The sequence below is a fragment of the Acaryochloris sp. 'Moss Beach' genome (assembly GCF_021497025.1).
Classification (GTDB): Bacteria; Cyanobacteriota; Cyanobacteriia; order Thermosynechococcales; family Thermosynechococcaceae; genus Acaryochloris; species Acaryochloris marina_A.
The window spans coordinates 173015-230685 of record NZ_CP071717.1 but is presented as its reverse complement, the minus strand read 5'-3'; the positions used below and the strand labels follow the sequence as shown (position 1 = coordinate 230685).

Below are 57671 nucleotides of genomic sequence, written 5' to 3'. Positions count from 1 at the left end.
AAGAAGTCTATCTTAAATTAGGTATGAATTGTATAACAAAAAAACACAATATGAAAAATGTACTTATTTGTGGGATATCTGGTCAAGATGGAGCATTTCTTGCAAAACTTCTACTAAAAAAAAAGGATATGAAATAGTTGGTACTTCAAGAGATGCACAAATTTCATCTTTTAGTAATTTAATTAAACTCGGCATTAAAGATCAAGTGAAACTTGTATCAATGGCACTTACTGATTTTCGTAGTGTTTTACAGGTACTTTATAAATTTCAACCTGATGAAATTTATAATTTGGCAGGACAAAGTTCAGTTGGATTGTCATTTGAACAACCTGTTGAAACATTGGAAAGTATAGCTTCTGGCACTTTAAACTTACTAGAGGCTATACGTTTTATTGACAGGCCTATCAAGTTATATAATGCTGCTTCAGGTGAATTCTTTGGCAATACTGGTGAAGAAGGAGCTGATGAAGAGACACAATTCCGTCCTAGAAGTCCATATGCGGTTGCAAAAGCTACTGCATTTTGGGAAGTTGCGAATTACCGAGACGCATATGGTTTATTTGCATGTTCTGGAATTTTATTTAATCATGAATCACCCTTGAGACCTCAAAGATTTGTGACTCAAAAAATTGTTCAAACTGCGAAGGAGATCGCTGATGGCAAAAAAAAGACATTGTATTTAGGTGATCTTTCTGTGAAAAGAGATTGGGGCTGGGCTCCAGAGTATGTGGAAGCGATGTATTTAATGTTGCAACAGGAAACTCCAGAAGATTATGTAATTGCTACGGGAGAAGCAAATAGTTTAGAAAATTTTGTAATGACAGTATTTAAAGAGTTGAATCTAAACTGGGAAGACCATGTAATGGTAGATAAAAAATTTGTATCGGCCTTCGGAGATTTCTATAGGAAAAGGGAGACCCTATAAAGCTTGTGCGAAGTTGGGGTGGCAACCAAAGTTTGGGCTTAGTGATGTAGTTAAAGGCATGTTAGTTGAGAGTTATTAATATATTTTTTATGAATATACCGTTTTTTTTGTATAGACGTTTAAGTCCATGGATAACTTGTGAGTTTAATTTCTCTGAAAATTCAAAGGTTAGCCTTGATAATAAATTCGCAGTTGCCAGCTTTAAGGATGTATTTTGTCATCCTTTTTATTGGCAGGTTTTTCAATATATCCAAAAACCACCTCAACTAATTGTTGACTGCGGTGCACATTGTGGACACTTTAGTGTTCTAACTAATACTTGTATTCAAAGCAAGTTTGACAATGTTCAATCTGAATATTTACTTGTAGAGCCTAACCCATATTTACAGGACATTCTCCAGAAAACTATATCAAATGCTGGATTTGCAACAAATGCTCAAATATATCAAGGTCTTTTAGGAAAAAAAAGTGGAAACGAAACCTTATGGATAAATCCTAAGAACTACCTGGCTACAAGTTTGAAGCAGAACTCAAAGGCTAAGCCTCATGTTATTGATTATTTAAATCTAGAAAAAACTGATAAATAGACGTACTGTAGATCTACTGAAAATTGATATAGAAGGTAGTGAATTTGACTTTGTAGAGTGCTATCAAGATATTCTGAAATCTACAAATTTAGTCTTTATGGAGTTACATCAAACATCTAGAAAATGTAGAGAAAAGCTTCTTAAAGAATTAGCGTATGCTGGTTTAGAAATGGCAGAGTCTCCTGTTAAGTGTCATGGTCAAGAACTAGTGATCTTCAAACGATAGTTTTTCAATGAGAAGTAAGAGTTTGTTTTTAGCTATTTTTTCTAAAAAAATAGTACCCTAGCAATTATTGCAATCATTTTCGCAATTTTTTGTATCATTGCTTGAGATAAGTAGCAACTTAATAATTTTGCCACTTACTCAAGTATTGGGAGCAACATCTTCTGAAGGAAAAGTATCTAATTTGTTCTTTGGTCTTCAAGACTTTCTAGATAAAATACCAGATAGTCAACAATTTCTAGTTCTTTTAGTCCTTCTACTATTTCTTACTGTCTTAAAAAAACGTTAATCTTTATATTTCTAGCCTATGTATTAATGCTTTTATGTTACGCAGTGGTACTCTACTCCGTCAAAAAATGCTTAGAACGCTTTTTGCAACTAGAAATATCTTTCTACAATAATACCGGACCTGGAAAGCTCTTAGGATACGTTAATGATCATTCGAATCGGAGTGAAAAGCTATTTTCTGCCATTTTAGAAATAGCAAGAGAAATCATCCTTCTAACCGCCTTGGTCATTTTCTTGATCACTTTATCCCCTGTTATGACCATATTCACGGGGATAAGCTTGCTAGCTGTTGCTTTTGTTCTAAAATTATTTATTGTTAGAGGTGTTCAAAGGTATGGTCAAAATACAGCTCGTGATTTAAATGATTTTTCAGACCTGACTGCTGAAATCTTAAATGGTATTCGTTTAATTAAGACATTTTCTTCTGAGAGTCATGAGCTAAAACGTATTAAAAAAGTTTTATGGAAGCGATATTCCTCAGAGTTAAATGCCTATAAATTTAATTCTGCTGTTGCACCACTCACTGAAACAACGGGAATTATGGTTCTCTTGGGGATGCTTTTAGTAGGTAATTATTTTTTAAATGGAGACAATAAGATTGCTTTACCTATTCTCTTGACATATATATTAACTCTTTTAAGAACACTCCCAAGAGTAAATCACTTAAGCTCTCTAAGATCTCAACTTTCATTGCTTTGGGGAAGCTTTGAAACTATAGAGAAATTTTTGATTGGAACATCTACAAAAATGCTTTCTGATGGAGAAAAAAAATATGGTAGCTTGACTTCGACAGTAGAGTTTTCAAATATAACATTTGCCTATCCAGGTAATAATGAACCTGTAGTTCGTGATTTCAATTTGGTTATCCCAAAAGGAAATACGGTAGCTTTAGTAGGACAATCAGGTAGCGGTAAGTCAACATTAGTTGATTTGTTATTGCGATTGTATGATCCAGATATAGGCTCTATTTTTGTCGATGGCATAGATTTACGTCACTTTACTAGAAAATCATGGCATCAAGCTATTGCTGTAGTAAGTCAAGATACTTTTTTGTTTAACGAGACAGTACGAGAAAATATAGCATACGGTGTTCGAAAAGCATCTGACGAAAAAATTATTGAAGCTGCTAGAAAGGCTCATGCTCTTGATTTTATTAAAGCCTTACCGAATGGTTTTGATACTATTGTGGGTAATAGAGGTACTTTGTTATCTGGGGGGCAGAGGCAGCGAATTGCCATTGCTAGGGCAATTTTGTGCCAGCCTGATCTTTTGATTCTGGATGAAGCAACTAGTGCTTTAGATAGCAAATCAGAACGTATTATTCAAACAGCTCTTGAAGAAATTAGTGAGGAATGTACAGTAGTTGTAATTGCTCATCGACTATCTACCATTGAGAGAGCTGATCAAATTATTCTTTTACAAGAAGGAAAGATTTTGGAAAAAGGCATGCATAATGAATTAATTGATGCTAAAGGTTTATATTACTCACTACATACATTGCAGGCAAGTAATAGTATTGCAACTATTTTCTGAGTCATAATTATGCGGATATTAATTGCAGGAATATTAGCCGGTCAAGGAGGAATTCAAAGTCATATTCGCTGGTTAGCAAAAGCATTAGGTGAAGAAGGTATTGAGGTATTAGTGTTGTCGCTAGGTACTTCTAAGAGTCTGCCTATTGATGAATCATTTTTAAAACAATCATGGAATAATAATGTTCAACTAAGGTTTTGTGCTGCATATCAAACTACAACTTCTAATCGTAATCTTGGCGGTCTTAGACGATTGCAAGAGATAGTAGAAATTATTGATGAGTTTGATCCAGATATTTATCTAGCCATAGGTACTGGCTGGAACCTTTTTATTCCACCTCTCTTATCAAAAGCTAAGCCTATTCGGATATTCCATGAAGTTATGTCTGGAGTTCCCAATGGTTGGCAAGATTCACGTTGGTGCGTCAAACTCTGGTTTGATGAGGTGATTGGTCAAGCCACACCAGTATCCCAAGCATTTTCAAAAGAGTTTGGATGGAAGAAAGAAGTTTCTACCTTGCCAGCATTTCCTGAACCACTAGAAATTACAGCGAATTTGCCTGAAGTGACAGCTATAAAGGTTACAAAGGGTAAGGTTAAGGCTGCATTATTTAGTCGATTAGCTCCTCATAAGCAAGCATTTTGGTTAGTGCAGCAATGGTCAAAGCTAAAAGAATACCTATCTGAATTACATATTCATGGTTCAGGATCTGATGAAGATCTTATTCGCTCCTATATAGCTAAAGCAGGTATTGGAAAAGAGGTGAAATGCTTAGGCCGATATCCTGAAGGACAAGCATATGTTGACTTATTGAGTAGCTATGATCTGACGTTACTACCGACGATTGGTGCAGAAGGTGCACCTCTTGTATTGTTGGAGTCGATGGCTTGTGGGGTGCCGTTTTTGGCTTATGGAGTTGGCGGTATTCCTGATTATGGACGTAATAATCCAGATGTTCGGGTGGTTGCTCCTGATGACATAAGGTTCTTTGAGGGGCTAGAGCAAATCACCTCAGCATTTACCAAAGGTGAAATTGATCAAAGGCGGTTACAACGGTTCTACTTTGAGCATTATTCTTACGAAGCGCTTAAAATATCATGGCTGAACTACTTGAAAGCGATTTATCAACAAAAGCAACACAACGTAGCTATGCCATTGATGCATTGAGAGGATTAGCAGCTTTAATCATTGTTTTGTACCATGCAAGACCGATGTTTTGGGTAGGGATAGGAGAGATTTGGGATACCTATGGATTAACTTTGAGTCCGAATGCTTTGCTAGGCTATCTATGCCATTGAGCTTTGGTGGTCTAGCAGTTGATTTATTTTTCGTTTTGAGTGGGTACTGCATTCACCGTAAGAATGCATATCTCTTAGCCAAGAATCCAAAGTCTAAATTAAGCAAAAGAAAGTATTTAAATCGGCGAATCTTTCGGATTTACCCTGTTTACATCGCTGCATTATGTCTTACTGCAGTTATTCATGTCTATGTTGCCGCTAGAGAGCCGTCCCTCGTTTCGGGACAAAATAACTCTTTATTTGCTTTTGTAGCCAGTTTGCTATCACTGCAGGGGATAGTGGCCTCGAGTTTTGCACATAATACTGTGTTTTGGACACTTGCCATAGAGATTCATTTTTTACTTGATTTATCCGATTATCTATTGGATTTCTTCAAGAAAAGGTGCTTCATTTGTTCTGGGTCTAATGACTTTTTTCAGCTTTTCTTATTTAGCCATGGATTTATGGCTTAACTTTTCTGTTTCATTTTCTTATAAAGGTTCAGGAGGTTCTCTATTTATTCCCTATCTATTCACTTGGGGAGTCGGAATATTCTTAGCAGAATTGGAGGCTGGTAGAACATCACTAGATTGTAGAACCTGGTTGCCCAGCGCGAGCATATCCAATATTCAATACTGGATATATTTGACTTTTATTTCGTGCTTAGTTGTTTTGAGTGCTGGCACAAAAGCTACTATCCTATTCAAACTTTTTGTTGTCTCTGTATTTTGCGGCACAGTAGTTTATCTCAGCACAACACCGCGTGGTGGAGCTTTCTGGAGCAAATCTTGGGGGAAAATATTTTCTTGGATAGGTTTATTCTCCTATTCCTTATATGTAACCCATAGGCCATTTCTACTGTTGATGAAATCTATCGTAGATCCTTTTAATATGAGGTCAGAGTCCTTAGTGTTGACGTTGTTAGCAACTTTACTCTGCATATTTTCTGGCTTTGCATTCTTTTGGCTATTTGAGCGCTGGACCTTGAAATCTACTGCCCCTTTAAAATTGTTAGATTAAGCATCGCTAGCTCTCTAGAAATCTTATCTGGTGGTAAGTCGTTCAGCTTAATATTCGTCTGTTAAACTTCCATATCAAAAATGTAGATCGATCTGGTGGGAAAAATGATTTCATCAAACAAAGTTGCAGTAGCACAATTAGGTGCTAGAAAACATTATCAAGAGCCGATTCTCCTACACCAGTGGAATGTTCTTGATACTCTATACACAGACTTCTACTCAGGCGATCGCATACCATTCAATCTTCTACGCCACTCACGGATTAGTGAACATCTGCCTGCTGTTATGAAGCGGATGATCGATCGCTATGACCCTGCTCTCAAGGGTGCAAAGATTGTGCATTTTCCAGTACTAGGCTACAACTATACTAAATCCCTTAAGCAGCTAAGAGGTCAGAGTACCGCTTCAGCTCATATTGAAGCTGGGAAGTCTTTTTGTCGGCGAATCATTCAGCATGGCTTGGGAGATGCTGATACGGTATACGGTTTTAACGGTGCTTGTCTGGAATTATTTCAGTATGCCAAGCAGCAAAATCTAAGGTGCATTCTGGATCAAACTCTGGCAGAGCGGTATTACTATTACCAGCTTATGCAAGCTGAAGAGGCTCGCTGGCCTGGTTGGTCCTCTTACCCATTCACATTGACTAATGCTGATCGAGAGCTTGCCGATCGAGAGCAACAGGAACAAGACCTGGCAGATCAAATTATTTGTGGTTCTGAGTTTGTGAAAGACTCGCTGATGGCACGGGGTGTTTCGGCTGAAAAGATCATGGTAGTGCCTCTGGGGCGAGTGAAAGATTCAGCTCCGTTAATTGCATCTCAACTCATGTCGGGTCAATCCCAATCTCCCTGGAAAGAGCGACCTGAAGGATTACACATTTTGTTCGCAGGTTCAGTTGGCTTACGTAAAGGTATTCCTTACTTACTTGAAGTGTTGCTACAACTCAAAGGTAAAGTTCCTTTTGTTTGTAAGGCGGCAGGATCGATTGAGCTACGTTCTGAAGTTCTGCAACCCTATAGTGAAGTTTGCCAGTTCCTCGGGCGGGTGCCTCGCTCAGAGATGGCAGCTTTGTATACCTGGGCGGATGTATTTGTTTTGCCTTCTTTGTGCGAGGGATCAGCAATGGTTATCTATGAAGCTTTAAAGTTTGGTCTACAAGTAGTTACGACTCACAATTCAGGTTCAATAATAAGTAATGAAGTTGGTGGTAGTATTGTCCCGATACAAGACAGTAAAGCTATAGCGGTATCTCTACTAAATCTCTTTGAACAAGTGACTAATAATGATTGCAGTACGAAGTTAGGAATAAACGTTGAGCAAATGCAGGCAAAAGCAATAGATAATTTTGCAGACGCTATGATGGTGAGTACACCGGTACCAGTCGTAACTAACTCTGGGAAAAAGCTGTGAAATTTGCAGCTGATTCTTCCCCGATATTAATTGGACTTAGTTTATATTTCTTAGATTTAATTATCCAGCTTATTTTCGCCTTTAAAAAATGCATTTATTGATATTTTAATTTATGCCACAAGTATACTTAGAGCTATTAATATTAATCTGTACTTCACTACTACTAAGAGGGATATTTTATAGAGAAAAAATATATGAATTTCCAACCCTGATGGGGTATATTTTCTTGTCATTTATTTCGCCTCAAGCTTTTTCTTTGCTGAAAAATCCAGGAGTTGTTGCAGTAGAGTCAGTAGAGAAAGTTCTTTTGATGACAATTATGTGCTTGGTCATGTGCTACCTAGGATATAAGATTCCAATAGGTCTTAGTAAGCCACATGAGTTTGACCATAAAGCAAACGACGATAAACTATTATTAAGTGGATTATTTCTTTCTAGTATTGGACTAGCCTCGGTAATTTTTTCTTCAAATAATTGCTGTCCAGGTTGCCTCTAATTCCAATCCGACTGGGCCAGCAACTATTATTTATTTTTTTGGGGAATCTTAGGCATATTGGGTTCGCAATTTTGCTGAATATTGCATTAAGAAAAAAAAGATTGAAAGACTTTATAGCGTTACTATTTTCTCTTATTCCTGTTCTATACATGATTTTTTATAGCAGGTAGGAGGACATCTACTTTTATTCTTGTTATTTCAGTTGGAATAACACTTTTTTATACAAAAAAAGTTCTTCCTTCTAGACTGATAGTAATTTGCATTATCATTGGATCTACATTTCTTATCCCACTCTTAGGAGGCTCTGCGTGGTGATTTTTGGTCACTAATATTCTCAGGTCAAATAAGCTCAATTGAATTTTCATCTGGAATTGACAGGATAATTCTTACTGGTGATGTATTAGAACTAAGAAATGCTGCTATGTTAATTGAATTATTAGATAAAAAATTCTAGCTTTGGATATGGAACAGGTTTTTGGAATGACATAATATTTCAGTACATTCCGGCTCAAATATTGGGAGATGAATTTAAAGATTCACTTATGTTTCCAACTGTTTTTAGCTCGGATGACTTAGTTTATTTTTTTTGGCAATGGATTCTCGAATGGATCTACCACAACTGGAATAGGAGATAGTTATGTTGAATTTGGTGTTTTTGGCTGCTTGATTTTTGCTGCAATTGCTTATTTATTTAAGTTTATTTGGGTCTCTTCATTATATAAATCAAGCATATATAGCCAAATTCTATATATTGGACTTGCAACACCGGCATTAGTCGGTGTGACGCATGGAATAGGAACTTTTATTCAGCATAGTATACTTCAATTGATTACTACATACGGTATTTGGAAATACTCTCATGTACCATGTACTAGTTCGAATCACAAGAAATTTATTTGCAGATAATTCCAATTCTATAAAAGTGCCCGAAACCTTTGTAGGGAATGGCTTAAAGCCTTAGATCTTAAGAGTACTAATGTACACGGCTTTCAGAGTTTTTGTCATGTACTTAGAGAAAATAATAATAATAGGCACCACGAAAAATAGATTTCTTTGGGAATTGTAGAGATTGAAACGCTTAGTATTACCATAGTAACTTGTTAATAACACTCAGTTGTCTTCAATTGGAGTTGATTTTTTGAAGTACCCTTCACACATGCTAGCTGTTTTATTTATGCTCGCGCTCAAGAACAATGGTGATAAGTCATGAATAAATCGATGGCAGTAGTCTTGATCTTTATGTTTAGCAATGTTAAGGTCTTCATGATTTTGTCTAATAGCTTATTCGATAGAGGTTCCAGTTAGTAGCATATGGATTTCTGATGATTTATATCTTTTTTTTCTAAACTTTTCAAAGCGATAGAATTTATTCACTGCTTAACTAGATCTTATATATACTTTTTTTCTACCTAAAATTTGGTTTAGAAAAATAGGTAAGTTTTCTCGATTTCAGGGATTGCCGCGTTTTGGTTATGCCTTTCGTGATATATCAATTGGAGATAATTGTAGTTTCGGTATAGGGGTTTTTTTTGAACTGTGGTCCTAAAGCTTTCATACGCATTGGATCAAATATTGGCTTGAATGATTACACCTATATCTCTTCCATTTATGGTGTAACCATTGGGAATAATACCAGGATAGGAGAATTTGTATCTATTCGAGATAATGATCATCAATTTTCTCAGCTAGATATTCCTATATGCTCTCAAGGATTTCTCGGAGCTCCGGTAGAAATTGGGAATGATGTATGGATTGGTCGAGGTGTTTTTATTGGTAAGGGTATTCATATTGGGAATGGTGCTATAGTCGGTGCGAATAGTGTGGTAACTAAGAATATTCCTCCCTATGCTGTTGCAGTTGGTGTTCCCGCTAAAGTTATAAAGTACCGTAAATACAATGATGAACATATGGAATCATACGCCTAACTTGATTATTCCTCATCCGATTTACTTGTAATATGAGGCTCCTAGTTGTTGTTCCTGCCTTAGGTTCTGTTTATGGTGGCCCATCTAAAAGCGTTATAGAACTTGCCCAATCGTTAGGCAAATCAAGCATTAACGTTGATGTAATAGCTACAAACGCAAATGGTGATTCTGTTTTGGACGTACCTTTGGGGCAATGGATTCAGAAGGACCATTACCGAGTACAGTACTTTCCTTATTGGGGTATTGGTGACTATAAACTGAGTCTCCCTATTACAAGCTGGCTTTTTCGACACATTCGGGACTATGATCTGGTTCAAACCAATGCGATTTTTTCTGTTCCTATTTTGCCCGCTTACTTAGCTTGCCGTTGGAATAATATTCCCTATGTTGTTATTCCCCGAGGAATGCTCGAACCTTGGGCCTTATCCTATAAAGCCTGGAAAAAACGGATTTACTATGATCTATTTGAGAAGCCAGCCTTGATGCGAGCAAGCGCTATCCAAATGCTAGCTTCAACTGAGGCTAAGCAAATTCGGCCCCTTAATCTAGAAGTACCACTTATTATTTCTCCTAACGGCATTCATCCTCAAGCTTTTGAAATATTACCAAGCGCTGAGGAATTTTTTTGGAAATTTCCAGAAACCCAAAATAAGAAGCTAATTTTATTTTTGGGTCGTATCGATCCCAAAAAAGGCTTGGATCTGCTATCTCAAGCCTTTGGCAAAATTAAACACCAATTTTCTGATGCGCATTTGGTTGTTGCTGGGCCGGATAATATTGGATTTTTATCTATGGCTCAGCAGTATTTTACTGATGCCAATTGTCTTTCTGCAGTCACCTTCACTGGTATGCTCACTGGTACATTAAAATATGCTGCTCTTGCCGCAGCCGATGTCTACGTTGCCCCTTCCTACTCTGAAGGCTTTAGCATGTCTGTTCTCGAGGGAATGGTATCAGGCCTTCCTTGCATCATCTCTACAGGGTGTAATTTCCCTGAAGCTGAAACTGCTAAAGCCGCTCATGTTGTTGAACCTAACCCCGATGCCATTAGCAGTGCTCTCCTCCATTGTCTACACAATCCAGAAGAATCAAAACAGATGGGTGATCTTGCCCGTCAATTTATCCTCGCAAATTATACCTGGGATAAAATTACGGCGCAGTTGATTGAAGTGTATAGTGCCATCCTCAACAATCCTTCCATTTCTCATCAGACTCCAATCTCAAAAAAAACATAGGGAAAGACTAGAAAAGTGTAAAGATTTCACATTCAAATCCCGTCAATAGAAGAGAATTTAGCCTATTTTTCTGTGGCAAGCGTGGCCACGATTTGCAACTAATATACAATCTCGCTGATAACCCTCAACGCTGACTGCCTGACATAAGTACCTTAAAGCCTTTAGATACGTAGTTTTTGAATGCTGAATAGCCAGGTGAATAAGACTAGCTTTTGCTATTTTTTGCACACCGAACGCAATCAAACCGTATTACCTACTCTTTTGTCTAAGGGAATCGCGTTGCTATTCTCGCAGCGAAAACCTTACGAGGAAAAGGCTTTCAGAGATGTGTCAGGCAGTCAGCCCTCAACGTATGTCAGTTGTCAGTTAACAATCTAGTATTTTTGTATCTTATGGAGCCAATAAAGCTTGTGTAGTATTACTTCCTGATCCTTTTGCAATTATTATAGTTCCAAGCGAAAGCAGTTCTAGGATTAGCTCTAGAGCAGGAGCAAAATATCCAGCGTTATCAATCCAGTTTTTATGACGCATTCATACCAGGTCTGGAATTGTAGCACCTTGCTTGGAGATACTAACCGCCGATGTTTCCAAGGTTTTCTCTAGATTGCTCTGACGGGATCAGGATGATTAGCTCAACGTGAATATTCTCACCCACATTTTGATGCTGAATTTGAAGCGCACGAGTTATGAATAGTTCTCTATCAATAATTTTGTAGTAGTGTCAGTCGTCATCATCCAGTATTACGATAAAGTTCCGCATTGTCCATGGAATTGAGTCATCAATTATACGCTCAAGTGAAGAGCGCATCAGCCAAATAAAACTAAATTGGGTGTCCTCCTATTAGACCTATACCCACATATGATATCAATCTAATTGATGAACTCAATCTACAATGACTCCTTGAAAAAATGGATATCGTCAACTCAACCAAACCTGAGCTAACTCCAGAGGGAAAGCATCAACCAAACAGAGATAAATCCAAGATGCAGCTTGAAGATATCACGCCTCTGATTCTGACCTATAACGAAGCTCCAAATATTGAACGGGTTCTAGAAAAATTAGCCTGGGCTAAGCAGATCATTGTTATAGACAGTAACAGTACAGACCAAACTTTAGATTTGATTTCTCGTTACCCAAACGCTCAAGTTTTCAAACGTAAGTTTGATACCCATACTCTGCAATGGAACTTCGGGCTTCAGTTAATCCAATCGAAATGGGCCTTATCTCTCGACTCTGACTATGTACTCACAGACCAGTTGGTTCAAGAAATCCAAACACTTAATCCTCCTACACAGGTATCAGGCTACTTTATTCATTTCAAATACTGTGTTTTTGGTAAACCCCTGCATGGAACTCTTTTACCCCCTAGACAGGCACTCTTTCGCTGTGCCCATTCAAAGTACATAGATGATGGTCACACTCAACTCCTTCAAGTTACGGGAAGAAGTCTAACCCTCAAGCATCCCATTCTTCATGACGATCGCAAGCTCTTAAGTCGATGGCTGTGGGCGCAAGATCGCTACATGATCATCGAAGCTAAAAAACTATCGGCAGCAACTTATCAAGAGCTGAGTTGGGGGGATCGAATTAGAAAAACTAAACTTCTAGCTCCTCTAATTATTTTTTTCTATTGTCTCATTTTTAGAGGAGGAGTTCTTGATGGCTGGAGAGGCTTATATTACGCCTGCCAACGAATGCTAGCTGAAACGCTACTTGCCATCCGATTGATTGAAGCTGAACTAGCTAATATCTATAGCCCATCATGACAACTAGTCAGACCCCAGGGCTATTTCATTCTAAAAACATCCATCAGAACTTCTAGTGATTGTTCACATCGTCGCTTTGCCTGAGCCATATTGGTGAATCCATATTCTCGATAAAGATTGAGTGATAGATTACGCGCTTGTACGAACAGGCCAATAAGGGGTGTGGTCCGAATCCTTGAAGCATCTTCACCTTGGGTGACATCGCGAACATAATGGACCTTGTTTTCTACTCCCCAATACCCCCGAATTCTTTGTGCCAAAGGTTCTACCTCCTCCAGCAATGACGTGATGTAATAGCGAGTCTCTTGGGTATCGACAATCATGTCGTCATAGATTTCAGAGCGTTGTGATTCAACCCGAATGAGTGTTTTGAGACCTGGCCATTGTCGAATATTACTCAGTTCACGGCAGATACTAACGGTTCGCTTGTCAATGCGGCCATGCCCTTTTTCCAGGGTTTCAACCGTTGATTCTGGCTTAAAATGCGCTTTCACATCAGTCAATAAGCCTTTCTGGTTGCCTTTGAGCGCCCCGAGATACTCATTGCCACTGTCAACAATGAGCTGAGCTGTTTTTTTGGGTGTTGATGGCATCAAAGGCAAAGACCACTCCTTTGAGAGCAAGCTGCTCAATCATTTCAGGCAAGGCCTTGATTTCATTGGTCTTCTGGTCAACTTCATAAGGGGGCAAGATTAAACCTCTCTCTACCACATAGCCTGTGACCATCATGATTGCGGGATGGGGCTGACAATAAGGATTGTCTGTTTTAGATAGGAACGAATGTTTGAGCACCTTGCCATCGGTCGCGACGGTTTCTCCAGGCTGAGGAACGATCTCAAAGAAGTGGCTGAGGCATTGAGCAAATCGTTCTTCATCTGTTCGAAGCAATACCCGCCGAATCGTACTGTAAGATGGTAAGCATTGTTTGGGGGGATTGAACAATGCCAACAATGGGTCATGGTAAGACTTGAGCCAATCACCAATGGCAAGAAAGCCTCGATTCCCTGCTGCAACGGCAAGGGTGAACAAGGCTAAACACAAGGTCTGTTTATGGCGTAAACCTGCGGTGCGACGGGTGTCTGGTAGGTCTGAAAAAGCATCTACAATAGCTAGCGATGACATAAATTATGAAAGAAGTGCAGCCTGCATATCATCCCTCATTTTTGAATGAAATAGCCCTGAGTCAGACCTTTACCAACTACACTTGGGAAAGCGCACCAGCGTCTCATACGGAACACTATAATAGACCTTATCGAAAATAGCTGAAAGCCTTACTGGAAAAGCGTTTTGTTTTTGGAGAAAAATCGGCCTCAAAGACTTGCGACATAGACGTTTGAAGTTATTTCTCACCCATTTTATTTCCGATAAGGTCTACTCAGCGTATGACTATATTGTTGAGATGAGCAAAAGTATTCACCACGGGTCACTTTCTAATACTGGAGGGAAAAGGGTTGTATTGGGTTGGTTTTCGCTAGTAAGCCTCAATAAGTACCGCCTTGAGTATATCAATGGATCTCTGACTTACTCATCTTGCACTCACCTTTGTTTGTTGTACCTTATATGCGTCTAGATCAATATTCCGTCGGTGAGTATACTCCCGGTGCCTCCTATCTCAAACAACTTCAATGGTACTTTCTGGGCCAACCTCTATTTCAAAGTTACTGGCTCCCTGTATCCGGTCTAAAAGTTTGGCTGTTGAGGTTGTTCGGTGCTCAAGTTGGTGAAGGTGTCAGGGTCAAACCTGGTGTCATGATCAAATTTCCCTGGCGGATTTCGATTGGCAATTACGTCTGGTTAGGTGAACAAGTCTGGCTCGATAATGTTACCAACATCTACATTGGCGATCACGTTTGTATTTCTCAAGGAGCCTATATTGGCAACGGCAACCATGACTGGCGTGATCCCAACTTTGCCCTCAGACTGTCTGCCATCCACCTGGAATCAAGCTGCTGGATCGGGGCCAAGGCTGTGGTTGGCCCCGGGGTCACTATTAGTCATGGCGCAGTACTTTGCCTTGGTAGTGTTGCGGGCCAATCCCTAGATCCCATGACCATCTATGCAGGTAATCCCGCCCGACCCGTAAAAACTCGACAAATGAGCGATGCTGGGTTTTAACCCGTGACCTTTTCCGGGTGAAGGAAGTAATGCTTGTTGCAATTGTTACCTGACATGACCCTTCTCAACTTGAATGGAATAATCTCCCTAAAACAGCTATTGAGCTAGAAAAATTGTTAAGTCAGGGTTGCTTAGGACGAATCGAATCGTATTTTCGTTGGAAAAGCCGATATCGGGCTATAAATAGTGTAATTTAGGAGTTTCTTCCTATGTTGGTTTACATTTAACATTAGCTTCTAGATCAAAGCTTTGCCATCCGGTCGATAGATGATGACCAAAGCCGGTTTGGGTGGATCTGTTGCCTTTTTCCCTGGCCAGTTGGAGCCGATCGGCACACCCCTAGACTGGAGGAATTCCTGACCATCGGTCGTTAGCATGCCGATTTCTCGGGTTTCAGAAGCCATTTTTTGCCGAATGCCCCCTGCTTCACCTGGGTGTTGAGTCGTTAAAAAAAGAGTTTTTTGATTGGGATGTAGACATAATCCACAAAGCTCACTATCCATCGGACCCATCGCAAAAGGAAAGGCTTTACCCGCATGGGTGCCCATCAAAGGTAAATACCAGGCTGTATTATTTCCGAAAATACCCCGTAGTTTGGATTGATCAACACCACTACGATTGGGAATGGCCAGATTGTGCTTACTGGTGGACATGTCCGTTACCATCCACAGATTGCCTTGAGCATCGATTTCTAGGTTGTCTGGATTGGCAAACCCAAGGCCATCCTGAGCGGGTTCTCCACCTACGGCAACCATCACCCACCGGAACTGCATAGCGGCTGGGTTATCGTCTGCTTCCATGATTTTCATAATCCACCCATATTCGTAGGGTGCTTCTCCATTGGGGCCTTGAAAGATTTGTGGGTCGGGACCGCCATCTCCCCCAGGCCCACCGGACGTAAAGGCTACAAAAAGCGCCTTCTGTTCTGGGTCAAAGGCGGTGTCTTCGGGTCTGGCTAAGCAAGTAATTCCAGCCGCATTGGCTGCAAAGTGAGCATCGACCAGGATCGCCCCTTGACGTTCACTGGCACTGCCTTCATAGAGATCGCCTAAGGTTTTAAAGGTTTGCTGGAAGGATAAGGCGTCTTGATCGTTAGTGACGTTGATGTAGCCGCCTTCCTGGCGATCGGGGTTCGGTAATCTAACCAGACCAGAGTCAGATTTGCCTAGAACCTGACTGGGAAGAACAGGGTTAATGGGAGTGCTAGCTTTCAGGGGAATCCATTGACCCGTCCCATCGGCATTTAGTTGGGCACCGTAAAGCATGCCGTTCTCCAGGAGTTTGGAGTTGGCTTTGTCCGTGGGGTTTTTGACTTTGCCGGCGCTGATGAATTTGTAGAGATGACCGCCCCTGCGATCGCATCCCGAATACACGGCCAAAGGCTGACCTGCCAGTGCATTCACGGCAACAGCCTCATGGCGATACCGTCCTAGCCAGGTATGCTTGGTGCCATAGTCTTTGGGATTGCTCGGATCGACTTCCACCATCCAGCCATATTTATTCCCGGCTAGGCCAAAGGGATTCCCCCGACCATCGATCTTATCTTCTGTGAATTCAAATGGGGTATGAGAAGGGGGAAAGGAAGAGCCATCTGCCATCACTGGATCGGGAACTTGGTCTTGAAAGTTTTCTTCGGCGCTCAAGATGGTTCCCCATGGGGTGGTCCCGCCTGCACAATTTTGGAAGGTGCCGATAATACGACTGCCTAAATTATCGTCATAGCCCCGCTTGTTGGTCTTGGTAAATACCGCCACCCCAGGTCCGGTGGCTTTTAAATAGCGGCCATCTTCCAACCCAGAAATCCCAGTAATCCGCCGATCTTGAGGGGAAGGCTTGCGTACCCATTTGCCTTTTTTGGATTGGATAGCGATGACCCCAATGCCTTGATCAATCAGTCCTTCTTTGGCAATCGCTTCAATCTGTTGCTTGAGCGGATCATCTGCTGATAGGGCAAAGGCGTCAATTTGTTCTTGTCCCATAGCCGATCGAACTTGATCAAATGGCAGAGACTTGCCTAAGACCTGCTCATAGGTCAGCATCCAAGTTTTGCCGCTGATGTATTCAAAATTGATCGACAGATAGCCTGAGTCCGGTGCCGTCTCCACAAAGGAGACAAAGTCATTATTGTAGCCAAACCGAGAATCGCCCACCGGATCTCCCCAGGCAGCGATGGTTTCATAGACATAGCCTTCCGGCAGGACTAAATCATCAATGACCTGATAGGTACTGTAGGCTTGCTTTTGCTGTTCCGGGGATAGACCCTCAATGTCTAGAGGGATGGGCACCCGGACGGGCTGGAAGGAAATAGTTGCTTCCGTTGCGGCTGACGAACGGTAGGGGCTATTCTTCGAGGCACTGCAGGCAACCATGCTGGTTGCTGCGCCCATAAATAGCAAGAATTCTCGGCGGCTGATGGACATGAATAATAGGGTGATGAACCTAAGATTAAGGCTATCGCAATTAATTTAAGAAAAGGTAATGAATTGTCCCAAATACTGAAGATTTAGAAGATCAGTACTAGGAAGGTTAATAATCGGTAAACCTCAGATTAAGGTGTAAATAAGCTTATTCCAAGGTCCGAAAAAACTATGCTATCAGTTACTAATATGTACTTAGCTAAGAAGAAGTAAAGGGTAATCATTCCAACCCAATGCTTGAAAAGTCTGGAATGATTGAACTGAATTAAGCCCTGCCTTTTGGTTGACTAACGCTTGGATTCCCCCTCTCTTTTGAATCTTCTTTATGGATGCAGATTAAGGGTGATGAGAAAGGTAAGGTATGGGCTTATCAATACCGGCTCACTATAGAATTTTTCTACCTCGGTTCTATCAACTGGCTATAGTGAGTGCCTTCTCCAATATGATGGTGCCTCTGGCGGGATTGTTTGATACGGCCTTTCTGGGACATCTCGACGATATTCGCCATTTGGCTGGGGTGATCTTAGGAAGTATTCTATTCGATTACCTGTATCGCATCCTCAAGTTTTTTAGAAATAGTACCAACGCCATTACGGCCCAAGCGGAAGGTGAGAACAATCACCACGAGGTATTGTTGGCTGGATTGCGAAGTTGCATGGTTGCGATCGCAGTAGCCATCCTCATCCTTCTCTTCCAATATCCCTTACAGCGTCTGGGGTTTGCCGTCTTATCTGGGTCGCCTGAAATTGAAGCAGCTGGGCTCGATTATTTCAACACCCGCATTTGGGGAGCCCCCGCCGTATTGCTTAACTTCGTGCTGATTGGCTGGTTTTTAGGGCGGGAAATGAATCGGGTTGTCCTGATCATTTCTCTGGTGGGCAATGGCTCCAATGTCCTGCTGGACTACTTAATGATTAACCGCTGGGGCTGGGACAGCATTGGGGCTGGTTTAGCGACTGCCCTGAGTCAATACCTCGCTCTGGGGGTGGCTTTAGTGGCAGTTTTCTTCAGCATCGAATGGGCTAGGGTGCCTGCGGCCTTAAAGCAGGTTTGGGATATCGCTGCCTTCAAATCCACCCTACTGCTGAAAGGAAATATTCTGATCCGCTTTGTGGCTTTGATTTCGGCCTATGCCATTTTCACCAACCTCAGTGCTACCTTGGACACTACTATCCTGGCGGAAAATGGTCTGCTGCTCCAAATTGCCTTGCTGAGCCAGTTCACGGTGAATGGAGTAGGGCTAACGACTCAGACCCTAGTCGGCAACTTTAAGGGCAAAGGGGAGTCGGAACGGATGATGCCCGTCCTCTACACGTCGATTGTCCATGGACTGTTGATCTCCTTGCCCTTTGCAGTTCTGTCGGTTCTATTCCCGGTGACGGTGTTTGGACTGTTGACCAGTCATACAGAGGTCAGCTACTCCATCCATGCCTATGTGATCTGGCTAGTGCCATTACTCAGCCTAACGGCGGTGGCTTTTGTGCTGGAAGGATATTTTATTGGCCTGAAAGAGGGAGCCATTCTGCGGAATTCAGCCTTGACGGCGTTGGGGATGGGCTATGCACCGATTGCGATCGCAGGTTGGTATTTTCAAAGCAATCATTTGCTATGGACCTCTTTAACAATTTAGTAAGGATTCAGGGGCTATTTCCAGGGATAAGCGAAGGCATTGTATAAATTTCTGGTAAGTTACCTGATATCAAGACTTGCTTGAAAAATTCAAAAGCCGAACGCTTTTGAGCGCGACAAGTTTGAATCACTGTTAATAGAATTGCTGTCTGAGCAAAGCCTTCCATTGAGCGAGATCCCCCACAGACTTTGCGCTTAGTCACAGCCAGCCTTAAGGAGCGTTCCGAACGATTGTTGTCAGGAGGCACTTCTGGATGGTCTAGAAAATACCACCATTGCTCTGCTTTTTTCCGCAAAGAGCGCAACAATAGGCCCGCTGCATATCCAGCTTTGGGTATCTATTGTTCAATAGCCGTTTGTACTTCCAACTTAAAGCCCGCTACCCAATTGCGGTAGGCACTCTCATCTTGAGTTTCTCGCCATTGCCGATGAGCATCAAAAGCAGCATCAATCAAATTGAGGAACACTTGGCCGAGTTGAGGATTGTCACCATGCTTGAGTTTGATGACTTTCTTGAAGTGTCGTCTCAAATGAGCTAAACACTTTTGTTGAGCCCGGACGGGATAGCCATTGTAAACACTAAAATCATCGGAACTGAGTACGCCAGCAAAACTCTTTCCTAACAGGGTTTCTAGCTCTGCTCTAGAACGAGTATCTCCGGCATGGAAAACACAAAACTCTGGCCCGCAGATGACCCACATCCACTCCTTGACTCCCTTCACCAACCACGGCGTTTCGTCAGCTTGTACATGCTCACAGTCTTTGACCCATAAGCCCAGTTGGGTCACGGCCTCTTTAGCCGCCTTGGACAGACGCACATTGGTGGCTTGTAGAGTACCAGTCCCAACTACAATCTGACCCAATTCCAGTAATAGCTCCTGCTGCTTCTCATAGGACAGATGACCGTAGTTGCCCAGCCACACTAACAGCGCTTGCAACCCTGCTCCTAAACTTTGGGTGCCAATGACCTCTGGCGGTAATACGCCCCATACCTCCAGCCCACAAGTCCCACATTCACAACAGTGCTGCTCATATAACACCACTTCAATTGCTTGTTCCGCTAATTCAGCAACTTGATACTCTCGTACTCTTGTCGGTGTTTCCGCAAAAGTTGTCCCTCCACAGCCTGGACACTCTGACGGACGAACGACAGCATGGCGATCTATGCGACCAAATCCTTGGCGTGTTTTCCCCGGATGACCCGGTTGTCCTCCAGGCTTTCGCTTGCCCTTTCCCTCTTGGGGTGGAGATGCTTTCTGCTGCTCTGAACGCTTGTGAATGTCACTCGATGGGGGTTTAGATGAACTACGACTATCACTATTTACCTTATTCTTTAGCCGTTCTACTTCTTCTAATAACTGCTGAATAATTTCTTGCTGACGCAGTACCAGATCAACTAACTTCTCAGTCGGTGTTAGTACCAATTTCTCCCGTTCTGAAATTGCTGGAATCTGGATAGGCTTCATACTGACACCCTAACCGTTCCCACTTTTTTGTCAATCTCCTGACACCTGAATCCTTACACAATTTACATGGCAACCTTGATGTTTTCTCTGTCCTTGCAGATTCTAAAAAATCAACAGAACTATCAATCTTCATTAGGCCAGACTTAGGAAATTCTTTTCTCTAGAATAATATCTGTACCTTGGTAAAATATAGAATTTAAATAAGAAAAAAACCTCGACTGTTTAGGCGAGGCTTAAGGCTTTTTGGAAAATATAAAGTCTTAGATAGGAATACACTATAGCATGTTTTTTACTAATATATCTTGACCACAAGAATATCTAAAAGTTGGATATTTTATGTGCAAGTTGTTTTTAAAAAAATGTAGTGTTGATAACATATTGAATTTGATATCTTATCTGAACTTTTAAGTTTTTCTAAAGTTTTCTCTATTGAGTCTGATTGCTCAGGTCCATTATTTAGTTTCAATTCTTGTGAGACACCCATAATTTCTGAATTGTAGAAAATAAATCTTGATATGAATCAAGATAGGATATCCATCTGGGGTGGGAATGATCATTAGAGATCAGGGTAATTTGTATTACCCTGCTTCAAAGCAGCTCAGATTGCTTGGGGCTTCCTCTCTAGTTCACAAATGGTCTGGTTTAGCTACAGATGGAAAATATGGAAATCGTGACACAACAGCAGACTCCTTCCATTTCCCTTCAACAGACCTTCGGGCAGCAGGGATATGTCGTCATTAAGAATTTCTTTTCTCCCCAAGAGATGGCAGCTCTCATTGAGCAGATCGAATCTCCCCAGAGTCGTCAATGTTTAGATCAATGTCTAACCAAAGGCACCCTGCGGTTTTATGCCAATCTTTATCGGCACAACGAATCGATTCAAAAATTTGTTTCCCAACCCAAAATCGTCAACTTCCTGTATCCATTTATTGGTTCAGACTTTTGGGTGAGATGGGATCAAGCGGTCGCCAAAGGACCGGGAGCCAAAACTTTTCCCTGGCACCAGGATAATGCTTATAACGGCTTTAAGCAGACCCACTATCAACTTTGGGTGGCTCTTACTGAGATGACCATCGAAAATGGGGGACTTTGGCTAGTGCCTGGTAGTCACCATCAGCTATTGCCCCATCGACAAGTTAATAACCATATGGTTTATAAAGGTGAACCCGAGGCTCCTACCTTTATTACTGCAGAGGTGGGAGATATTGTCTTATTCTCATCTTTAACCCTGCACAAAACTACACCGAACAAGACAGAAGGAATCCGCTGGGCATATGTGATTGAGTACATGTCCACGAATGATTATGATCCCGGTATCCCACCGCCTTTTTTAAAGGTTGCTAAACAGGGACAGCCCCATGCAGAGTTTGTCCAATCCTATCGAGGGCGAAACCCCATCAATCGCCTCAAGCATCGTTTGTCACGACGGGAAATGAGTCAGACTCTGGAGTGGCAGTAGTGATTCTCCATGGGGTGTGAATTGAGCTGTCGGTAGGTCATTAAACCCTAGGGACTATCATTTTCCGACATATTTTTTGGGTTCACCTGCCATAGTGGAATAAACTTTTTGCCAATGGATATATTTAGTGCAGAATGTAGAAGGCTTGAGCCATCCTATCTGAGATGCCAAAGGTCTTTTCATCAGCCCATGCTCTGGGTTGCTTGAAAGGTTGATTGACTTAGAGAAGAGGGTACTCAGCTATCTTGTGCATCTTGATTTCGCTACAATCGCGGTTATGTGCGCAAGTTGGCAATCTTATCTAGGGAACAACCATGATCGTAACGGCTATCGCTGCTATTGTTGGCGGTTTAGTGCTGTTAGTTGTTGGGGCAGAAGCCCTAGTTCGAGGTGCTTCTCGCTTAGCAACGATGGTTGGTCTGTCTCCTTTGATTATTGGCCTCACCATTGTGGCCTACGGCACCAGCGCCCCCGAAATGGCGGTCAGTGTCAAATCTAGTCTGATTGGCCAAGGTGACATCTCTTTGGGAAATGTAATTGGCAGTAATATCTTTAATATTCTGCTGATCTTAGGTCTGTCTTCTCTGATTACACCTCTATTGGTGGCTCAGCAATTGGTCCGTCTAGATGTTCCCATTATGATTGGGGTCTCCGGTTTGATGTGGCTATTTAGTTGGGATGGCAACTTGGGGCGATCGGATGGCGTGATCTTATGTTTAGGAGGGATTATCTATACCCTCTTTTTGATTTATCAAGGTCGGCGAGAACATAACGAAGAAGTTCAAGCTGAGTATGCCAATGAATATGGTAAGCCCATTCAGCGTACAGGACCAGGCTTGTTGGCCAATCTAGGGTATGTCGTTGTTGGTGCGATTTTATTAGTGTCAGGATCCAATTCATTGGTAGATGGTTCGGTCAAAATTGCTCAGAAATTTGGGATTTCTGAACTCGTGATTGGATTAACCATTATTTCAGTGGGAACGTCTTTGCCAGAGTTAGCAACGTCCATTGTGGCGAGTATTCGGGGGGAGCGAGACATTGCCGTTGGCAATGTCATTGGCAGTAATATTTTCAATATTTTAACGGCCTTAGGATTGGCCAGTATGCTTGCTCCTGAAGGCATCGATGTTGCTAACACAGTTCGCTCCTTCGATATCCCTATTATGATTGCGGCTGCAGTGGCTTGTCTTCCCATTTTCGCGACGGGCAATGTGATCTCTCGTTGGGAAGGGGTATTATTCTTGATCTACTACATGGCCTATAACAGCTACTTAGTGCTGAATACCATGCACCATGAGGGCATTAGCGTGCTGACGACCGTCATCAGTACCTTTGTCGCTCCCTTGACGATCATTACGTTTGCAATTATTACCTTCAGAACAGTTCGTCACCAACAGAGCAAGAAAGTCTAGAACTACGGTTGCGAGCCGGGAGAGAGCTGGACGAATCCAGCTTTGACCAGCAATTCCTGGCCTTGGTTACTGAGCAACAGTTGTGTATAAGCTTCTCCAGCTGGGGAACTGTTGTGGGGATAGATGACGTATAGCGGATGGGTGAGGGGATACTCCTGACTCAGAAATGCAGTGCTATTAATTCGATTGCGTTGGTTAGGGCAGTCTTGAGATAAGACGTAGGGAGATTGATAAGGCGCAATCCATTGCTGGGGTTCCTTGCCAAGGGGTAACGGTTTGACTGAGCATTGGGGAATGATCTCTGCGGATGAACCAAAGAGGATACCGCCAGGACTTTCAGCCAACTTTCTCAAGGCGGCGGTCATGTTGGGGGAGTAGTCTATGGTCTTGCTAAAAGACTGGCCCTGCATGACTTTGCTGAGAAATAGGTCTACGCTCCCGACAGAGCCGACAGAAAGGGACAAGGGCTGAATGTCTAAGTTGGGTCCACCCACTTGCTGCCAGTTGGTAATTTTCCCCTGGTAGATGTTTGCCAGTTCTTGGAGGGTGAGACCTGGGATCGAGAGGCTGGGATGGGTGGCAATGGCGATGCCGTCCGTTGCTACAGGGGTTTGTTTCAGCTCTATTCCATTCGCTTGGGCCTGCTTTATTTCATCTGGCCGGAGGGGGCGGTCGGATTGGACAAAATCCAATTTGTCTTGGAGCAGTAGTGCTATGGCAGTTACAGAATTAGCGGGTTGATCACTGGGCTGTACATAGCTGAGTTGATATTCTCGCCGTTCCGATTGGATGGCAGAGTCGACTACGAGTCGGATGGATGACCAGTCAGGGCTGCCGCTATACCTAAATCGCCCTGAAGGGACGGGATTAACCTGAGTAAAGGTTGAATCGTCTGAGACGGATTCTAAAGTGGAAGCTTGGGGCTGTTCTCCCTTCTGTTGAGAGGTTTGGAGGTTTTGCCAAATGCCGAAGCCTAGAAGACCGACTGACCAAACTAACCCGACTGCGATCATGCCTGGGAGGACCAGATCTCTATTTTGCTTGGGATTTTTAAGAGGGTTCATAACAATATCCAGATCAATCCCATCAATCAATGGTTGGAGAATGAGCAGATTTTATAGGGACTGAGACTGAAATTTATTATCCCATCCCTACTCAATGATTTTTCTAGGAACAAACATTATTTCTTATTTAGCTTGTTTTAAAAAGATTCTAGTGTTGCCCAAGTACTTCTGTAACGAGCTGTCGTCCTGAAAAAATAATCAAATGGTGACTTGATGGCCGATAAATATAATTTTCTCAAATAATTATCTTTCCCCAGGTTATCCCCAAGCTTTCCACAAGTTTTTCCACGGTTTTCCACAGATCTCCCAATGTTTTCCACAGGGTATGGATGAGACTAAAAGCGCTTGAGAAATTTCTGGGGATTTTGGGGGCTCAGATGAGATTTCCCCAGGAAAATATGAATATATGTAAATAAAAAATGCTTAAAACTATTGATTTTGCGTTAGCAGTTGCTTTTTTTCTTAAGAATTCATTTGACGCTTAACCATTGACAACCCCACCCCCCACATAGCGCAAAATGAGTCGGCCTAAGTTATTTGAGTGCTCTCAGTATTGGGGGGGGGGCAGGGTTCGTGCACGCAAATGACGATTGAATCGAACTGTATTGCCAAGATTGATAACTATGAACGCAACTATTAGCATTCTTGCTGAAATTCCTGAGGAGTTGCACCAAACTCTCAAAGGATACTTAGAGTCTCATCCTGATTGGGACCAGGATCGAGTTTTTGCGGCAGCCCTATCTTTATTCTTGTTGCAAAATGGCGAAGGCGATCGTCGTGCAGCTCGGGTCTATTTAGATACGCTGTTTCAGCGCTCTGCTGGATAAAGGTCTGAGATAGTGAGATGGCACTTTCAGTCATGAAGGGTTGGATGGAGCAGTAAGTCTTTATGGCCCTTGGATAGAGTGAGGCCAGAGGGGCTTATGGAAGATGGATGGCGAGTCTGGTAGATTTTAGATTGCTTAACTTGTTCAGGTACAGTTTGCTGAAATAATGGGGCTGATACGGTCAAAAAGCTTCTGTAGGTTTTCTTGGCCCCATTGCAATCTCTGGTCTTTACGAGCCTGACTTTCGCACTCTATGGTAAAACTTCGTTCTGTTTGTCTTCAGTTATTAGCCAGTGCTCTTGCCCTGCTGCTCTGGGGAGGACCCGTCTGGGCGCTTGAGGCTGAACCTGAATTGGCTCCTCCGTTGCCCGAGCCAGCGCTAGGGCCTGAATCGGCCCATTTTATTCCAGACACGACTGCTTTAATGGTTTCCTTAACGGGCAATAGCCCATTGAAGATGGCGGGGAATGGATCGGTCGGAGCGTCTTCTCAACTGACTGATTTACCTGCGGCTTTGTTGGCAAGTGGGGGCATAGATTACCAAAAAGATATTCGCCCTTGGGTGAGCGACGAAATTACCTTTGCCTTAACGAATTTGGATAAGGAGCAACCCGGATATCTATTAGCGGTCAAAACCCGAAATAATCGGGATGCAGATGCTTTTTTGGAGCGTATTTGGCAGCAGCAGGCTACAGATGGCCAAACCATTAATTTCGAGCGGTATGCTGGGGTCGATCTGATCTCTGCTGATGTGTCACCCAATTTGGCTACGTCCGCTTCCTTGCCAGGTCTTCTGAAACCCGTACGATATTTGACCACTGCCAAATTAGATGATCACTTTATCTTAATTGCCAATCAGCGCCAAGTGTTGGAACAGGCGGTAGATACGTCCAAAAAACAAGGGACTCAATTGGCGAAACGAGCAGAGTACAAAACTGCGATCGCAAACCTGACGCAAAAACAACAGTCCGGTATCGCCTATCTGGATTTAGAAAAGCTGATTCCGGCCATTTCCGGTCAAGCGGCCACCACTCCCCCCACCTATCGCAGCTTGGGGATTGCCTTTGGTGAATCTCGTCAAGGCCTGTTAGCAGAGACAGCTTTGATTGCCAGTGGGGATCGAGACCTGCCAGCTATTAAGACAACCCCGCAAGAGCCGATGGCGGCCCTCAGTTATTTCCCAGGCAATAGTCCGTTTGTCGTATCTGGATCGAATTTAGGCACCTTATGGTCTCAAATTAACCAGGATTTACAGGGATATCCCAATCTCAAATCTTGGGTCAATCAAAGCCTGGGCACTTGGGGGAAAACCCGAGGGCTAAATCTCACCAGCAAAATTTTCCCCTGGGTGGATGGAGATTATGCCTGGGCACTGTTGCCGGATTCCTTGTCTCCCGTCCTGTCAGCCCAAGCAAATACTGAAGCTGATTGGTTATTTGCCTATGAGCAGACCAACAGCGATAAATCTACGCAACTCTCTAATCATCTCAATGAATTAGCAACCGAACAGGATCTCGGAACCAGTCCCTTTGAACTGGCTGGTCGGAAAGTCTATGCTTGGACCCGTTTGGTATCCCAAGAAATCGATAGTACACGCGGTAGCAACCTGACCTTTAAGACGGAAGTCACTGGGGCCTACGCCAATATTGATAACCAAAAGGTGTTGGCAAGCTCGCCGGAAGCTTTAGGGTTGGCCTTGGATGCAGGCAATGATGCCTTAATCAACCAGCGGTCGTTTCAAGATGCGATCGCACCTTTCGATCAGCCCAATCAAGGGTTCTTATATTTGGATTGGCCCGTGATGAAGCCAATTCTGAAAAAGAATCTACCGGTTATTTCCAAGTTAGAAAGTAATGCTCAAACTCTCCTGAGTAAACTACGGTCGGTATCCGTCAGTAGTTATGGCGAAACCTCTGAAGTTCAGCATAGTCAGTGGTATTTTCGCTTTTAGTGAAGCGGGTCTGGGCTTGGGAGAAAGAGAGGTACTTTAAGCGAGATTGAGACAAGTCGTTTAGGGCTAAAAGTCTGAGGTTGCATAGGAATATAGCCTCTCGAATCTAGTGATGCCCTAGGGTCGGTGTGAAACCACACACGCCCTGGCCTGGAAAACTGTCAAATGGGTTACATCGTTGTCCGTTGACCACCCCCTAAGCTGTGTCCAACTCAAAAAGACCGAACTTCATACTACGGTTATCCGGTGGAGATTCGGAGAATAAGCAGTTAGAATGTTCGTACCGAATTTGAAATAGGTTGGCATTGGCACTATGGATCCATGCATCGAGGCCCCCAAGCAGCAGACTGTTGATATAGATCAGCTGAATCAACAGTTTGATGAAGTCCATCCCAAAAGTATTTTGACTTGGTGCTTAGAGAATCTATCTGATGGACTGATCCAGAGCACAGCGTTTGGGGCGAGTGGCATGGTGATTATGGACTTGCTTTACAAAGACCTCAATCCCAATCCGTCTATCCCCGTCTTATTCTTGGATACCCTGCATCATTTTCCTGAGACATTAAAACTGGCAAACGATGCTCAGGCTCATTACGGGTTGGATTTGCAAATTTTTCACCCCAAAGGTGTCACGTCTCGAACTGACTTTTCCCAACAATATGGTGAGCAGCTCTGGGAAACGGATTTAGAACAGTTTCATCAATTGACCAAAGTTGAACCTTTGCAGCGAGGCTTGGAACAGCTTCAGGCCGCCACTTGGATAACCGGACGACGACGAGATCAGTCCTCTACGAGAGGGAAGATGCCTATTTTTGAATGCGATCAGGCAGGACGATTAAAAGTTAATCCCTTAGCTAACTGGTCTTATAAAGGTGTGTGGAACTATCTGATCAACAATCAGGTGTTGTATAACCCCCTTTATGATCAGGGATATGCCAGTATTGGCGATCAGCCCTTAACCACGATGACAAAGGCTGGCGAAGAAGAGCGGGCCGGGCGCTGGCGAGGAAAGGCCCGTACAGAATGTGGAATGCATGCGTAAGGATGTCTGCTCCTAGCATGAAAGTAACGGTCAAGCTGTTTGCGGCTTACCAGGAAGTGATTGGTTCCCCTGAGCTGGAACTGGAATTTCCTGAAGGTTCAACCGTGGTTCAAGTCGGTCAATATTTTTGGGACCAATATCCAGAGTTGGCATCCTTACAGTCTGTGACCCATTTTGGTGTCAATCTAGATTTTGTCTCTGGAGATACGCCATTACAGTCTGGCGATGAAGTGGTATTGATTCCCCCCGTGAGTGGGGGTTAAGGTATAGGGCGATAGAAACGATAGTTGGCAGCTAACGATCCAAATACTAAGCCCCACCCGTCAGGCTTGAACTTCGTGGCGTTTAGGCTGGATTCAGGGAATTCTCACTTTAGATGCTTATGCTAAATGAGTTATCTGGTCAGGGTGCTGCGATGAAAAAAATGTCTTTATTAGTTCTGTTTGTGGGAGCGATCGCCTCCTTGACTTGGGCCAGAGCTCAGACAACTGTCTTGCCCCAGGCAAAGCTAAACGCAGTTCAGGCCCAGCTCATCCCCAAATTCACCCAATCTGAAAGTCCCAAGGCAGGATCTACAACGATTGAACAGCTGGAAACGATTCTGCGGAATGAGGCATCTGATGTTCAAGTTGAGCCAGGGCAGATCACCTTTAAGTATGACGGGCGAACCATGCTTATACTGACAAGCGCACAGCATGATCGAATGCGAATTCTGGCTCCCATCAAAAAGGCAGCAGAGATCACTCCAGAACAACGGGACAATATGTTGCTTGCTAATTTCCATACGGCTTTGGATGGTCGGTATGCAGTCAGCAATGGAATTGTCTTCGCTACCTTTCTTCATCCCTTGTCTTCACTGCAAGATCGTGACTTTCGCTCAGCCTTGAGTCAAGTCAACCAGCTAGTTCAGAATTTTGGCTCTACTTATTCAAGTGGAGCGTTGGGATTTGGCGTGGGCCAAGAAAAGCCTGAACCTTTACCTGCTATCTAATTTATCCCATTGGAATGTATTGAACACTAGATCTTTTGCTGTAACCCCTGCATAACTGACCGGACTCCAACCTATAGACGAGTGTAAGGAGCTTTTCCTTATCACTATCTACAGGAGTCAGGTCATGTCTGTTCAGCAAAATATGAATCAACTGAAGTCGCTGGCTCTAGGTGGGGTCTTGGCCCTATCTATGGCTCCAGCCATCAATGCGCAAACAATTCCCCAGCGAACCTTAAGCCAACGTCCACTCACGACGAAAAAATTTTCCTGCGGACGTCATCTGAAAACCTTTGTGGTCCGGTCTTTAAATCAGCAGAAAGGCCAGGGTATCCGTTGTGTTAAGGTCACTACCGTGAGAAGAGGATCTCGACGATTTCCCAAGATTGCTTGGTATGGCGAAGGCAATTGGAATGGCAAATCCTATCGTCACGTCGGCCATGCATTTGGTAATCGTCGCCTCATGCGGGGCTATGCGTCAGATATCTATGGCAATGGCGAATATTTTAAGAATAACTTCCCCGGAAACTTACGGGTCCGGATGATCTCTCCCCGCCGGATCCGTGTAACGGGAGCCTGGAATGAAGAATGGGTACAGGTGCGAACGACCCAATATCAACCCTTACGTCGGGCTCGCACCTGCGGTAAGTTTTTTGATCAATATCGGGTTGCAGATTTAGTTTCGCTACCGAAGGGTCGCCAGGGCAGAGGACTGCGATGTGTCTTGAAGGCTGGCCCGAAAGGAACTTATGCTCCCAAGCGCTACTTCACGACTTGGTTTGGCAATGGCCAATGGGGACAATCAACCTATAGTCATTTAGGAACTCGGTTGCAAAAAGGGGCAGGAGCCAGTGATATTTGTGGCAGTGTTTTTGGGCCAGTCTGTAACCATTTCAACTACAGTTCTTTGAAAATTAAGCCCGTAGGCAATGGTTTCGATGTTGGAGGTGCTTGGCGTGAGATGTGGCGTTAGGTTGAGGTTCTCCAAGTTGTGTTGGCGTTGACTGATGGCGATGGCTTTTGATAAAACGAAGGCCATTGCTTTTCTTTTTAGGACTACAATCTCTCCTCTAGTTGGGATTTTGGCCCTGTTTTGTTAAGGGGTGATAGGACTTTCAAACCTAAATGCAGCAAAACTTCTAGGAGTTTTTGTAGAAAAATGAGACTGATCAGAGTTTTGTGTAAGCGGTCTAGAATCCAAACACACCAGGAGACCGCATCATGTCTAGAAAGAAACAAGTACCCAATCGAGTTGATGAGCTATTGGATGAACTCATTGAGACTGATCAGAGTTTTGTGTAAGCGGTCTAGAATCCAAACACACCAGGAGACCGCATCATGTCTAGAAAGAAACAAGTACCCAATTGAGTTGAGAGACTGATCAGAGTTTTGTGTAAGCGGTCTAGAATCCAAACACACCAGGAGACCGCATCATGTCTAGAAAGAAACAAGTACCCAATCGAGTTGATGAGCTATTGGATGAACTCATTGGAGAGAATCCGAGACTGATCAGAGTTTTGTGTAAGCGGTCTAGAATCCAAACACACCAGGAGACCGCATCATGTCTAGAAAGAAACAAGTACCCAATCGAGTTGATGAGCTATTGGATGAACTCATTGGAGAGAATCCACAGCCAGAGGATATTCTGGGCGAATCAGGACTGCTCAAACAACTCAGCAAACGCCTAGTGGAACGAGCCTTGGCAGGTGAATTGACTCATCACCTGCATCAATCCTCCGTCGATGAGCGTTCTCATGGCCCTAGAAACAGTCGCAATGGTTACTCGAAAAAGACCGTCCAGACTGAACAAGGAGAGATGGACCTATCGATTCCTCGCGACCGTTGCAGTGAGTTTGAGCCTGTCCTCGTGCCCAAAGGCCAGCGACGTATCGCGGGACTCGACGAGAAAATCATCGCCTTATATGCTCGTGGCATGACCACTCGTGATATTCGAGCTCAATTGGTGGAGCTGTATGGGGCCAATATCTCTGAGGGTCTGATTAGTGACGTCACCAATAGTGTCATGGAGGAGGTTAAAGACTGGCGCTCAAGACCATTGGATGAGGTGTATCCGATTGTCTATCTCGATGCCCTGTATGTGAACATCAAAGTCAATGGCCAAGTCAGCAAGCGAGCCGTCTATGTCGCGCTAGCGGTAACTGTGGAGGGAAACAAAGAGCTGTTGGGATTATGGATAGGGGCTGCCGAGCGGGAGGGAGCAAAATTCTGGCTTTCAGTGCTCACAGACCTTAAAAACCGAGGCGCTCAGGATATCTTGATTGCTTGCTGTGATGGTCTCAAAGGCTTTCCCCAGGCGATTGAATCGGTCTATCCCGATACTCAAGTTCAAGTTTGTATCGTTCATCTCATTCGCAATAGTTTGCGCCATGTGCCTTGGAAGGAAAGTCGAGCCGTAGCTGCAGACCTCAAGCCCATTTATCAAGCGGCCACTTTGGAGGAATCTGAGGCTGCCTTGGATGCGTTTGCCAACAAATGGGACCAGACGTATCCTGGCATCAGCCAAATCTGGATACGGCATTGGGATAATATTGCTCCGTTGTTTAAGTACCCAATGGCCATCCGAAAGGTTATCTACACCACTAATGCCATTGAGTCGCTCAATCGCTCACTGCGAAAGGTGATTAAGACCAAAGCTGTCTTCCCGAATGAAGAGTCTGTTTACAAATTGATGTTTCTGGCGATGAGGAATATCTCGAAGAGATGGACCAGACCGATTTTGAATTGGAAGGCGGCGCTGTCCCATTTTGCTATTCTGTTCCCAACACGATTCAACTATTGAATACGTTACGGCTTACACAAAAATCTAAACACTCTCGAGAATCCACAGCCAGAGGATATTCTGGGCGAATCAGGACTGCTCAAACAACTCAGCAAACGCCTAGTGGAACGAGCCTTGGCAGGTGAATTGACTCATCACCTGCATCAATCCTCCGTCGATGAGCGTTCTCATGGCCCTAGAAACAGTCGCAATGGTTACTCGAAAAAGACCGTCCAGACTGAACAAGGAGAGATGGACCTATCGATTCCTCGCGACCGTTGCAGTGAGTTTGAGCCTGTCCTCGTGCCCAAAGGCCAGCGACGTATCGCGGGACTCGACGAGAAAATCATCGCCTTATATGCTCGTGGCATGACCACTCGTGATATTCGAGCTCAATTGGTGGAGCTGTATGGGGGCCAATATCTCTGAGGGTCTGATTAGTGACGTCACCAATAGTGTCATGGAGGAGGTTAAAGACTGGCGCTCAAGACCATTGGATGAGGTGTATCCGATTGTCTATCTCGATGCCCTGTATGTGAACATCAAAGTCAATGGCCAAGTCAGCAAGCGAGCCGTCTATGTCGCGCTAGCGGTAACTGTGGAGGGAAACAAAGAGCTGTTGGGATTATGGATAGGGGCTGCCGAGCGGGAGGGAGCAAAATTCTGGCTTTCAGTGCTCACAGACCTTAAAAACCGAGGCGCTCAGGATATCTTGATTGCTTGCTGTGATGGTCTCAAAGGCTTTCCCCAGGCGATTGAATCGGTTTATCCCGATACTCAAGTTCAAGTTTGTATCGTTCATCTCATTCGCAATAGTTTGCGCCATGTGCCTTGGAAGGAAAGTCGAGCCGTAGCTGCAGACCTCAAGCCCATTTATCAAGCGGCCACTTTGGAGGAATCTGAGGCTGCCTTGGATGCGTTTGCCAACAAATGGGACCAGACGTATCCTGGCATCAGCCAAATCTGGATACGGCATTGGGATAATATTGCTCCGTTGTTTAAGTACCCAATGGCCATCCGAAAGGTTATCTACACCACTAATGCCATTGAGTCGCTCAATCGCTCACTGCGAAAGGTGATTAAGACCAAAGCTGTCTTCCCGAATGAAGAGTCTGTCTACAAATTGATGTTTCTGGCGATGAGGAATATCTCGAAGAGATGGACCAGACCGATTTTGAATTGGAAGGCGGCGCTGTCCCATTTTGCTATTCTGTTCCCAACACGATTCAACTATTGAATACGTTACGGCTTACACAAAAATCTAAACACTCTCGAAAAATAGTTAAATTTTCTACTGATCCGTTAAATCACCTTTTTCTCATGGGAATTTACTGAAGTGTATTAGCCATAAAATGCTCACAGGCTCCCAAAGCTTTTAAGGAGGCTTTCTGGGCCTTCGTCAATCCCGTCGTCCCAGCAATATTCATCCCATCATAAAGCGGTTTTACCCTGAGGATTTTTTGGCATTCCCTGGACTGCATCTGCCAGATTCTCAAGGTCTGATCCTGGGAACCACTGGCAATTTGAGAGGGCTCTGTATTCGATAAAGGGGGTAGAAAGGCTAGGGATCTTACTTCATTTTCATGACCTTCAAAGGTTCCTATACAGTTCCCCGTCGCCAAATCCCAAAGCTTAATTGTTTGGTCTAGGCTGCCACTGGCCAACGTTTTACCATCAGGACTAAAGGCAACGGTATAAATGCCATTGGTGTGCCCCGTTAAGGTTTGCAGACATTGCCCTGTTTGCACATCCCAGATTTTAATGGTGTGGTCAAAGCTTCCACTCACCACTAACTTGCCATCAGGACTAAAGGCGACTGAGAACACCCGATCTTTATGGCCCGATAAGGTATGGATGCTTTCTCCGGTTTGGACATTCCATAGCCGTATGGTGCGGTCTCCACTGCCGCTAGCGATGTACTGACTATCGGGGCTGACAGCAACGGACCAAATCCAGGTCTGATGGCCGGTCAGAGTCATGATGCAGGCTTCAGTATTGAGGCTCCATATTTTAATATTATGGTCGCTAGCCCCAGACGCTAGCCAGTTGCCATCCGGGCTATAGGCTAAACCATAAACCCAACCTCGATGGCCAGTGAGGGTACTAATACATCGGCCACTGGGATAATGCCAAAGCTTAATGGAATAGTCACCGCTACCACTGGCGAGGATGTCACCCTGGGGACTAAAGGCTAAGGAGTAGACGGGCTGATGATGCCCTTTTAGGGATTGCAACATCGTTCCCTCTTGCCGATCCCATAGACGAATATTTTGATCAAAACTTCCGCTAGCAATGGTTTGTCCATCAGGACTGCAGGCAACGGCAAAAATCCGGTTGGTATACCCCGTTAACACTTTCAAACAGCTACCGCTATCGATATCCCATAGCCGCACAGTTTGATCCAGGCTGCCACTCACCACTAAGCGGCCATTGGGGTGAAAGGCGATGGTAAAAACACCGTGGTGATGCCCCGTAAGGGTGCGGAGACAGCGCCCCTGTTTAACGTTCCATAATTTGATAGTTTGGTCGCCGCTGCTGCTAACCAACTTACTGCCGTCTGGACTAAAGGCAAGGGCGTTTACCCAGTTGTGGTGACCGTTAAAGGTCTGCAGCGGCTCATCCCTACCACGCTCCCAGAGCTTAATGGTGCAGTCTGTACTACAGCTGGCGATACGGTGGGTTTGGGGGCAAAATGCCACAGACATGACCCAGTTTTGGTGCCCACGAAGAGTTTGTTTACAGGTACCGCCTTCAACCTCCCAAAGCTTGATCGTTTTATCGGAACTCCCACTGGCAATCATTGAACTATCGGGACTAAAGGCCATGGTAAAGATGGCTTGTTGATGACCTGCTAGGGTCTGCAGACACGCGTAATCATCAACGCCCCAAATTTTTAGGGTGGTGTCCTTGCTGCCAGAGGCCAGAAGTTGACCATCTGGGCTAAATGCAACTGTACAGACTTCCGAGCCATGACCGTGGAAGGTATAAAGACAGTTACCAGCTTCTGCATTCCAGAGCTTAAGAGTATGGTCCGCGCTGGCACTGGCTAAGGTGTGACTGTCGGGACTAAAGGCGATGGAAAGGACGGCGTTTTGATGCTCATGGCCTACCCACAATTGTTGATAGGTTTGGGCACACCAGACCCTGACTTTGCAATCCTGATCTGCGATCGCAAGATACCGACCATCGGGACTAAAGGCGACGGCTTTCACCTCATCGAGAATTTCTGAAAAGCTAGAATCCCGAAAGTTAGCATTAACAAAGTGGGTACCGTGGAGCACCATCCCCTGCAAGTCCGCCTGTCGGATGGTCATTTCTGACAAGTCTCGGCCACTGATATCAACCTTCATCGCTTTAGCCAGGTGGAGAAGGTTGCTACAGAAATATCCTTTTTCCAGGTGAGCTTGTTCCTGAAGCTGAGGAATTAAGGAAAATAAATGTTCAATAATTGTTTCTGCTGTTCCAAATGCAGTTAATAGGCGATCAACGATGGGCTGCAGAATCAAGCATCTTTGGGTTTCAACAATGGAAACGGGGGCTTGAGCTTTGACTAATGGGTATTGTGCAAACCAGTTGATCCGGTTCTGTTGGATGGATGTAGAGATCTCTTGGATCAGCTGGGCGGTCATGTACTCCATGACAACGGGCTGCAACGTGAAATAATTGGCAGATTTCTCGATTAAGGATCGATTTTGCAGGGCTGCAACCGTTTGCAAAAGTTCTCCCATAGAAGTCGGCGACAGCATATCCGCCTGAATGTCTTGATAGGAGCTGGGTCCTCGATGGATGGCCAGCCAATATAACACCTCTGCCTCATGGGCACTGAGACGTTGAAATTGCTGACCTAGTAAATCCTGAATGTCATCAAAAATAAAAGGTTCTTGTTTGAGAAACCTCAGAAAGTGACTGAGGTTAGAGTCAAAAACATCCCGAATAAAGGTTGCCACAATTTTGAGGGCCAGGGGATTACCGATATAGCGCTCAATTAAGATTGACCAGTCTTCATCGCCGCCCTTATAGGTACCAATAGCACTAAAAACTTCACGGCCTGCTTGAGTTGATAGTCCTTGAATTTGGTGGCAGCGAACGGGTAATTTGTCTCCTTCTAATCCATTTAAGCCCTGGGGTTTCTCTCTAGATGTTAGGAGTAGACAGCTTTTGTGGTGGGTTTCTCCGACTATTTTGAATAATTGCCCATATCCTTCATATCCAGCTCGATAGACACCAGCCCGATTGCAGTCCTCTAAAATCGACTCAGCATTGTCTAAGATCAGCAAACAGCGTTTCTCCTGCAAATGCTGTACCAATCGCGACAACAAATCCGCAATAGACTCAAAAACTCTGGTTTCCTGGTGATGAGAGAGGACTTGAATCAATTGAGCCAACAAGGACTCTACCCCAGGAGCATTGCGTAAGCTACGAAAAATGACCGTATCATACTGGTCCTGTAATTCCCGGGCTACCTTTACAGCTAGGGCCGTTTTGCCTACTCCTCCCATGCCCAGAAGGGTGACCAATCGACAATGATCGGTCTGAATCCAGGTGTACAACCTATTGAGATCTACCGACCGGCCATAAAACCGGGAAACATCTATGGCCTCTCCCCAATCTTGATAGCTTGCCCGAGTGGTTGGGGATTGTGATGGAGACGATGGGTACTGTGAAAAACTTTTCTGGACTGGATCTCCTAGATCTGCCACCGCTTGCCAATCTAAATTCACCTGTTCACAGAGTTCAACAAAAGTGGCAAAATCGACAGGCTTCCCTCTTAAAAAGTTACTGACGGTAGACAAGCTAAAGCCGACATGCTCAGCTAAGGAACGCTGACTGTGGAAGCCACTCCGCTTCAGCGCTACTTTAGTACGGTCAATACAATCGCTATGGATGCTTAGAGATCTAGACATGCGTCATCCTAAAAAAATTGGCTAATTCGGTCCTCTCGGTGGATGTTTCTGTTGTATGTCTCAACGGGATCTGGACAGCTGGGATTCAAGTGCTTCTGTTGACTAAGAAGTTTTTTCTCAGAGAAGGGGGGGATGGGTGTAGATTTAGGCTTCAGAATCATAGTTTTTACTCTAGAAAAATGATAAAACTGAAATCTATTAACGGTTGAGGATAACCCTCTCAATGGCTTGCGTTGGCAGGTTCCATATATTTGATTGCTCCTTTTACTTCTATTGATGCTTATTCTGCGAGAAATTACAAATAAACTCAGTGATAAGTCAGGCCAAAGTCAGGCATTCTCAGGGCTTAATTCAGTCAGCCATACCGTTTGATAGTAGATATCAAGTCTTTGATTCACTCAAATCTTCAATTCTATTGGTTCAACCATCAATAGAATTGAGATTATTTTTATCTAGATAAAAATAAATTCAAGGGGAAGATATTTCTATCCTAACCATGAATGCATGACACAGCTTTTTAGCGTGGCCAAGAGATAGGAATGAAGAACCTTACTTCTTAGCTCTTGCTCAGCCATGAGAGCTGACAAACAGGTGTCATCAAGTTTTTACTCGGTGTTCCCTATTTCCAATTAGCGCAAATATTTGAGATTCGCTGTTGGTTCAGGCTTGCAGGTGTTTGCACCTGGAGCTGGAATTCAATGGGCGAAATCTGACGAAACTCAATTTCTAATGGTTACAGGGAGATCAATACTATGGCTTTATTTGAAGGAACAGGCGATATTTCGTCTGTGGTGGCCGATTTTCAGGCAGCATTAGGTGGGTCGAATAATGGCAATACGTTTGGCCCAGTTGCCAACGGCAGACGGGAAATCAATTGGGATGCCAATATTGTCCCTTTTGATATGCCTGCCGATTTTTTCAACAAAACCGTTACCCGGGGTGCAGAATTTTTGACCAACGCGGGTTCTGAGTTCCGGGTGAGTAACCCAGATCCGAGTGATCCAGGTGCCCCCGACGATGAATTTGACAGTCTCAACTCCACCTACCCGGATCAGTTCGATACCTTTAGCGAATTTCGACTGTTTACCCCTTCGGGCTCCAACGTCACAGAGGTAGAATTTTTTGTGCCCGGTTCCGATGTTCGAGCGACGTCTAGTGGGTTTGGAGCAGTCTTTACGGATGTTGACTTAGCGGACAGCACTAAGATTGAGTACTTTGATATCGATGGCAATCTTTTGCAGTCTGAGTTTGTTAACCCAGATCCTCAAGGGTTGTCTTTCTTGGGAGCGACCTTTGCAGAAGGCAATTTATACAAAGTTAAAATTACTAGCGGCAATACCCCCATTGGCGCAGATGATGATCCTGCTAATGGAGTAGATGTCGTTGTCATTGATGACCTGATCTACGGGGAACCCCAAGCAGCCGAAACTCAGGATGGTGATGACAAGGATAATGTCCTTACTGGGACTCCAGGAGGAGAATTTATCCGGGGTTTTGGGGGTAACGATGCCATTCTCGCCTTTGGTGGTAATGACATTGTCCAAGGGGGCGATGGCAACGATGTTATTAGCGGGGGAGACGGCAACGACTTCCTGGATGGAGGCGCTGGTGATGACACCGTTATCGGTGACAAAGGGGATGACACCAAACTCGGGGGTGATGGCAACGATCGGATTATTTGGAATGATGGGGATGGCTCTGATCGGATTGATGGCGGTGCCGATCAAGATACCGTCGAAGTTAATGGCAGCCCTGATCTAGGCGATGAATTTGAAGTGGCCGCTGGGGCCAATGATGTCTTGTTTAAACGGGTCAATCTGGGCCAATTCGACCTCGATATCAGTACCGTTGAGACCCTAGAAGTCAATAGTGATGGCGGAGACGACCAGTTCACCGTGGGTGACCTATCGGGCACTGGACTAGAAAAAGTGGTGTTCAATGCGGGAGACGGTAACGATGTCCTAGATGGTGCAGATGCAACCACTGATCTGCAGGTACTAGGCGGCAATGGCGACGATACCTTAACCACGGGCTCGGGGAATGATTTTCTTGCGGGTGGCAATGGTGATGACCAGCTCCTCGGTGGTGCAGGAGACGATACCCTCCGAGGCGGCAATGGTAATGATCTAATCGATGGTGGTAGTGGCAATGATACGGCTGATTTTAGTGACATTCCCTTTGAAATCAGAGCTGATTTAAATGCGGGTAATGCTCAATACGATGTGGCTCCCGGTGTAACCGTTGGGGACACCTTAGTTGGCATTGAGAATCTGACGGGCAGCACTTTCAATGACAGACTAGCAGGAGATCGCAAGGCCAATATTTTAGATGGTGGAGATGGCAACGATACCTTAACGGGGCGCCGAGGAGCCGATACACTTCTGGGAGGCAAAGGGGATGACGACTTAATCGGTGGCAGAGGGGCCGATAGGCTGGTTGGTGGCGCTGATAGAGATATCTTGCTGGGAAATCGAGGCGCTGATGACCTCAATGGAGGGACCGGCAATGATCTGATGCGAGGCGGTCGAGGGGCTGATGTCTATCGATTTGAAAGTGATCTCTTAGACGGCATCTCTGATCGTGATGTTATTCTGGACTTCCAAGCACAGGATTCCTTCAATTTCGATGATTACCTGGGAGCTGGTGGATCCATTACTTTCTCGCGAGTTACGGGCGGCTTAAATATTGATTTGAGTGGAGAGGATAGCATTAGGGTTTTTGGCAGTCGAAGTGCCATTAATGCTGCGGAAGCCCAACTGGAAGCGCTGGTCTAAATCCCTAGGTACTCACTCAGTCAGTTGAAACAATACAGAGGAAGCTAGATCCCCCTGCTTCCTCTGTTTCTTGTGAATGCCTGCACTAACCAAACCGACCTGAGACGTAATCGCGGGTGTAATCTTGCTTGGGATTGGTGAAGATGGTGACGGTATCGTTAAATTCCACCAAATACCCCAGCTTGCCGCCTTGCTCAGTGGGTTCCGCATTGAAAAAGGCGGTCTTGTCTGAAACCCGAGACGCCTGCTGCATGTTGTGAGTGACGATCACAATAGTGTACTGCTCTTTTAGTTCCTGCATCAGTTCTTCAATTCGCAGGGTTGAAATGGGATCCAGGGCTGAGCAGGGTTCGTCCATAAGGATGACTTCGGGTTGGATTGCGATCGCACGAGCAATACATAACCGCTGCTGCTGACCTCCAGACAGAGATAACCCACTCTGCTTGAGCTTATCCTTCACCTCATCCCAAATGGCAGCCTTACGCAAAGAGCGTTCTACCAACTGATCCATATCGCCCTGAAAGCCATTGATGCGAGCGCCGAAGGCAATATTTTCGTAGATAGACTTAGGAAAGGGATTCGGCTTTTGAAATACCATACCAATCCGGCGTCGGACTTCAACCGGGTCGACTTTCTTGCTATAGAGATTAACGCCTCGGAAAAAGACATTGCCCTTGACCTTCGCACTAGGGATCAAATCATTTGTGCGATTAAAACAGCGCAAAACGGTGCTTTTGCCACAACCAGAAGGCCCAATGAAAGCCGTAATTTGATTAGCTGGAATATCTAGAAAAACTTCACGAACAGCCGGGGTAGAACCGTAATAAACGGAAACTCCTTCCATCTTTAGCGCGGGCTGTTCAGTGACTGGTCTGGAATCAGAGGTCATAGGTGAGTCGGCAAGGTTAGTCATGGCTTAGTATCCACAAGCTTATCAGTGAGCGTAAATCTAGTGTTCTTATTTCACCTTAAAGAACACAGCTTATTACTGGATTAAGGAAGGAAATAACATATCGATCTTCAACCAGGAAAATGAGAAAAACTATAGTTTTTGATTCTGGAACTTATTACGCAGAAGAATAGCCGTTGTATTCATCAGCAGTAATACTACTAACAAAACCAGGATACCCCCAGCTGCAATGGGCTCAAAGCTTTTCTGAGCACGGGAAATCCAGACATAAACTTGGATAGGTAGTGCCGTAAAGTCAGACTGCAAACCTTCTAGAGATAGAGGCGGTGCAAAAGCAATATACCCTGCAGCACCCACCACCAAGATAGGAGCCGTTTCACCGATGGCACGGGACAGGGCCAGAATGGTTCCGGTCAAGATACCGGGAAGAGATTGAGCAAAAACCAACTCACGAATCACTTGCCAACGGGTTGCTCCCAGGGCAAATCCTCCCTGGCGCAAACTGCTAGGGACTGCTCGCAAGGCTTCTCGCGTACTCACAATGATGATCGGCAAGATTAGTAAAGCGAGGGTCAGGCCTCCTGCTAATACGCTAGTGCCACCGGTAATGGGTCGCAAAATGTCCACAAAAACCGTCAGCCCCAAAAGACCATACACAATGGAGGGCACCGCCGCTAAATTGCCAACATTAATCTCAATCGCTCGAGTAAACCAATTATCAGGTGCAAACTCTTCTAAAAAGATGCCAGACCCCACCCCAATGGGGAATGCGAATGCTGCCGTGATTCCCAGAAGCCAAACAGTACCCATCAGAGCGGGCCATAGTCCTGCACGCTCGGCCTTACGGGACGGTGGATTTTTTATAAAGTCTAAGTCAATACTACTGAGGCCATCACTCATTACATCGAAGAGCAACGTCACCAACACCACCAAACTAATAAGGGTGGCAAGCCAGGTGAGTAGTTCAAAAATACGATCCCACCGATAGCGGGTTTTCAACGCAGGCTTAAACTGCTCATTTCCACTGCCTGGAAGATCGGATAAATTACTGGGATTCGACAAAGTCATTCGTATTTCTCCTGGAAACGGCGAACAAACCAGAAGCTAAACATGTTTAGGCAAAAGGTAATCAGAAAGAGCGTCATGCCGACGACAAATAATGTTTTATAGCCAATCGTACCGACGGGATTATCACCAAAGGTCGCCTGGACAATAAAAGAAGTCATGGTCTGAACAGACACTCGAGGATCTAACGTCAGCACCGGGGAAGCGCCTGCAGCTACGGTCACGATCATGGTTTCACCCACTGCTCGGGAGATAGCCAATACACAAGACGCCACGATTCCCGATAAAGCGGCGGGTAAGACTACCCCTGTGACGGTTTCTCGTTTTGTTGTTCCCAGAGCATAGGATCCCTGCCGGAGGCTTTGAGGAACCGCATAAATGGCATCTTCACTAAGAGATGCCACTAAAGGCATAATGGCGAATCCCATGACCAAACCAGCACTAAGAGAGTTGAAAATCTTTAAGCCTGGAACGATACTCTGCAGCAATGGGGTGACGAATAGCAAAGCAAAATAGCCATAGACCACGGTGGGGATGCCAGCCAAGATTTCCAAGGCTGGTTTCAACCACTTCCGAATTTTGGGTGAGGCATATTCACTCAGGCAGATGGCAGCCAATAGGCCAATCGGCAAAGCGACCAACAATGCGATCAGCGAGGTCATGAAGGTGGCGCTGATTAAAACAAAGATGCCGAATTGATCACTAAACAAGGGCGTCCATTGAGTGTCGGTTAAAAACCGAATCAAGGGGATCTCTCTGAAAAACTCTATGGTCTCGAAAATTAGGGTGCCAACAATACCTGCCGTGGTGGCAATGGAGATTAAAGCAAAGCTGGCAAATATATATTTTACAAGTCGTTCAGACCAAATGCTAAACGCCCGCTTCGGTTTCCACATCTGGGAATCTTTAGGGGGAGGGAGCGAGGTGGATTCAGTATGCATGATCAATCCAATCTGGATAAGATAATTTTCCAATTAAATGGGGATTCTGAATAGATCAATGCCTACACACAGAATCCCCATTTAATGGATTTTTATTTAGAGGACGTCGGCGAGCTTAACACCAACGGTCTTTCCGCCAGGGAAAGCAGTGCCTGTCTTACCTTCCTGAACACGAGCCAAAGCTTTGCCGTAGATATCGTCGGGCAAGGGGAAGTAACCCACCTCTGTCACCAGCTCTTTATTCTTGACATTCATATAGAACTCGATAAAAGCCTTGACCTCTGGACGATCCAGGGCGGACTTGCTGACATAGATAAAGAGGGGACGGGCAAGAGGAGAGTAAGTCCCATCTAAAACAGTGGCATCACTAGGGGCGACACATCCATCGCCTCCATCCACTTCAACTGCTTTGAGAGTATCTTTGTTCTCTTCATAGTAGGCATAGCCAAAATAGCCCATGGCATTTTTGTCACCCGCAACTCCACGAACAATGGTGTTGTCGTCTTCACTGGTGGCGAAATCGCCTCGGCTACCTTCCTCGCCAGTGATGGCTTCATTGAAATAGTCAAACGTACCGGAGTCAGTACCAGGGCCTAGTAAGGTCAATGGTGCATCTGGATACTTGGGATTGATTTGATTCCACTTACTGATCTTGCCTTGTGCAGCCTTTTCCCAGCCCGTCTTTAACTCGTCTACGGTCATGCATGCAGCCCAGTCATTGTCCTTGTTGACCACGACTGACAGTGCATCAAAGGCAACGGGGATTTCTACGTACTCAACGCCACCCTCGGCACATAAATCAATCTCTTTTTGCTTGATGGGGCGGGATGCATCAGAAATTTCAGTTTTACCGGTACAGAATTTCTTGAAACCCCCACCTGTACCCGATTTTCCAACGGTAATCTTGACATCCTTATTAACAGCCTGAAATTCTTCAGCCATGGCTTCAGAGATAAGCAGGACAGTACTAGATCCATCCACCGTAATCTTCCCTGATAGATCAGCATCAGAGCCAGTGATAGAAGAGCTATCACTGGGGGTATCACTACCTGTACAAGCAGATACGCTAGCAACCAAAAAAGCTAGGGAAACATAGCGTAATAAATTCATCGATTTATGTTTCAGAAACATAGGTTACAAAACTCCCTAACCACTCACGAAATAAGTAAGAACATTCTACATTCCGTTGGAGAATATCTGCTCAAGGTAAAGAATAGGTTAAATTGTTAATAAGGAACGCTAAATTGTATAGGTAATATGCAGTAATTTCTGGCAAACTTCAGAATTGATTTTGAGCTATTAGTGCAAATAAATTACTTTAAAAAAAGCTGAATTAGCTAGAATAAAAAAGCAATAAAAGTTACTGCATAGTATTTGTTTGACTACACCACATACTCCTAAAGACCGATCTGATAGCAAATATCGCTATTTATACCCTCGTAGTAAGTATAGAGGGGATTTTACTCCTGAAAAGCTTGCATTTAATGCAAATCTTCAAGAATTCGCTCAAAAAATTAATTTTATTTGTGCCTTGGAAACATCAGGAAAAATTTCTTCTTTGCAGGCCTACAAAGATATTAAGCGACTATGGAAACAACTCAAAAAGAGTAAAAACAACTTACAGATAGGTCAAGATCAACTGGAATGAGGATGTGTTGATTTAACTAGCACTAAGAAAATATTAACTCTGATAAAGAAAGTCTGAATATTTTTTTCCTGAAAATAATGAATGTGCTTAGGATAATCAAATATTTAATCTTTGATTATTCTCTTGTTAAGTTAATATCTGATTCAGTATCAGGAAATTTCTGCTAATATCCTATTTTTTATCCTTCAGTCTCGCTGATACTTGAGTATTCTATTATTTTATCTGTATTTAGGAATCAGTGATGTTTACGCCAATGGTGTCTAGGCAAACATCCTGCAGGGTTAAGACCAAGTTAATATAAGGCTGGCCTTTCTGTAACAGGATTTATCGATTCTTTTTTGTCATACCCAGTTCCTACTGGATCTAAGAATCCTGCAGATACTGCAGCATGTCACTTCCATGCTGAGTCCCTTCTATAGAATAGTCTTTGCTCCAGTCTTGAAAGGATGAGCCTAGCTAGATATGAGAACTCAATCCTCATCTCATACCAAAGCGACAAAAACGAAAATTCCAAAGTTCGATGCCCAATTATCTTTGGGCGAAGTGGCCTATTGGGCGATTCAAAAACATGTGAAGAAGTCCACAAAATATCAAGATGGGGTGTTAGCCGATCGCAATCCAGAAAATTTGCACCAAATGCGAGTGGGCATGAGGCGGTTGAGGACGGCTATCGATGTATTTGGCCCAGCTATCGATCTACCTGATGCTGCTCAGCGCTCCAACATCACAAAAATTGCTAGGCAATTAGGGAAGGTCCGGGATTTAGATGTCTTGCAACTCTGGTTTCAGCATTATTTATCCATTGCGAGTACGAGTACTGATGAAGGCGTACAGATTCAGCATGTTTTAGAGCGATTGAACAAACGCCGTCAGAAGAAGTTCTCACAACTTCCTAAGTTATTTAAAAGCAAAATCTATCGCCAGTTTGTTGCTGCTTATGGGGATTGGCTAAAAAAACCACAATTCCAAAGTGTTGCAGCAATGCCTGTGTTAGACGTGGTTCCGGATTTGTTATTGCCTCTTCTTAGCCAACTCTTTTTGCATCCAGGGTGGTTGGTGGCTACTGAGACTCTTGAAGGGCGGATCTATCCGATGGTTGGTATGAGTATGGAAACCTTAGATCAGGTTTTTATCCAAGAGGGACCCGATCTGCATGACTTGCGAAAACAAATGAAACGGGTGCGTTATCAAACAGAGTTTTTTATTCCTTTTTTTGGACAGACTTATCAGGCTCAAACCCAAGGATTTAGATCTTTACAGGAATTATTGGGAGTATTTCAAGATGAGGCCGTCTTAAGTGAGTTTTTGGTGGGAGAATTGGGAATATATTGGTCAGATCAGCTTCCTTCTCTAGCTAAACTCTTGCAGGAGGAGCGGTTTAGAAATTGGAAAAAATGGCAAGCCCTACAGCTGAAGTATTTGGATCCAAAATTCCGCCGGACCCTAAGCCGCCGTGTGATGTCACCCTCCCTCGAATTCATGGCTACCGGATCTCAGCCTAATTAGGAAAGAAACGGATGGGTGCTTGTTAGGTTAGGGCTGGGCTGTCTGGATGCAATTTATCCCAATCCCAGGCATGGGGGTTAGTGGTGATGTATTGATGGAAGGTGTGAAAGGCAAACCGATGAGGAATGATATGTTGATCGACCTCTTGTTGCCAAAGGGGTTGATGGGGCAAGTTTCTCAGATGTTTAATGCGTTGGCTGGCTATCCCTTTAAAGGAGGAGATCCACTTGATTAAGGAATGCGATCGCACCTTCGTTTTCTGAACGAGGGGCTGTTGGGCCAAATCCTGAGGGCCTGAGTTCGCAGCGCCAATAATGCCGTGAATATGGTTCGGCATCATCACCCAATGGTGGAGGTCGAAATCGGAACTTTGCTCAAAAGAGGCTTGCCATTCATCTGCAACTAATGTGCCTAAATCATTGAGCTGCATCTCACCGGCAATAATTTCGCCAAATAAGCACTCTCGCTCATGAGTACAGAGGGTAATGAAGTAAGTCTCTGTTTGAGGAAAAGTAGATTGAAGAGTAGGGGCAGAAGGGGGAGAGAGGGTTAAAGTTTGAGACACGATAGGAAGGCTATTGTTGTTGAAAAGAGTAGAGAAGATGAATGCATTACTCTTAGAGTGCCCATTTGAACGGGAAATCTAAAGGATATAAATATACTTAATAAATAACATTACTATTACTTACTGTTAGTTAATTTATGATTCAATTATGGCAAATACTTTGATTAGATGTCGTTTCTTTCGATACAAAATAGAAAAAAATAATTATATAAATTATGTACCTATTGATGGAAACTAACTTTGTTGATTGCCATCAGTAAATGTGCGTATTTCTTACTAATTGAGAGAAAATATATTGAAAGCTGACATTCGTTATACAACGGATACAAAAGACGAGACTCAGTCTTAGTTAGACTGAGTCTCGTTGGCCTGATGATCTACCGTTCAATCAATCAAATTGCTTTTCAAATTAAGCCCATTGGGTAGAAGTAGGCTGAAAATTGGACCTGGGATCGTCTTGCTGAACTAGGGTTATGCGGCCAATATATTTTCACCAGACAGAAACTGACTCTGCTGAACGACATATCCAGGACCGATGGTGTCATTATCGGTACCTAGAGACTAGCCGAAAAAACGTTTTTAGAATGAGAAAGAGCCACTACTCCCACAACTAAAAAATCTTTTAGTTGGTTAAAAATGAAAGAAAAGGTTATGACCATTGAGACGGTAGAGCTTAGACTATCGATGGACCGTTCTACGATTGGGGGACTGAACGATTGGACTGGGCAAAAGCTTCAGTGCCAAACCCTCCAAGGGAAGAAACCAGAGTAGAGAAAATAGCTAGACTACCTAGTAACTGTTTCATGGAAATATCCTCTAATAAGATACTTCTATGAAAACACTTAACAATAAACTTCTAAGCGATGTATCCCACAAACCAATAGAGATATTATCTGCAAATTTGTGTGGGCTAGATCATGTTCTAGGGCCGGTTTTATCGGTAGAATAGCTGCCCTTAAGAAAAGGGGCTTGAAATCACAACGACTTGCCCAGACATCACAGGTCTCTTGTGATGGGTGTAGTACAAAATCTAGTTAGTGCAGATCAGTATGATATTTAATTCCTAACATCCCAACCTTTTTCATCCACCAGGAACGCACAGGATATTAAAAAGCCATTTCTATTTTCTTAAAGTCCAGCTCAATTTCAGCCCAAAGAGCCTTATTGTGAGGATCTGTATTCAAAGCTTTCTTTAAATAGGCTCTAGCTTGATTGAGTTTTCGTTCACGTATCAGCTGACGTCCCCAAGATTGGTAAATAATGGCCTGCCATTGTCTTACTTCCACATCTTGAGGAAGTCGTTGGGCTAGGGCTTCAATGAGCGCAACGGCTCTAGGGAATCTCTGTCGTTGAATTAAATCTTGAAGTTGCTTGTAAGAATCCACCTTCAGCTTGATTTCTGTAGGTGAAAGAGGGGTTTTTCTAGCGGTTGTCGTAGAGGCAGGTTTCGGCTGAGGGGCGGGCTGCTGGTCAACAGTTACTCTTGGTTTGGGAGTAGATACTTGGGGGTTGAGCCTGGCGCTGGGGGCTGTTGCGGGGGCGGGGGGCGATTTGGTCGGCTGGGTTGAGACTCTGACTGAAGGGGCTGAGCGGGGCTTCGCTGCCGTTCTGGGTGGAACAGATGCAGGAACGGTGCTGTTATCTAGAGCAGGAGGAATAATTTTTTGGAGCGTTTTATAAGCTTCGGTGACCTGAATAAACTTCTCATGGGCGAGTGCATCACCCGGATTGATATCTGGGTGCCATTGCCTTGCTAGCCGACGGTATGAGGCTTTGAGGTCTTCTAAATTGGCTCTAGAAGTAAGTTGTAGCAGGCGATAGCAGTCTGCAATATCCATGTGTTTTGTTAAAGTCAGAAAACCCTTAATTGAAGTTAGATCACCTGGAGTGATGCTCGATTTCTCAGTTCCACCTCTATAGTTGTCACTTCCAACAAATTTCTTTCACCATGAGCAAATATATTCACGTTGAACCACAGTAGCATCAACTCTAAGTCCGCAACAATAGACTGTTTGCGGATTTGCCGGAATTTGATGGGTCAACATCCAGCATCAACGAGGCCAATATTGAGGGTCTGAATAAGGCAGGTAACGAAAGACTGATCGCGGAGGTTTAAGCATTGTCACTAAACTTAGGTGAGGAACCAAGGTTTGGTAGACTGCCACTACAACTCAACAGATAGACGAATGGTTTGGTTTGATTGTCTCTACTGCTGTCTGTAGCAGGTACCGATTGTGAAGCAACTACCGAGCTTCTGTATTGTTCACCCCCCTCAACATCTCACTTCCACAACCCAAGACGTGTTTTATCAGCATATCTATGAGCTGGTTCAATCTCGGGTTGAGGTGATCCTAATCAATTTGGAAAAAGTCACGCGCTTAGATAGCGGAGGCTTAGGTATTTTATTTGGCGCTTTTCGGATCTCCCATCGGCAAGGAAAGCGATTAATGTTGTATTCGCCTCAGTCCCATGTGGTTCAGAATCTCCACAAGACCGGATTAACCCAAATCGTCGGAACTCATGCAACCCTGGCAGACTGTATTAAGGATGCCATCCCCTACTCCCAGCGATTGGCTCAAGATCGATCGATTCAACTCCCTGAGTTTTAAGCCGCTTCCAGATTCGTTCAAGATCAAGTAGAGCTGGAGTGCTAGAGCCTTTATTCTTTGACTAAGCGAAAGCCGAATAAAATATGGCGTGAATGTTGGGGACGAGAATGCTGGTAAGCTGCTCGACAAAAGCCTGGTGAATCATCCCACGAGCAGCCCTTCATCACAACTACCTGGCGAATAACCTGTTGAGTTAGGGTAGACGTATATTCAAAGACATTCCCTGCCATGTCTTCTACCCTGGCAGGGCTCCGGCTAAGGGGATAAGTTGCGATCTCACTCGTTTGCAGTCCGCCATGGTTGGCCCAGTTGGTGGCATCGGCTTGCCATTCATTGCCCCAAGGGAAGTAGCGGCCATCGTTACCTCGGGCGGCTTGTTCCCACTCTAAGGCAGTGGGTAAGCGATAAGATTGTCCATCTTGTTGGCCTCGCCATTGGGCAAAGGCTTGGGCATCTGGGTAAGACACTAAAACAACAGGATGCTGGTCTTTGCCCGATGGAAAACGTTGATCTTGCCAAAGGTAGGGTTTGACGGAGGCATAGGGATGGACGAGAAACCCTTGTTTTTGATAATCACCCGCAGAAATGAAAGGCGCTCGATGCCCCGTTGCTTTCACAAAGGCTTGATATTCAGCATTGGTGATCAGGTTTTTGCCTAGGCAAACTGAGGGTTGCGATCGCACCTGCCGATCCGGTTCTCCATCGAACCAACCCCTTTGGCGTAAACTGGCTTCAGCTTTGGCTCGCTTATCCGGTTGCTGGGCCGCAGCTGCTGCTGAGATGCGATATGCATAATCTCGTTCTTGGCGATCGCTGCCTAAAATATAGTCTCCCGCCTCAATCCAAACGAAATCTCCCTCTTGTTCGCAACGGGTGGGTGTCAAAGACGATGGCTTTACCCCAGACTGACAACCCAATAGCTGAGTCAAAGTCAGCAGTCCCATCAGGGATAGTTTGAGGTAGAAGGTTTGATGCATAAGGCTCCGAAGGATTGAGATTAGCCCTCTTTATCTTAAGGGGCCAGTCTCCAAAAGATCGGCGGGGAAGTCTGACTGAAGCTGGGACTACATATCAGTCTTATTTGGACCTGGCATTAGGTCTGGTGTATAGACATTCCCGGCTTCGATTCGTCCCACTAGCGTTGCGCCTGTGCCACAGAGAATCACCACCATTTGGGAAATATCGCTGCCCGTAATTTTGCCGGCATCAACGCTGTTGCCGACGATGGGGGGCAACGGCGGCAACAGTAGTAAAGGCGATTCCCCAAAAGGTCTTACTGGAAAAAATACTTTTGACTGGGGCGTTGGATGAAATGGAAGGGGGGATGAGTGACGGTATTCATGGCTGCTTCCTGATTCGATACTTCATACACTAAGGAGGACTTAGGCAAGAAGCAGTGACAGTCGTTAGGACAAAAATGTGACGCTGATCGAAGAAAAATCAGGCTAATTTTAATTTTATAGGGTCAATATTCCCCATACAGATCCATTCATCAAGAAATTCTAGCGATTACAACGAAACCCAGGGAATGGCTCCCCTGGGCAGACTCCTTGGTGTGAGAAGTTAATCTACTTTGATAGTAGACAGGGAATCTGAGTATTGGCTGATGAAAGTCTGAGAAACAAGCAAGGATTTAACGTGAATTAGGGAGACGGTTGATTTCCGGGTTCTTCCTCTGCAGCTGCCCCCCCAGTTTCTAAGGGAAAGAACTCCATCTGTTTATGGGATTTAATGGCTTTGTCGACTTGCTGCCACTGCACCAACGTAATTCTGATTTTGCCAGCGGTATTGAGTTCTTTTTGAAAGCTGCCTGCTGTGCCTGCTGTCAAGATCTTTGGTTCAATTTCGGCTGTGCCCGCTTCAATGATCTTGTCGGTTTCTTCGGAATAAATTTCGTAATAGATTAAGGGGGTCAAGATTGAGGCATCTGACTGATTCTTTAAACTGCCCCGTAGAGTATAGAACCAGGTGTCGGCAAAGTTCTCTTTCAATATCTCTACTTTCGTCACCAATGCAGCGGGCGGCTTTTTATCTTTTTTTGCGATCAGAATATTAGAAGAGAGGGCAGGACTGGGAAGGAGGACGCTGCTTTGCAAAGCGGCGAGGGTTGAGTAGAGAAAGAGGTTGGCCATAGTTGGGGACAGTTAACTTTAGAGTTAAGACGCGGTCAATAGGATAAGTCGTTCCCGATTGCAGTCAATATACAGAACAATCCTGAACAAGCCGAAAGGGCACTGCTCAGGATTATCGAGAGTATGGATGTGAAGACTTCTCAGTAGAAGGCGGTGAAGATTAGGCTAAACCCAGGTAAGAAAAAATTCCTTGGCCTGTGACGGCTTCAAAGATAAGAGCGGCAATAAATGCAATCATGGCAGCACGACCGCCAAACCGTTCTGCAAAGTCATTGAATCCAAACTTGTAAGAAATTTGGTTTGGAACGCGGCTGGGTTCAATCATGGTGATCCGGAAATGTTAAGAAAGTTTACTTTAGTCTCAGAATAAAAGCCAGAGACGCTCTAAGTCAATCTTAACAAAAGGACTTTAATCGATCACACGGTTCGCCAAATTGCATCTGCCACCTGGCAAACCTCTCCCATGGCTGCTCCATCATGAATGCGCAGGATGTCCGCTCCACCTTGAATGGCTGCACAACAGGCGGCAGCAGTGCCCCATACTCGTTGTTGTGGATCCGGCTGATTCAAGATGTGACCAATAAAGCTTTTACGGGAAGGTCCCACCAAAATCGGACAGCCTAAGACTTGAAATTGGGCGATTTGGCGCAGCAATGCTAAATTCTGAGGCCCGGTTTTAGCAAACCCAATGCCTGGATCGATCGCCAGGAAATCTTTAGAGATACCTGCGGCCAGGGCAGCATCAATTTGCTGTTTCAAGAAATCAATAATGTCCTGAATCAAGTTCTCATAGTTTGTGAATTGCTGCATGGTTTGAGGTGTGCCTCGCCTATGCATCAAAATAATCGGAACGTTCAGATTGGCAACGGTCGACAGCATCTGTGGATCGTGAATGCCACCAGAGACATCATTGACGAGATCGGCTCCGGCTGCGATCGCAGCCGCTGCTACGGAGGCTCGTGTGGTATCCACCGAAATGGGAACGTCTAGTTCAGACCGGATGGCTTCGATGACGGGAATAACTCGAGCCAATTCCTCTCCCTCAGCAATTTCAATGGCTTGAGGACGAGTGGATTGACCCCCAATATCGAGAATGTCGATACCGGCTTCTATAAGATGATGGGCCTGTGATAGGGCTGCAGATTGGGAGTTAAATTGGCCACCATCACTGAAACTATCCGGGGTAACGTTCAAAATTCCCATTAAATAGGTACGAGTTCCCCAAGCGAAGGTGTGATTACGAAGAGTCCAGGCTGGAATTTGGGCAGGAGCATTCATAGGTATAGAAGGAAAGGGACGAGAAAGCACTCATTCTCTGAACAGTTTAAGGTTCAAAACTCCTGTAAATATTTACATGGATGCATTTACAAGAGAAGCGAGCGCCTCGGAAAATAAAGCAAATCATGACATGTTGTGCTGGGTTTGCCTGAAGGTGCTTTGGTTCATTGCATCTTTATTTGATTTCTCAAGGAGGATTCTATGTTATTCCAACGCTCAATCCCCGTGCCTTTGGGAATGATGTTTGCCACCCTCGTAAGCTTTTCCTGTGCAGACTTAGGACAGGCTTCTGAGAGCATCATTGTTCGCTATAAGTCAGAGGAAGCAACAGTGACTCGACAAGACTTAGATCGGTTTGCCGATACGGGGGAGATGCCTACTGATTTGCAAAAGTTGCTAGGGACGGATGCCCAGGTACCGAATGTTGTTCAAACTCTCTTAAAAGAAGAAATCAAAATTCCCAAGTTTGTCGAACGCTTCATCGAAGGATCGAATGGTGATTTTTTGCTATTGAAATTGGATGATGCCATTAGTAGTGCTTCTGGTAGCACTGAAAGGGATTTAGCGGAAATTCGCACCGCTGTTTTAGATTCCATTGCTGACAACCGGGTTTCCTTTATTGAACTGATTGCCAAGCATCCCCAAACCCAAATTCAGCTTGATCTAACCCGTTTGGAAGGGACCTATCAGGATGTTCGCGGTTTTGTGGAGCGGGTACTCCCTGCCCTAGAAGTGGCTAAAGGGGTTTTGCAAGATTTAGTTTGTGACTGTGATACCGCTAAATCTGCGGCAGAACCAGAAGTGGATGCCACCAGTAAGCAATATCAGTCTGCAGATGCCGCAATCGACCGTCATTCCTCTGAGAAATGTAATCACTTGGAGCCGACTGAAAAAGCTGTCCTGATCGAGACAAAATAGGGTGATTGTACGCAGTTAAGTATTTCCCTGATTAATCCAGCTCTCTCAATTTGGGACCTTACTATGGCATCAACATCAATGACAGGTCTACGAAGGTTGCGGAACATGGTGGTCTGGATGGGGCTGGGTTCTATTTTTACCTTGTCTGCCCTGGTTCTTCAGGCCGAAACTGCCCTGGGGGCAACCAAGATTAAATTTACCTATGGGCCATTTGGTCAATCTCTAACGGTAAAAGAACTCAAGACTTTTGCTGAAACAGGTAAAGCCACTTCTAAACTCAAGTTTTTCTTGAATGCTGCCGATCAAGATCCCAACGTCGTCCGGCGGTTTCTAGCTCAAGATGTGAAAATTAGCCTCAGATTGGCCGATCGGTTGCTCTACCTATTGCCTGGAGAATATGCATTGTTTCAAGCAGGCCAGATTTTTCGAACTCCAGGTCGAGTGGCAAATATCCAAGCCCTTCGGTCAGGGGTGATTCAGTCCTTGAGCGATGATGGTCAGATTTCCCTGTTGGAGTTTCTGGAAAAGTATCCTCTGGCTGAAATGACGATTGATGGCGTCAAGTTAGCCCGAACCGCAGGCCAGATTGATCGGCTTGTTAGTCGGTTTGCCCCTTCGGTGGAATCCGGTGCTGCGATCGCAACTGGACTCCTAGAAAGTTTGGTGTGTGATTGTGACTCTACCTCTGTCCCACCCAACCCTATTCCAGAACAAACCCCTGAGCCTGATGCAGCACCTCCAGATTGAGATGTGAAGGAGACTCAACTCTGATGATTAATTGCATGGAGTTATTTGATCAGGGAAATCAAATCAGGAACAGAATCATGGATCGAGTTTTGCTGTTCTCGTAAAAACGAGCCAGTGCGATGTTTAACAACGGCCTGGATCTCAGACACTATCGCTAAAGCGATTTCACTGGGCGTTTCTGCACCGATATCTAGGCCGATGGGACCATGCAGCCGATTGAGTTGTTGAGTTGTAAGTGTGCCCCCACCCTGCAGCCCTTGAATCAGTTGTTGCGCTCTTGCTTTGGTGCCAGGGATGCCTAAATAGCCTATGGCACTAGACCAGAGAAACTTTACTATCGCCAAATCCTGCTCAAAGTTTCCTGTCATTACCACAGCAGCTGAATAAGACGAGAGCTGAATTTGTTTGGGCAGATCCTGGGTATCTACTTTCAGAATATGATCCGCCTCTGGGAAATGGTTGAGTTTAATGTCTTGTGATGGATGCTCAATGATGACCACGGTCCACCCCAACTGTTTGGCAAGGAGTGTAATGGGAGAGGTGTAAGGTGTAATGCCAAAGATATAGAGCTGGATGGGAGGAGTAATGACTTCGATCAGGGCTTGAACATAACCGTCAATAAAGGGATAACTTCTGGTCCGAGTTTGCCCCGCTGCCAGTATCTTGACGGTATCTTGAAAAATGAGATTGGTGAGAAAATGGTCCCCAATTTGATTGGCTACTGAACCATCCATTTTGAGAAATAATCGGGAGGCGATTTGGGCAGGAATAGCCCCTTCTACTGTAAAAACGGTAGCGATTGCCCCAGATTGGTTCTCGCTATAACATTCGGCGATAAAATCAAACTGAGCTCTAGTCGATCGGCTATTGAGAGGCTCCAGTAAAATTGTAGTTCCGCCCTGAGAGCTTGTTTTATTCAGTTTATGGGGGCAATCGACATGATATCGGTATACTTGAAGGCTGGCATTGATCTGAACCAGTTGTTTAACTTGGTCAATAATTTTTTGATCAACATAATCCTCACAAATTGCCTTGATGGTTTGGTCTGTTTTGGTTAATAGGATCCGAGTTCCAGGCTTGCAGTAGCTTGATTCTTCTGCCTGCAATACAGTCGCTACAATAATGGACGGATCTTGATGATCGGCTTGAATGACAAAAGGAATGATTTCTTGTAGCTCTTTCATTCGAACGAGTAGCAAAACTGTAAAATGAATGCTCTACGCGAGAAGAATCTGTTACCCAATTAATTTGGAGATATGATTTTGTCGCCAGATAGTCTTCAATTCCCCTATGTATCTAGTAATTCTTCTCTACTGAAAAAAATCCTTGCTAACTATAAATTAAAAAAACTTCTTAAATATCTATAAAAAATATTAATAGAAATGTTAATAATCGTACTGATTCCGAGAATGTAAAGTGGTCATCTCTTAAGCAGTTATCAATTTTTACTTTCTAAGTATTCCAGCTATAACGCTTTAGTAAGTCTATGGCTCATAAATATTAGCAATCTTTACAAAAAAGCTGAGAAGGTTACTTGGTAATGCTTTGCTGTAGAAGATTTGTGATGAATTGTGAATGTTTGGATATTGAAGTAATACAAAGCATAACTAAATAAATGGGGATTCAGAAAACCATAAGTTGATATTTATTCAGCTTAATTCTAGATTTTGAATAAAATTCAATCGGTATTAATTCACTTAGAACTCATCAACCATTGATAAAGTGAGTTCACATACCTCTGGTTTAGGACAAGGAGCAACAATATTGTGCGTAGGTACATTTTTCTACTGTTGTTGGGATTGTTTTTTGTGGTGGGATGTGAATTGGCGACCCAAGCGAATCCCACCTTGCGGCTAGGGCTACCCATTGATTGCACCTTAGGCAAAGACTGCTTTGTTCTGCTTTATCCTGATCGGGATCCAGGGCCAGAAGCTGTAGATTTTGGCTGTGGCCGGATGACTTACGATGGCCACAAAGGAACCGACTTTGCTATCTCTGATGAGCAAGAGGAGGTTACCGTTAAGGCATCGGCAGCAGGGACTGTATTGCGCACTCGGAACAATATTCGCGATCGCCGAATTCAGGATCAAACTCAAACAGATGCCGTTGAAGGAATGGAATGCGGTAATGGTGTTGTTATTGAACATGATGAAAGCTGGCAGACCCAATATTGTCATCTGCGGCAGGGAAGTGTGCTGGTTCAACCGGGCGACAAAGTGAAAGAGGGCACGCCTCTAGGTTTAGTAGGTACTTCTGGGAAGGCTTCTTTTCCCCATGTTCACTTGAGTGTTCGCTACCAAGACAAGGTTATAGATCCGTTTACTGGGCCAGAAGCCCAAGTGGGGTGCCAGGGCAGTAAGAGTCCCTTATGGAACCTAGCCCTTCCCTACCAATCAACGGGATTGATTCGGGCTGGCTTTGCCACGCAACTGCCTAAACTAGAGCAGTTATGGGATGGGGATTTTAAGGATCAGGTGCTTCCGATAGATAGCTCTGCCCTAGTGTTTTGGGTCCATACCTATGGAATGCTCAAAGGAGATCAGGAACGCTTGCAGCTCCAAGATCCTCAGGGCAAAATGGTTGCTCAGTTTAATCGTCCCGTGTCTGAATCTCAGAAGGTATGGACCCGTTCTTTAGGGAAAAAGGGTACCCAACAACCCCTCATTCCAGGTCGGTGGTCTGGACGATATCAGTTAATTAGAGATAAGAAAGTGATCATTGACCATAAAGAAGATGTTCTTCTGAAATAAAATAATAGGATTTGCAAACTCTAGAATATCTGTTGTTTTAGAGTAGATATGATTTTATAGAAAGTCTATTGGAGGTATCTTATGCCTTCATATTCCAGGGGTTAAGAGTATGGCGGATTAGGTTATAGATTGATAGCGATTTTCTAGATGCTTAATCTTCAAGGAGAAGCTAGATAATTGATCTATTAGGTCAATGGGCACTTCTTCTGTTAACTGAATAATAGCGATATTTGTGTCAATCAAAGTCTTTGCCAAGATATAGTGCTCAATCAATTCGTTCAGTCTGTGATACTTGTTCTCAAAGTACTGGCGTTTTCTTGGCTTGTTTGAGATTGATCTGATGTGGAATAATTCATCTTTACTGTAAGAAATGAGTTGTTTGTTCGCTTGATCTAATTTTGATAACTCTATTTTTAGTTGTTGTAGCTGCTCTCCCCAATTGTCGCTTTGTTTAATGAGTCGCTGCTCCAAAATTAAGCGATATTTAGCTGGAGAATGATGTTTTTTGCTTCGTAAGATTTTTGGTATTAATTTTCCTACTAAAAGGCTGCTGACCACCACCACAATGATGATAGGGGCTAACGTGCTCTGTATGGATAAACCTACGCAGACAACAAATATACTGACTCCAATAGCGCTGTATCGTTGATATTTGGAGAGTTTCCGCTGAGGGTGAAGCAGAAAGTGAGACTGGTTTGTCTGGAGTTCTACTAATGAAATTGGCTTTAATTGACCTAGGCCGTTGAGAGGTGTCACTAATATAATTGGAACGTTTGCACTGATGAGCTGGTTCATTTCTACTGTTTTCGTAGATCCAGTTTTCATCTGAATTCGGGCTTGATAAATATCTTGGTGATTATGGGAAAACCCTAGCCATGCACCAATCACAACACCAGGCTCAGCTTGGTATAGTACATAGCAATCAGAACAAATAACTAGCCATTTCCGCAGAGGCTGGTTGTTATCAGGCAAGTACAAGGGGCGTTTGCAAGTTGGGCAAGTGCTTTTCATCTTCAGTTCAAATAGGTGCCCTAATGACCATTGTTGATGTCGTGGGAGAGAATGGTATTGAAATTACATCCTTATTCGA

At 44.3% G+C, this 57671-nt stretch carries 44 protein-coding genes and 5 pseudogenes; 31 read left to right on the top strand and 18 right to left on the bottom strand.

What is annotated here, in order from left to right; all coding sequences use genetic code 11:
• The first annotated feature begins 50 nt into the window (after positions 1-50).
• The 12 genes and pseudogenes from HRE53_RS01125 to HRE53_RS01080 all read left to right on the top strand — a co-directional run bounded on the left by HRE53_RS01125 (position 51) and on the right by HRE53_RS01080 (position 12685).
• A pseudogene (locus tag HRE53_RS01125) lies at positions 51-1004 on the top strand (GDP-mannose 4,6-dehydratase).
• A 10-nt stretch (positions 1005-1014) separates the two neighbouring features.
• Positions 1015-1512, top strand: coding sequence for a hypothetical protein (locus HRE53_RS01120; protein WP_235108763.1), 498 nt, complete (start codon positions 1015-1017; stop codon positions 1510-1512).
• Entirely contained in the window at positions 1502-1738 is a 237-nt protein-coding gene (locus HRE53_RS35105; RefSeq protein ID WP_396133439.1) for an FkbM family methyltransferase, read from the top strand. The genes HRE53_RS01120 and HRE53_RS35105 overlap by 11 nt, the downstream gene beginning before the upstream one ends.
• A gap of 312 nt (positions 1739-2050) precedes the next feature.
• Positions 2051-3556 (top strand): ABC transporter ATP-binding protein, encoded by a 1506-nt coding sequence (locus HRE53_RS01115; protein WP_255801084.1) that lies wholly within the window; start codon positions 2051-2053, stop codon positions 3554-3556.
• 9 nt (positions 3557-3565) lie between these two features.
• Positions 3566-4723 (top strand): glycosyltransferase family 4 protein, encoded by a 1158-nt coding sequence (locus HRE53_RS01110; RefSeq protein ID WP_235108761.1) that lies wholly within the window; start codon positions 3566-3568, stop codon positions 4721-4723.
• A gap of 121 nt (positions 4724-4844) precedes the next feature.
• Positions 4845-5306 (top strand): acyltransferase, encoded by a 462-nt coding sequence (locus HRE53_RS35100; RefSeq protein WP_396133408.1) that lies wholly within the window; start codon positions 4845-4847, stop codon positions 5304-5306.
• Positions 5197-5853 (top strand): hypothetical protein, encoded by a 657-nt coding sequence (locus tag HRE53_RS01105; protein WP_235108760.1) that lies wholly within the window; start codon positions 5197-5199, stop codon positions 5851-5853. Before HRE53_RS35100 ends, HRE53_RS01105 begins: the two co-directional genes overlap by 110 nt.
• A 104-nt stretch (positions 5854-5957) precedes the next feature.
• Complete coding sequence (locus HRE53_RS01100) at positions 5958-7262, top strand: glycosyltransferase family 4 protein (protein ID WP_235108759.1); 1305 nt, start codon at positions 5958-5960, stop codon at positions 7260-7262.
• Between the two features lie 112 nt (positions 7263-7374).
• On the top strand, positions 7375-7758 hold the full coding sequence (locus tag HRE53_RS01095; protein WP_235108758.1) for a hypothetical protein: 384 nt from the start codon (positions 7375-7377) through the stop codon (positions 7756-7758).
• Positions 7759-9491: 1733 nt separating this feature from the next.
• Positions 9492-9647 (top strand): annotated as a pseudogene (locus tag HRE53_RS35095) (DapH/DapD/GlmU-related protein); the annotation flags it as partial.
• Positions 9648-9715: 68 nt separating this feature from the next.
• Positions 9716-10918: a glycosyltransferase gene (locus tag HRE53_RS01085; RefSeq protein WP_235108756.1), complete on the top strand. Its 1203-nt coding sequence runs from the start codon at positions 9716-9718 to the stop codon at positions 10916-10918.
• A 984-nt stretch (positions 10919-11902) separates the two neighbouring features.
• The gene (locus HRE53_RS01080; protein WP_235108755.1) at positions 11903-12685 is read left to right on the top strand and encodes a glycosyltransferase family 2 protein; all 783 of its coding nucleotides are present in this window, start codon (positions 11903-11905) and stop codon (positions 12683-12685) included.
• Positions 12686-12705: 20 nt separating this feature from the next.
• Here HRE53_RS01080 and HRE53_RS34835 read toward each other — a convergent pair.
• Positions 12706-13807, bottom strand: a pseudogene (locus HRE53_RS34835) (ISAs1 family transposase).
• A 438-nt stretch (positions 13808-14245) separates the two neighbouring features.
• On the opposite strand from HRE53_RS34835, the gene HRE53_RS01065 reads away from it, so the two are divergent.
• Entirely contained in the window at positions 14246-14800 is a 555-nt protein-coding gene (locus tag HRE53_RS01065) for a WcaF family extracellular polysaccharide biosynthesis acetyltransferase (protein ID WP_235108752.1), read from the top strand.
• A gap of 236 nt (positions 14801-15036) precedes the next feature.
• Here HRE53_RS01065 and HRE53_RS01060 read toward each other — a convergent pair whose 3' ends face one another.
• A complete protein-coding gene (locus HRE53_RS01060) occupies positions 15037-17220 on the bottom strand; it encodes a PhoX family phosphatase (RefSeq protein ID WP_235108751.1) in 2184 nt (727 codons plus the stop codon).
• A gap of 358 nt (positions 17221-17578) precedes the next feature.
• Here HRE53_RS01060 and gntT point away from each other — a divergent pair, with 358 nt between their 5' ends.
• Positions 17579-18847 (top strand): guanitoxin biosynthesis MATE family efflux transporter GntT, encoded by a 1269-nt coding sequence (gene gntT / locus HRE53_RS01055; RefSeq protein ID WP_255801079.1) that lies wholly within the window; start codon positions 17579-17581, stop codon positions 18845-18847.
• A gap of 7 nt (positions 18848-18854) precedes the next feature.
• Here gntT and tnpC read toward each other — a convergent pair.
• Positions 18855-20312 (bottom strand): annotated as a pseudogene (tnpC, locus tag HRE53_RS01050) (IS66 family transposase).
• Between the two features lie 661 nt (positions 20313-20973).
• On the opposite strand from tnpC, the gene HRE53_RS01045 reads away from it, so the two are divergent.
• Positions 20974-21771 carry a phytanoyl-CoA dioxygenase family protein gene (locus tag HRE53_RS01045; RefSeq protein WP_235108749.1) on the top strand — a complete coding sequence of 266 codons (798 nt, stop codon included), beginning with the start codon at positions 20974-20976 and terminating at the stop codon, positions 21769-21771.
• 314 nt (positions 21772-22085) lie between these two features.
• Entirely contained in the window at positions 22086-23183 is a 1098-nt protein-coding gene (locus HRE53_RS01040; RefSeq protein ID WP_235108748.1) for a calcium/sodium antiporter, read from the top strand.
• A gap of 2 nt (positions 23184-23185) precedes the next feature.
• Here HRE53_RS01040 and HRE53_RS01035 read toward each other — a convergent pair whose 3' ends face one another.
• Positions 23186-24247: a PstS family phosphate ABC transporter substrate-binding protein gene (locus tag HRE53_RS01035; protein WP_235108747.1), complete on the bottom strand. Its 1062-nt coding sequence runs from the start codon at positions 24245-24247 to the stop codon at positions 23186-23188.
• 623 nt (positions 24248-24870) lie between these two features.
• Here HRE53_RS01035 and HRE53_RS01030 point away from each other — a divergent pair.
• The 8 genes and pseudogenes from HRE53_RS01030 to HRE53_RS00995 all read left to right on the top strand — a co-directional run bounded on the left by HRE53_RS01030 (position 24871) and on the right by HRE53_RS00995 (position 33071).
• Entirely contained in the window at positions 24871-25074 is a 204-nt protein-coding gene (locus HRE53_RS01030) for a DUF2811 domain-containing protein (RefSeq protein WP_212661811.1), read from the top strand.
• A gap of 253 nt (positions 25075-25327) precedes the next feature.
• Positions 25328-27025: a DUF3352 domain-containing protein gene (locus HRE53_RS01025; RefSeq protein ID WP_235108746.1), complete on the top strand. Its 1698-nt coding sequence runs from the start codon at positions 25328-25330 to the stop codon at positions 27023-27025.
• 313 nt (positions 27026-27338) lie between these two features.
• Positions 27339-28067 (top strand): phosphoadenosine phosphosulfate reductase, encoded by a 729-nt coding sequence (cysH, locus tag HRE53_RS01020; protein WP_235108745.1) that lies wholly within the window; start codon positions 27339-27341, stop codon positions 28065-28067.
• Between the two features lie 2 nt (positions 28068-28069).
• On the top strand, positions 28070-28330 hold the full coding sequence (locus HRE53_RS01015) for a MoaD/ThiS family protein (protein WP_235108744.1): 261 nt from the start codon (positions 28070-28072) through the stop codon (positions 28328-28330).
• 152 nt (positions 28331-28482) lie between these two features.
• The gene (locus HRE53_RS01010; protein WP_235108743.1) at positions 28483-29058 is read left to right on the top strand and encodes a hypothetical protein; all 576 of its coding nucleotides are present in this window, start codon (positions 28483-28485) and stop codon (positions 29056-29058) included.
• Between the two features lie 124 nt (positions 29059-29182).
• A complete protein-coding gene (locus tag HRE53_RS01005; RefSeq protein ID WP_212661806.1) occupies positions 29183-30028 on the top strand; it encodes a hypothetical protein in 846 nt (281 codons plus the stop codon).
• A 588-nt stretch (positions 30029-30616) separates the two neighbouring features.
• Positions 30617-31855, top strand: coding sequence for an IS256 family transposase (locus tag HRE53_RS01000; protein ID WP_235106803.1), 1239 nt, complete (start codon positions 30617-30619; stop codon positions 31853-31855).
• Positions 31856-33071, top strand: a pseudogene (locus tag HRE53_RS00995) (IS256 family transposase).
• 91 nt (positions 33072-33162) lie between these two features.
• Here the strand turns inward: HRE53_RS00995 and HRE53_RS00990 are convergent.
• Positions 33163-36738: an eIF2A-related protein gene (locus HRE53_RS00990; protein ID WP_235108742.1), complete on the bottom strand. Its 3576-nt coding sequence runs from the start codon at positions 36736-36738 to the stop codon at positions 33163-33165.
• Positions 36739-37490: 752 nt separating this feature from the next.
• Between HRE53_RS00990 and HRE53_RS00985 the strand changes: the two genes are divergently transcribed.
• Positions 37491-39512, top strand: a complete 2022-nt coding sequence (locus HRE53_RS00985; protein ID WP_235108741.1) for a calcium-binding protein — start codon at positions 37491-37493, stop codon at positions 39510-39512.
• Positions 39513-39597: 85 nt separating this feature from the next.
• Here HRE53_RS00985 and pstB read toward each other — a convergent pair whose 3' ends face one another.
• The 4 genes from pstB to HRE53_RS00965 all read right to left on the bottom strand — a co-directional run bounded on the left by pstB (position 39598) and on the right by HRE53_RS00965 (position 43538).
• Complete coding sequence (pstB, locus tag HRE53_RS00980; protein WP_212666280.1) at positions 39598-40401, bottom strand: phosphate ABC transporter ATP-binding protein PstB; 804 nt, start codon at positions 40399-40401, stop codon at positions 39598-39600.
• 153 nt (positions 40402-40554) lie between these two features.
• Entirely contained in the window at positions 40555-41490 is a 936-nt protein-coding gene (gene pstA / locus HRE53_RS00975; protein ID WP_212661803.1) for a phosphate ABC transporter permease PstA, read from the bottom strand.
• Complete coding sequence (gene pstC, locus HRE53_RS00970) at positions 41487-42383, bottom strand: phosphate ABC transporter permease subunit PstC (protein WP_235111015.1); 897 nt, start codon at positions 42381-42383, stop codon at positions 41487-41489. The genes pstA and pstC overlap by 4 nt, the downstream gene beginning before the upstream one ends.
• A gap of 141 nt (positions 42384-42524) precedes the next feature.
• The gene (locus HRE53_RS00965) at positions 42525-43538 is read right to left on the bottom strand and encodes a PstS family phosphate ABC transporter substrate-binding protein (protein ID WP_315876531.1); all 1014 of its coding nucleotides are present in this window, start codon (positions 43536-43538) and stop codon (positions 42525-42527) included.
• A gap of 268 nt (positions 43539-43806) precedes the next feature.
• On the opposite strand from HRE53_RS00965, the gene HRE53_RS00960 reads away from it, so the two are divergent.
• Positions 43807-44076: a hypothetical protein gene (locus tag HRE53_RS00960; RefSeq protein ID WP_212661801.1), complete on the top strand. Its 270-nt coding sequence runs from the start codon at positions 43807-43809 to the stop codon at positions 44074-44076.
• A gap of 462 nt (positions 44077-44538) precedes the next feature.
• Positions 44539-45582, top strand: coding sequence for a CHAD domain-containing protein (locus HRE53_RS00955; protein WP_235108739.1), 1044 nt, complete (start codon positions 44539-44541; stop codon positions 45580-45582).
• A gap of 22 nt (positions 45583-45604) precedes the next feature.
• Here the strand turns inward: HRE53_RS00955 and HRE53_RS00950 are convergent, their stop codons facing one another.
• A complete protein-coding gene (locus tag HRE53_RS00950; RefSeq protein WP_235108738.1) occupies positions 45605-46147 on the bottom strand; it encodes a transposase in 543 nt (180 codons plus the stop codon).
• Positions 46148-47253: 1106 nt separating this feature from the next.
• Positions 47254-47985, bottom strand: coding sequence for a J domain-containing protein (locus HRE53_RS00945; RefSeq protein ID WP_235108737.1), 732 nt, complete (start codon positions 47983-47985; stop codon positions 47254-47256).
• 396 nt (positions 47986-48381) lie between these two features.
• Between HRE53_RS00945 and HRE53_RS00940 the strand changes: the two genes are divergently transcribed.
• Complete coding sequence (locus tag HRE53_RS00940) at positions 48382-48756, top strand: STAS domain-containing protein (protein WP_235108736.1); 375 nt, start codon at positions 48382-48384, stop codon at positions 48754-48756.
• 50 nt (positions 48757-48806) lie between these two features.
• On the opposite strand, the gene HRE53_RS00935 is transcribed toward HRE53_RS00940, so the two are convergent.
• The 5 genes from HRE53_RS00935 to folP form a co-directional block, all read right to left on the bottom strand.
• Complete coding sequence (locus tag HRE53_RS00935) at positions 48807-49733, bottom strand: SUMF1/EgtB/PvdO family nonheme iron enzyme (RefSeq protein ID WP_235108735.1); 927 nt, start codon at positions 49731-49733, stop codon at positions 48807-48809.
• An 87-nt stretch (positions 49734-49820) separates the two neighbouring features.
• Positions 49821-50000, bottom strand: a complete 180-nt coding sequence (locus HRE53_RS00930; RefSeq protein ID WP_235108734.1) for a hypothetical protein — start codon at positions 49998-50000, stop codon at positions 49821-49823.
• Between the two features lie 399 nt (positions 50001-50399).
• A complete protein-coding gene (locus tag HRE53_RS00925; RefSeq protein ID WP_235108733.1) occupies positions 50400-50888 on the bottom strand; it encodes a hypothetical protein in 489 nt (162 codons plus the stop codon).
• A 160-nt stretch (positions 50889-51048) separates the two neighbouring features.
• Positions 51049-51213, bottom strand: a complete 165-nt coding sequence (locus tag HRE53_RS00920) for a hypothetical protein (protein ID WP_212661793.1) — start codon at positions 51211-51213, stop codon at positions 51049-51051.
• Positions 51214-51305: 92 nt separating this feature from the next.
• Positions 51306-52166, bottom strand: a complete 861-nt coding sequence (gene folP, locus HRE53_RS00915) for a dihydropteroate synthase (RefSeq protein ID WP_235108732.1) — start codon at positions 52164-52166, stop codon at positions 51306-51308.
• A 201-nt stretch (positions 52167-52367) separates the two neighbouring features.
• Here folP and HRE53_RS00910 point away from each other — a divergent pair, with 201 nt between their 5' ends.
• Together HRE53_RS00910 and HRE53_RS00905 are read left to right on the top strand one after the other, a co-directional pair.
• Positions 52368-53084 carry an alpha/beta hydrolase gene (locus tag HRE53_RS00910; RefSeq protein WP_235108731.1) on the top strand — a complete coding sequence of 239 codons (717 nt, stop codon included), beginning with the start codon at positions 52368-52370 and terminating at the stop codon, positions 53082-53084.
• A 63-nt stretch (positions 53085-53147) separates the two neighbouring features.
• Positions 53148-53831, top strand: a complete 684-nt coding sequence (locus HRE53_RS00905; RefSeq protein ID WP_235108730.1) for an alpha/beta hydrolase — start codon at positions 53148-53150, stop codon at positions 53829-53831.
• Positions 53832-53872: 41 nt separating this feature from the next.
• Here the strand turns inward: HRE53_RS00905 and HRE53_RS00900 are convergent, their stop codons facing one another.
• Positions 53873-55030 (bottom strand): XdhC/CoxI family protein, encoded by a 1158-nt coding sequence (locus HRE53_RS00900; RefSeq protein WP_235108729.1) that lies wholly within the window; start codon positions 55028-55030, stop codon positions 53873-53875.
• A 567-nt stretch (positions 55031-55597) separates the two neighbouring features.
• On the opposite strand from HRE53_RS00900, the gene HRE53_RS00895 reads away from it, so the two are divergent.
• Positions 55598-56581 (top strand): M23 family metallopeptidase, encoded by a 984-nt coding sequence (locus tag HRE53_RS00895; RefSeq protein ID WP_235108728.1) that lies wholly within the window; start codon positions 55598-55600, stop codon positions 56579-56581.
• 117 nt (positions 56582-56698) lie between these two features.
• Here HRE53_RS00895 and HRE53_RS00890 read toward each other — a convergent pair whose 3' ends face one another.
• Complete coding sequence (locus HRE53_RS00890) at positions 56699-57559, bottom strand: hypothetical protein (RefSeq protein WP_235108727.1); 861 nt, start codon at positions 57557-57559, stop codon at positions 56699-56701.
• Between the last annotated feature and the right edge of the window lie 112 nt (positions 57560-57671).

Bases quoted from the DNA above. Each gene is read 5' to 3' on its own strand.
- HRE53_RS01120 (WP_235108763.1), top strand. From the start codon at position 1,015: ATGAATATACCGTTTTTTTTGTATAGACGTTTAAGTCCATGGATAACT.
- HRE53_RS01115 (WP_255801084.1), top strand. From the start codon at position 2,051: ATGCTTTTATGTTACGCAGTGGTACTCTACTCCGTCAAAAAATGCTTA.
- HRE53_RS01110 (WP_235108761.1), top strand. From the start codon at position 3,566: ATGCGGATATTAATTGCAGGAATATTAGCCGGTCAAGGAGGAATTCAA.
- HRE53_RS35100 (WP_396133408.1), top strand. From the start codon at position 4,845: ATGCCATTGAGCTTTGGTGGTCTAGCAGTTGATTTATTTTTCGTTTTG.
- HRE53_RS01100 (WP_235108759.1), top strand. From the start codon at position 5,958: ATGATTTCATCAAACAAAGTTGCAGTAGCACAATTAGGTGCTAGAAAA.
- HRE53_RS01095 (WP_235108758.1), top strand. From the start codon at position 7,375: ATGCCACAAGTATACTTAGAGCTATTAATATTAATCTGTACTTCACTA.
- HRE53_RS01085 (WP_235108756.1), top strand. From the start codon at position 9,716: ATGAGGCTCCTAGTTGTTGTTCCTGCCTTAGGTTCTGTTTATGGTGGC.
- HRE53_RS01080 (WP_235108755.1), top strand. From the start codon at position 11,903: ATGCAGCTTGAAGATATCACGCCTCTGATTCTGACCTATAACGAAGCT.
- HRE53_RS01065 (WP_235108752.1), top strand. From the start codon at position 14,246: ATGCGTCTAGATCAATATTCCGTCGGTGAGTATACTCCCGGTGCCTCC.
- HRE53_RS01060 (WP_235108751.1), bottom strand. From the start codon at position 17,220: ATGTCCATCAGCCGCCGAGAATTCTTGCTATTTATGGGCGCAGCAACC.
- gntT (WP_255801079.1), top strand. From the start codon at position 17,579: ATGGGCTTATCAATACCGGCTCACTATAGAATTTTTCTACCTCGGTTC.
- HRE53_RS01045 (WP_235108749.1), top strand. From the start codon at position 20,974: ATGGAAATCGTGACACAACAGCAGACTCCTTCCATTTCCCTTCAACAG.
- HRE53_RS01040 (WP_235108748.1), top strand. From the start codon at position 22,086: ATGATCGTAACGGCTATCGCTGCTATTGTTGGCGGTTTAGTGCTGTTA.
- HRE53_RS01035 (WP_235108747.1), bottom strand. From the start codon at position 24,247: ATGAACCCTCTTAAAAATCCCAAGCAAAATAGAGATCTGGTCCTCCCA.
- HRE53_RS01030 (WP_212661811.1), top strand. From the start codon at position 24,871: ATGAACGCAACTATTAGCATTCTTGCTGAAATTCCTGAGGAGTTGCAC.
- HRE53_RS01025 (WP_235108746.1), top strand. From the start codon at position 25,328: ATGGTAAAACTTCGTTCTGTTTGTCTTCAGTTATTAGCCAGTGCTCTT.
- cysH (WP_235108745.1), top strand. From the start codon at position 27,339: ATGGATCCATGCATCGAGGCCCCCAAGCAGCAGACTGTTGATATAGAT.
- HRE53_RS01015 (WP_235108744.1), top strand. From the start codon at position 28,070: ATGTCTGCTCCTAGCATGAAAGTAACGGTCAAGCTGTTTGCGGCTTAC.
- HRE53_RS01010 (WP_235108743.1), top strand. From the start codon at position 28,483: ATGAAAAAAATGTCTTTATTAGTTCTGTTTGTGGGAGCGATCGCCTCC.
- HRE53_RS01005 (WP_212661806.1), top strand. From the start codon at position 29,183: ATGTCTGTTCAGCAAAATATGAATCAACTGAAGTCGCTGGCTCTAGGT.
- HRE53_RS01000 (WP_235106803.1), top strand. From the start codon at position 30,617: ATGTCTAGAAAGAAACAAGTACCCAATCGAGTTGATGAGCTATTGGAT.
- HRE53_RS00990 (WP_235108742.1), bottom strand. From the start codon at position 36,738: ATGTCTAGATCTCTAAGCATCCATAGCGATTGTATTGACCGTACTAAA.
- HRE53_RS00985 (WP_235108741.1), top strand. From the start codon at position 37,491: ATGGCTTTATTTGAAGGAACAGGCGATATTTCGTCTGTGGTGGCCGAT.
- pstB (WP_212666280.1), bottom strand. From the start codon at position 40,401: ATGACCTCTGATTCCAGACCAGTCACTGAACAGCCCGCGCTAAAGATG.
- pstA (WP_212661803.1), bottom strand. From the start codon at position 41,490: ATGACTTTGTCGAATCCCAGTAATTTATCCGATCTTCCAGGCAGTGGA.
- pstC (WP_235111015.1), bottom strand. From the start codon at position 42,383: ATGTGGAAACCGAAGCGGGCGTTTAGCATTTGGTCTGAACGACTTGTA.
- HRE53_RS00965 (WP_315876531.1), bottom strand. From the start codon at position 43,538: ATGAATTTATTACGCTATGTTTCCCTAGCTTTTTTGGTTGCTAGCGTA.
- HRE53_RS00955 (WP_235108739.1), top strand. From the start codon at position 44,539: ATGAGAACTCAATCCTCATCTCATACCAAAGCGACAAAAACGAAAATT.
- HRE53_RS00945 (WP_235108737.1), bottom strand. From the start codon at position 47,985: ATGGATATTGCAGACTGCTATCGCCTGCTACAACTTACTTCTAGAGCC.
- HRE53_RS00935 (WP_235108735.1), bottom strand. From the start codon at position 49,733: ATGCATCAAACCTTCTACCTCAAACTATCCCTGATGGGACTGCTGACT.
- HRE53_RS00925 (WP_235108733.1), bottom strand. From the start codon at position 50,888: ATGGCCAACCTCTTTCTCTACTCAACCCTCGCCGCTTTGCAAAGCAGC.
- HRE53_RS00920 (WP_212661793.1), bottom strand. From the start codon at position 51,213: ATGATTGAACCCAGCCGCGTTCCAAACCAAATTTCTTACAAGTTTGGA.
- folP (WP_235108732.1), bottom strand. From the start codon at position 52,166: ATGAATGCTCCTGCCCAAATTCCAGCCTGGACTCTTCGTAATCACACC.
- HRE53_RS00910 (WP_235108731.1), top strand. From the start codon at position 52,368: ATGTTATTCCAACGCTCAATCCCCGTGCCTTTGGGAATGATGTTTGCC.
- HRE53_RS00905 (WP_235108730.1), top strand. From the start codon at position 53,148: ATGGCATCAACATCAATGACAGGTCTACGAAGGTTGCGGAACATGGTG.